Genomic DNA, 57,671 nt, shown 5'->3' with positions numbered 1-57,671 from the left:
TGAGTTGGTGGCACCTTAACCTGCACGGCAAATCTGATTTCTCCTACGAAGCCCTGAAAGACTCGTTCCACTTCGATATGGAGGCGCTTTTTTCCTTCCAATGGGAGCCGCAGCCGGCCCGCTTGTTTAACCTTTGTACCAAACTTTTAACCAAGGCCACTATCGGCCGGAAGTTCCCCAGGGCAGCGAAAAGGCTAGCGAGCGCCTGCTGGCAATGAACGCGATAAGCTGCCTGGTGGCCAGCTCCGATGTCTGACAGTGGCTCTTCCCGGTACCCATCCAACGCATTAACAAAACGGTTGAACCGGCAGTGCAGGAACAGGCGGAGGGAGCGGGCCAGCCATTACGCGTTCTTGGAGTGCTGCGTGGGGTGTCCGGGCAAAGGCATGGAATTGGAGGGCAATGCAGGGACGAAGGAGGACAGGGAATGGGGCCGAAAGTTAGTGCAGGGGCCGCTTTTTAATCAACCCGCCTTTCGTTTCGCGCACGCTGTGCATGACCACGAACGCCTGGGGGTCTATGCGGTCGATTTCGTCCTTGAGCCGGGCCACCTCCAGGCGGGTGGTGACGGTAAAAATGATGTCGATGGCGGCCCGCGAGTGCCCGTGCGAGCCATAGCCCTGGCGGCCGGCGTACACGGTGGCGCCGCGCCCGAGCGTCTCGGTGAGCATGAGCCGAATCTGCTCGCTCTGGGTGGAGATGATGGTGACCCCGGTGTATTCCTCAATGCCCTCGATGATGAAGTCAATCGTCTTGGCAGCCGACAGGTAGGCCAGGATGGAGTAGAGGGCCGTTTCCACGGACAGCAGCAGGGCCGCGGCGCCGAAGATAACCAGGTTGATGAGCAGGATGACGTCGCCTACGGAAAGGGCCGTTTTCTTGCTCACGTACAGGGCCAGGACTTCCGTGCCGTCGAGCACAGCCCCACCGCGCATGGCCAGGCCAATGCCGGCGCCCAGGAAAAATCCGCCGAAGACGGCAATCAGCAGCTTGTCGTCGGTGAGCGAGGGAAAGGAGATAACCAGCAGCACGCCCGCCAGCCCCAGAATGGCCAGCAGCGTTTTGATGGCAAAGCCCCGCCCCATTTGAAAGTAGCCCATGACGATAAAGGGCAGGTTGAGCAGTACAATCAGCAGCGACACCGACAGGCCCGACACTTGACTGGTGAGGATGGACATGCCGGTTACCCCGCCGTCGATAAAGCCGTTGGGCAGCAGGAAGCCCTTAAGGCCCAGAGCGGCTGAGAACACCCCGGCGGTAATGAACAAGCCCTGTCCCAGCAGCCGCCGGGCTGTCCCCCCCGCTGGAGGCCGTCCCCCAACCACCGAAGTGGGGGCGGAAACCGCTACCTGCGCGGCCAGGGCCCGGTTGTTGGTGAGGTGTCGAAGAAACTGGGGAAGGCGAAGCATAAGAAAATTGGGAGGGATGGCCTTCCCTACTGCCGGGCTGTCCGGTAAGGCCATAGGCTTAAAAGAAGTACTTGAAGCCGATGGACGAGGGTCCCGGGAAGCAAGCAACCGGAAAGATACCCCACTGCCGGCCGCAAACCCTTATGCCGCTGCGGGCGGACGGCTGCCCCGTACTGGTTTAGCAACAAAACATAGCCGACTGCGCGAAAAGCTCGGCCGTCCACACAGCAACTGTAGCAGGGCCTGCGGGCGGTTACAATGGAAAATCGCCTATTTTTAAGCTGCAGAAGTTTCCTACCTGCTTGTTCTTAACGCTATGCCCGAACTTTCTTCCGAACACCTCCACCACTTGTTGTTCGTTCACCACATGGTCACTGTTGCCCTAGTCCTGGTAGTCGCCGTGCTATGGGGGAAAGTAAGAGCCCTGCAGAAGCAGCTGCAGGTGGCCACCTCTCCGTGTTTGGGAAACCGTCCTCCCGTACCGGGCCGGCAAGTTCCGCATACCCGACCTGTCGGCCCTGCTGATACCCCTCCGCAACCTATTTGAGCCTGAGGGGCAAAACCGCCTGCCAGGTGCCCGGCACCTGCTGGCCAAACCCGACGCCTCGGTGGCAATTAAATATACATTGTCGGAAATGGTTCGAAACCGATAAGCATGCCAACGGACGCTGAAAGAATTTGGTAGTTTAGGCATCATAATTGTTACTTATGATACCTAAAGTTTTTCCGGCTACTTTTGCCTATATGAGCACCGAACTCAGCCGCATTCCCGCCGAGCCCCAGGCCCTGGGCTCGCAACTGGCCACCGCCGCCGACAACGTCGCCCGCTACCTCAAGCTCGGCCTGGAAGGCGCCGACAACACGGTGCTGGCGTACTCGGCCGACTTGAAAAGCTTCGGGGCGTACTGCACGCTGCACGGTCTATGTCCGCTGCCAGCCGACGTGGCCACTGTGGCCCGGTACGTGGCCGACCTGGCCGACATCCCGCGCAAGCTCTCGACTATCAAGCGTCACCTCGCGGCCATCCACAAACACCACCAGCTGCGCGGCTATCCGTCACCAGTGCACGCCGACGAGTTGGCCCTAGTCATAGAAGGTATCACGCGCACGTTGGGCAAGCGGCAAAAGCAGGCGCCGGCGTTTACGGTGGAGGAACTCAAGGAAAGTATTCGCCGGCTGGATGTAACTACCACTGCAGGGCTGCGCGACCGGGCCTTACTACTGCTGGGTTTCGCCGGTGCTTTCCGCCGCTCGGAGCTTGTGGCCCTGAACGTGGAGCACCTGGAGTTTACGGAGCGGGCGCTGATTGTGCACCTTCCCAAAAGCAAAACCAACCAAGCCGGCGAGGCCGAAGACAAAGCCGTATTCTACGCCGCGACGGCGGCCTTCTGCCCGGTGCGCTGCACCCGTGCCTGGCTGCAGCAGCTGGGCCGCAACACCGGGCCGCTGTTCGTGTCGCTCAAGCGCGGCAAGGTAAAGGGCGATGCGCTGCCAACCCAAAAGCGCCTATCACCCCTGCGCGTCAACGGACTAGTACAGCATCACCTGAATCACGACGAGGAAGGCCACAAGATTGCAGAGAAGAACTATTCGGCTCACTCACTGCGCGTCTCCTTTATTACAGTGTCGGTGCTGCGGGGCCAGTCCAACCGCTTTATAAAAAACCAGACCAAGCAGAAGACGGATGCCATGATTGACCGTTACTCCCGCTTGGATGATGTGGTGAGCTTCAATGCGGCTCAAAACCTAGGCTTGTGAGTAAAGCGCCTAAAATCTCGCCAAGCCGGGTCGAAGTGCTTCCTAGTCCGTAGGGAACCCGTGAGGGGAGCCTACAGACCGATTCAATTTCCAGAAGAACTGTTTCAAGGCATTATAGTCTGAGCTAGGCAGAGGTGACATCGCCGGGATAGGAGTGTTAGCAAGGCGAGCAGGCTCAACAGTCAGCCGATGGTTCTAAAAGTCTAGCCGTTGACATTAAGCAAGGCCAGCGCTGGGCATGCGTTTACCTAACTTGCTGGCATATCAGTAAGCTTTGCCATGGCTGCCCTTCGCCTTATCGAACCCCTCCACTTGCAGCGCATACAAAGCCTGCTCACTGACAACAACGTGCTCGTGCAACCCATCACTGCCCAACACGAAGACTACGTTATCCGCAATGCCAACCGCGAAAATGATTCACCCTTACAGTTTTTGTGGTGGCGTGGGCCAAAACCCGAACCGCTATTTTTCAGCTTGGGCACTCGCGGCAGTAAAAAAAGCAAGTCAAATCCAGATGCCCACCTCATTATTGGTACCAAAGCTGATGACCGCATTGTCGGATACTTGCTGAGCCAACTGCCACAGGACGATGTATTCGTGTACCTGAGCTTTCGAATGGGCAACGGCGAAGGTGGCAACAACCGCTGGTTCGGCCGGGGCCGTCGCCCTCAAGACCAGCGCCCCAATGTCGCCATGCTCCAGCTGCACGAACAACTGCGTAACACTTGGCAAGCCGCCTTCCCGGACCCGATGCCCCCTCACCCTACGCTGCCTGGGGATTGGCTGTTGTTAGCCCGCCTGCCGCTAACGGAGTTGGACCCTGCCACTGCTCCCAACCAACGAAGCGCCCTGAAAACGCTGATTCTGGAAAAGCTCGCCCAAGCCTTTGTCATTGCTGAAAAGCTGCGCGACAAATCCTTTAAGGGAACCGGAACGACAACAGTGACAGACGGTAAAAAAGCTTCTTCCTTCCCTTCTTTCATGACTTTCCCCCTCAACCAAATCCTTTACGGCCCGCCTGGCACAGGCAAAACCTACCATACCAGCACCCGTGCCGTGGGCATTCTGGAAGGCTTGGCCGACCACGAAATCTCATCGAAATACTCGCGGGAGCAAGTTCGGGCACGCTTCGAGGAATACCAGCAGGCTGGATGGATTGGCTTCGTTACCTTCCACCAAGCCTTCAGCTACGAGGATTTTGTGGAAGGCATAAAGCCTGACGTGGCCGAAGAAACAGAAAGTCTGCGTTATGCCATTGAGCCCGGCATTTTCCGCACGCTGGCTGATAAGGCACTGGCCGCCTGGCAGCAGGCCCAGCAGCCGGCCGCTGAGATTTCACTGCCTTTTGAAGTAGTTTATGAAGCGTACCTAGCCGATTTGCAGGCCCGCGTTGAGGCCGGAAACGGGAAAGCAATGCTACACACACTGGAAAATTATGAAGTTTTTGTAACAAGCATAGATAGCAAGAATGCTATTCACATTGCCCCCGCCAGCGCATATGGGCCAACCCCTATTGCTTCAAAGTGGACGCGAGCCGTGTACTCACAGTTTGCAAAAATCAGCGACATCGTGCCGATGAATAAAACGATGCGCAAAGTTGGAGGGCCTAATAGTTCGCTGCAATGGGCAGTATTCAATGATTTGAAGAATTTCGAAGCTCAGCACCAGTCCGAATTACAGGCTGCTACCGCTGCCGAAGAAACCCATTTAATCAAAACCACAGAAGCCCCTCGCTTCGTCCTTATCATCGACGAAATCAACCGGGGCAACGTGGCCAATATCTTCGGCGAACTCATCACCCTGCTCGAAGATGACAAGCGCGCCGGCCGCCCTGAGGCCCTCACCGTGAAGCTACCCTACTCGAAGGAGGATTTCACGGTGCCCGAAAACCTTTATCTACTCGGTACGATGAATACCGCCGACCGCTCCGTTGAAGCCTTGGACACGGCCCTGCGCCGACGCTTCAGTTTTACAGAGATGCTACCCGAGGCCGACGTTATCCGGGCGCAACCTAATAAGGGAATCATCGGCGAAGGCGCGGCAGCGGTGGACGTGGCCAGGATGCTGGAAGTAATCAATAGCCGCCTCGAACAGCTGCTCGACCGCGACCACTGTTTGGGCCACGCCCTGCTGCTGCGCCTGGACACGCTGGAAGAGCTGCGGGCGGCTTTCCAGCGCAGCATTCTACCGCTATTGCAAGAGTATTTCTTCGGCGACTGGGGCAAAATCGGGTTGGTGCTGGGACCAAAATTCGTGGAAATCAGTAAGGCCAACGCGCCGGGTCGGTTTGCGCTGGCAGATTTCTCCGGGTACGACGGCGGCAACGTGCGCGAAAAACCCCTATACCGTGTCACTAAGCCAGAAAACTGGGATGCGACAGCTTTCCAGAGCATTTACCCGGCCACTCCTGCATAGCCTCCATGCCCACCATTCTGCGGGTGCTGGAACACAGCATCCTGACCATCGGCTACGCACAGGGTGAAGGCCTGACCCGGGCTAAGTTCGAGGAAGCACACTGGCATGAGCTGCTACGGTTTCACGACACAGGTGCGGGCCGTCGCTACTATGACATCCGGCACCGGGGCGTGCGATTTAAGCACTACGTGGGCGTACTGCAAGTGGGTAGCCTCACCATTGAGGTGCTGCCTAAGGCCGATGCCGAGCCCGGTCGCGCCACGCCGCCCGGCGAGGACTTCGACCGCTGGCGGCAACTGCTAATGCGAATGTTGGCCGAAGCCGGACTACTTCCCGTCGACACTTTCCGCACGGCCCTGTTGCACGAGCGCGAAAACAGCTTGCTTGACATCTATATCAGCTTGTTCCTCACCGAAGTAGAAACCCTGTTGCACCGCGGTCTGGTGAAGCGGTACCGCCAGCGCGAAGGCCAAGTAAAGGCCCTAAAAGGCACACTACTTTTCGGCCAGCACCTGGCCCGCAATGTGGTGCACCAAGAAAGGTTCTTCACCCGCAACCAGACCTACGACCATGACCATCTGCCCCACCGCCTGCTGCGTCAGGCACTGGTGCTGTTGCCGGTACTCACCACCGCGCCTAGCCTTCGTGGCCGGGCTGCCCGCGCTCTGTTGGCTTGGCCAGAGTTACCTGCCGTGCGTCCCACTTCAGCCACCTTCTCCCGCCTGCGCTACGACCGCAAAACCGCGCCCTACCGCACCGCACTACGCATTGCGCGGTTGCTCTTACTGCGGCTCGGCCCCGATGTGCGCAGCGGCGCGCAGGATTTGGTGGCACTGTTTTTTAACATGAACCATATTTGGGAGGCGTATTTACTGCGCACCCTGCAACGGCTGGCCCCGGTAGGATGGACGGTACGCAAGCCCACGAAAGTAGTGTTCTGGCAAGATGCCCAAGGCTACCAGAGCCGGATGCAACCCGATATGCTGTTGCAGCATGCTACGCAAGGCACTATCGTGCTTGATGCGAAATGGAAGCGTCCCCACGGCAAGCCTGCTGAAGTGGATTTGCGTCAGCTGTTTGCGTATGCACAACATTTCGAGGCTACGCGGGCGCGGCTGTTGTATCCGCAGAGCGGGTCAGAGCAATCGGTGGATGGCGTATTTACGCGGCCGCTTTTTAGTGCCGGAGGCGCGGAAGCACAGGCTATTCGGTGCGGGGTTTCCTACATCCGGGTGGGTCAAGCAGCATTAAGTCATGCAGACCCCGCTGCGTCCGATGTTAACCAGACTACTGGCTATTTGACCTGCTCTCTGGAAACAGAGTTTTCAGCATGGCTTACATAGTAAACTCCAGTTATCACGCGTTGATACGTTCCAAAGCTGCAGCTGACTGCTAAGGCGCTGATAGTCTTGAACACCCATTCAAACTTCGATTTTCGAGAAAATACTAGTTTTTTTAGCGTTACTTTTACCTCTTTTACTTTTCAAACAGGCTCAGCTACGCTGAGCAAGAATGCTTTCTCCATGTTCCCATCCTTGAAGTACACTTTTAGCGGCCATGATAGCTTTCAGTGCCGGCTGCTTTGGCTTAAGAAGGGCTACGATTACCTACGGGAAGGCCGTTCATTCACTGCCGACGACGCCCCTGTAGTCCTTGGTGTGGGTAACAATATGGTGCGCGCTATCAAGCATTGGTTACGTGCCTTCGGATTAGTTGATGAAACTACTGATACTCCCACAAAGCTAGCAGACCTGATTTTTGGAGGCCGAGGAACGGTTGCACCTTTCGATGCTTTTTTAGAAGATAATGCCACCTTGTGGCTCCTTCATTATCAGTTGGTCAAAACCCGCTTTGCCTCTACTTATTGGCTTATATTCAATGAGTTCAGGAAGCGCAAAATCGAATTTACCCGGGAAGACTACGGACGATTTATCGAGCAGAAGGGACGTGAAGAAGGATTTTCGATAAGTCCCAAAAGCATAGCCGATGACTTCGGGGTCTTCCTGAAAATGTATCATCGCGGCATAGCTGAAAGAGGTGCTAAGACGAAAGACCGCGAGGATAGCTTCTCTGGCATTCTAACCGAGTTGAACCTTGTACACTCTTTCCCGCGCAAAACAGAGGATGGTAAAGGTGAAATTCCAGTATATGTCATTACTCCTTCGGACCGGGACGATATACCAGCTGACTGGATTCTGTACTGCTTATTGGATTCTCCTAGCATAGGTCTATCAGTAAGTTTGGAAACCCTGGAAAACGACCCTGGAATGCCTTGTGCGGTGTTTGCCATGAACAGAGCTGGGCTGCGACGAAAGATTGAGCAGTTGGTCAGCCAGTACGACTTCCTCACATATAATGACCAAGCAGGGGTCCGCGAACTTCAATTTCGTGAGAAGCCAGCTGATAAGTACCAGGTTTTAAGAGATTACTATGTCCCAGCCAATGTTTAGCCCTTCGGTCAATATCGTAAGGGATGCCAACCGGGCATTGAACTACATCCCTACGGAGAATACTCGACGCATTGTTTCTCAGCTACTGACCGACTATCAGACTGGAATCCGTGCTTTTACACTCATTGGTTCATACGGAACAGGAAAAAGCGCCTTTCTGTGGGCTCTTGAGCAAAATCTTACAGGCCAAAAGCCTTACTTCAAGGATAAACTCTTTGGTACTGGCCCTACTGAGGTAGTTCGTTTTGTTGGAGAATACCAGTCGCTGGCCGATACGATGGCTGAACGCTATGGATTGGAGCAGGGGGCTGACAGTGCCGCCATCCTTGCTGCACTATATTACCAGCATCAGACGACGCTGAAAAAGGGCCGCCTTGTTATACTGGTAGATGAATTCGGCAAGTTTCTGGAGCATGCTGCAGCGCACGACCCGAACTCCGCTGTTTACTTCTTGCAAAGTTTGGCTGAGTTTGCTGCTGATACACGCCACAACGTGTTACTCATCACAACGGTGCATCAAAACTTTGATGCTTATGCTTTTGGACTAAGTATACCGCAACGGCAGGAGTGGAGCAAAGTCAAAGGCCGTTTTCGGGAAGTAACCTTTAACGAGCCCATTGAGCAATTGCTGCGCTTAGCTGCTTCCCACTTAAGTGTGGAAAAGCGCGACGCACACGAGGAAGAAGCGGTACTGCAAACAGTGTTGATTGCTAATGACACGCGCGCTTTTGACCTCAAGCCGGCTTACGCAGGAGAAGTAGCTACAGGGCTTTTCCCGCTGGATTTGCTTGCGGCGAACGTACTAACGTTATGTCTGCAACGGTACGGCCAAAATGAGCGCAGCCTCTTCTCATTCCTAGAAGCATCGGACCACACCAGTCTTAAACAGTTTCGTCGTGACCGGCCGGGTGCGTTCTATCACATCGGGCAGGTTTATGACTATCTGTTCTTCAATTTCTATTCGTTCGTCCAATCAAAATTCAACCCGGACTATGCCGCTTGGTCGGCTATTCGTAACGGCTTGGACGAAATTGAGCGTACGTTCTCGGAAGATATTGAAGCCTACCAACATCTGCTCAAAACCATTGGGCTACTCAACATTACGGCGGCTCAAGGAAGCGACCTAAATCAGGCATTTCTGGTGCGCTATGCCAAGACTGCCTTAGGCATTGAAAATGCTGCTGAGCTTGTTGAGGCCCTGAAAAAGCATAAAATCATTCTTTACCGGGCACACGCAAAGCGCTTCATTCCCAATAACGGCACCACTCTCGATGTAGAGGCAGCCCTTATTGAGGCTGAACAGAAGATAGCCAAAAGTGACGCAGTTGCCGCTCTCCTTCAGCGCTACGATGACTTGCCCCCTGTTTTGGCTAAAGCGTATACCTATGAGTTTGGCACCCCGCGACAATTCAAGTTTGTCATAACCGACGAATTGCGGGCTGACTACCCCGTAGGGGAAGTAGATGGGCTGATTTATCTTGTCTTCAATGAAAACCTATCGGCTGAGACAGTACGGGCACACTCGGCGGAGCACCCTGAGCAGGCACTGATTTTCGTTCACTACGAAAACACACGCGACATCATTGACCTACTCTATGAGCTGCAAAAGCTAGAGCAGGTAAAGGCGGACAATGCAGATGATAAAATAGCCTTGCGCCTGCTTGATGAAAACATTGAAGCAGCCCGTAAAACTCTCAATCACTTTATACTAGGCAACCTTTACATTGGCTCTACGCACCTCACATGGCTGTGGCAGGGTGAGCGACAGGATATTCGTTCACAGCGACTTTTCAATCAGCTACTATCAAGGGTTTGCCAAACTATTTACCCCAGCACCCCAGTTTTCAAAAACGAGCTGGTAAACCGGCATGTCATTTCGAATTCTATCTTCACAGCTCGTCGTCAGTACTTCAAAGCACTAGTGACAGACTGGGATAAACCAGACCTCGGGTTTGAAAAGAGCAAGTTCCCCCCCGAAAAAACCATTTATCTCACGCTGCTCAAAGCCAACGGCATCTCGACAAGCTTCGGCAGTCGTAATGAACAGCATCCTGACCCTAACCGATTTCAGGAGCTTTGGGACGTATCGGAGCAGTTCCTACAAAGCGCGAAGGACCGCCGCCGTTCCATTACGGGCCTCTATGAAAAGCTGGCTGCAGCTCCATTTAAGCTTAAACAAGGGTTTCTTGATTTCTGGATACCCACATTCCTCTTTTTGAAGAGGGATGATTATGGGCTGTTTGGGGACAAAGGGTATATTCCTCAGATATCAGACGAGACCCTTGACCTGATTATAAAGTACCCCGCCGACTATGAGGTAAAGACTTTTGACATCGAGGGGGTTAAGCTGGACCTACTTAACAGCTACCGCACGTTTCTACAGCAGCAGGACCGACTATTTGTTGACAACCAGACCTTTGTCGAAACAATTCGTCCCTTCTTATCCTTCTATCGGCAGTTGCCGGCTTATGCCAAAAGCACTCAGCGCCTCGATAAGGAAGTGCTTGCACTAAGGGCTGCCATTGTTAGCTCCGTAGACCCTGAAAAGACCTTCTTTGATGATTTCCCTTCAGCGTTGGGTTACAGTCTAAGTGCTCTGCTCAATTCGCCGGAGTCACTGTCAGAGTACATTCATAAGATAGAGGGTGCTATTCGCAGCATCCGTCATGCATATCCTGAGCTACTGACCCGCTTTGAGAGCTTTATCCAGGAAGACGTTGTAGGTCAACCACTACCCTTTATCGAGTATAGGGCAGTTTTGCAAAAACGGTTCAAGAAATTGAGCCAACCCATGCTCATGCCTAATCAGCGGGTTTTTGTGCAACGCTTAAACTCTTCCAGCGCCGACCGTGATGCTTGGCTTAGTGCAATGGCGCAGGCTGTAGTTGGCAAATCACTAGACGTTTTCAGCGATGAAGACGAATCAGTACTTTATGACAAGTTCCAACGCATGTTGCTTGACCTGGACAGTCTAACCAGCTTGTCAGCTAGCAACATTGACCCGAGTCAGGAATCTGTCGTTGGCATCGAGCTTAATGCTTTTGGTGCCGGCGCACAAAAGGCGGTTATCCGACTGCCCAAAGACAAGGAGAAGATTGTTAAGAAGGACACCGACATGCTGATGAAGCGCCTCGGTGCCCTGAAACACGACAAGCAAGTGAACCTAGCCATTGTCGCGAACCTCCTTAATGAACTGCTACTATCATGAGTCAGAAAGTAAGACACGTCCTGGGCATCTCTGGGGGCAAGGACAGCGCAGCCCTGGCCATATACATGAAGGACAACTATCCTGAATTGGATATTGAGTACTACACTGCCGATACTGGTGAGGAGCTCCAAGAAACGTATGACTTGGTCACGCGGCTGGAAGTCTATTTGGGCAAGCCCATTATTAGACTGACTCATTCTAAAGACACCGAGAATCACCAACTGGGGCCCTTTGAGCTGCTTTACAAAAGCAAGTTCAAGTACTTGCCCTCTACTCAATCTCGCTGGTGTACCCAATATTTGAAACTGCGGCCGTTCGAGATGTTCATCGGTAACGACCCAGTGGTCTCTTACGTCGGTATCCGAGGGGACGAAGAGCGGGAAGGTTATATTTCTAAGAAAAGTAACATCCAATCTATTTTTCCCTTCCGGAAGAATATTTGGAGTGAAGACGTGACAACCAAAGTGCTGGCTAACGATAACATCAAGCAGTTACTGGGTACTATAGAAGCGGGCGAAGTGACGGTTGATGACGAGTTTCGTGAAATTATCGCAGAACCGCTATCGCTACGCTTTTCGGCTAAGAAAAAGCTTGACCTGCTGCTAAATGCTGATACCAAGGCTTTCAATCAGCTAGTTTTTAGCTACCTCAAAACAACAAGATACCCGCTCTCACAGGTGGACAGCTTTCCGGTGGTGGCTGATACCAAGGTATCGGTGAAGGAGGACATTTTCGCCTTGTTGAGGACAAGCGGTGTTGGCATCCCGAAGTACTATGAAGAGCTGGAGTTCGAGGTAGACGGCGAGAAAGGGACCTATTCGAGAAGCCGGTCTGGATGCTACTTCTGCTTTTTTCAGCAAAAGATTGAGTGGGTCTGGCTTTATGAACAACACCCAGAGCTTTTTGAAAAGGCGGGCAAGTACGAGAAAGAAGGTTATACCTGGAGTGAACGGGAGTCCCTCACGGAGCTGATGAAGCCTGAGCGTATCGAGCAGATAAAAAGGGAATACATTCAGAAACAGAAGAAAAGGGTTGAGCAATCAGCTAATAGCTCCCCTTTCTTAATGGATAAGTTCTTGGATGAAGACGACCAACAGGGCTGCGCCGCCTGCTTTATTTAGAAGCCCATTATGCAAACCTTGCACGAGTATCAAGGCTTCGGAGTAAGCCTAAGAGAAATAACACAAGTTTTCAACCTTTTCGGAGCTGAAAAACAAGTATTAATCAATGAAACTGGCTTTGGCGATAATAAAGTACGAGGCCTAATTGATTATCTCAAAGATTTCAATTTAGCAAGCAATACGAAGGAGCTAACGAAACTAGGAGAAGAAGTTAAGAAGGCGGACAAGCGTTTGGTCGAGGACTTTTCCAAGTGGCTCTGCGTGTACCACTGGTCCGCTTGCGACCATAACCCTGCCCTTTTTTACCTACTAAACTGTGCCGGGAACGTTGCGAGCTTGGCGGGCTTTCAAGAAGCCTTTAAACTTTGGGCCTCAGCGAACGATATTCAGACAAATTACAAAAAGCCTTACGTCACCGGACTTATTAGCAAGACTCTCAAAGCACTTACAGATACTGAGGCGTTTGAGAAGCTGCGTTTGATTTCTATCGGTAACGATAGGATAGAGCGTCTGGACCCTTACGGCGTTCATCCACTGCTACTAGCTTATATTTTGTACGATAATCGGCGCGGCAGACAATCCATTACCATTACCGAGTTGCTAGAGGAACCTGGCAACATCGGAAAGTTCTTTGGCTATAACGCAAACAGCTTAGACAACAGGCTGAATGACTTAGCCCATCTGGGGCTGGTGAAGCGCGTGCAAGTAGCCAATCTAAACATGGTAGAACTTCCCTTCAACGGTTCTCCTCTGGCACTTGTCGAAAAGTATTATGCAGAGAATTGAGGAATTGTTAACCACCGTTTGTCGGGCTCGGAAACGAACTGGAGCAGTACTAGCTAGTAGTTGTTTTGAGGAAGTAATAGACCAAAGCAAGCAAGCTGGGTTTGTGATAGTCGACGGCTCAGCAAAGCACAGCGGTAGACTGATTCTAACTGATGACCTGTTAATAGAACGGGTCAGGATGTTGGCTGAAGGTGCTCCTTGCCTCTTTCTAAATCTGGAACTGTATGTTGCACCTAGGTTGAACAATCCCGGGTTTCTGAAGCAGCTAGTACAAAAACTGGTCGTGTTGGAGCCTAAGCACCCAATTGTGTTTTTGCTCTACTCAGCACGGGTTTTCTCCTTATTCAACGCGGTGTATGGACAAGCGCTACCTCAACCACAGCACACCCTCAATTTAGTCGATAATAAGTCTTTTGCATGATAATATGAGTACGCTGAGCAGCTTAATTCAACTCTCAACGGCCTTTTCAGCCGAGATTGACTTATCAAACGATTTTCGCTATAACCTCACTGCCCCCGACCAGAAGATTGAAGGCTACCTGCCCAATCGCAGTTCGCGGCGCGTGATGAAAGCCATATTGGATACCGTTTCAACAAGCACTGACCATAAGCTTCACCTTATTCAGGCATCGTATGGCACGGGCAAGTCATATCTGATGCTGATGATGGCCCACCTGCTCGGCAATAACCGTCCGGAAGCTCTAGCCCCCTTCTTGCAAAAAATATCTGACAAGGAGGCTCAGCTAAAGGATGGGCTGAGTACGAAATTGGAAGCGCTTACTCAGCGAGACGACCGATTTTTGGTTGTTATTCCAAACTATGGGGAAGCTGATTTCCGACAAGCACTATTGAAGGGGTTGATTACTGCGCTTGACAAGCAAGGTCTGGGTTTCCGCCCCCCAACCATGTATCAACGAGCAGCCGAAGTTCTAGAAGGTTGGAAAGCAACTAATCCTACAGCTTACCAGCACTTTGGCGAAAAACTGAGTGGGGTCAAAATTGAAGACTTCATTGGGTTGCTTCGGGATTTGGACGCACCTTCTTATCATACCTTCAAAACCTGCTTTCGTGCTATAGTAGGCAATTCATTTGATGAGTCAGATGTAGCGGATGCCTACACAGTATATGCGGAAACTGCGAAAAGCATTGCATCGCAAGGTTACCGTGGCATTGTGGTGTTATACGATGAATTCGGCGACATGCTCGGTCGATTGATTAACGCTACGGAAGGGTCTGGACTGCCGGTCCAGAAATTTATTGAGAGCGTTAAGCGAGCTGGTAGTCAGGGAGTAAACATTTTGTTTATAGCCGCAACTCATCAGGACCCATATGCCCTACTGGAAGACAAGAAAAAGAATCTGGAAAAAACTTCTGGAAGATTTGACCCACACTCCCTTGGGGCTACAAAAGACACACTGGACGGGACAGGTGATGACGTTGAGATTACTGACGCCACTGAAATCATGGGAACAGTCTTCATTCGTGCGAAGGAGACCAAGCCAAAGTTGGATGAACTATTAAAAGCTGAAGACTACGCTAGCGACGCTGTTGACTTAGTGAGCAAGCAGAATCTTTACGGCAAGCAAACGGCCCAATGGATAAGCCATAATGTGGTCGAGAACCTATTCCCACTCCATCCCCTCACTGCCCGTCTTCTCCCCAAGTTTTCGAACGAATACGCGCAAAATACGCGTACGATGTTCAATTTTCTTAGTCCTAGCCAATTAGAAGTAGGAGGACTACAGCATTTCCTCAATACCCAGCCACTCACGGATAGCAGCGGCCGCCCAACGTTGTTCACCCCTGACCGGCTGCTCGATTTTTTCGAGACGAACCTAATGGATGCCAAATTTGGGCAAATCCGTAACTCGCTCGACGATTACAAGACTGCACTTGCTAACGTAACGGGAGAAGTCGATGCTGAGCGTCTATTTCGCAACGTTCTTCTATTAAAGGTTGTACGCGACAATCGCCTCGCTCCACGCCGGGACCTATTACTGTGGGCACAAAACTGGCCTACTTCGCGTAATGCTGAGTTTGATGCACTATTAAACAGCTTAGCTGATAAGGGTTGGTTGGAGCACAACCGTACCAACAACACCTACGACTTCCCTTCGGCTGGTACTCTATCTGTTGACAGTGTGCTGAAGGAAGAAGAAGTTAAATTAGCGGGCTTGAGGCTACCCAAATGCTTGGAAGTTTGGAATAGTCTTGAACCTTGTTCTGCTCTGGTTTCAGACGAGCAAAACGACCGTTTTGGTGCTCAACGGCGCTACGAGGTGGTACCTATCTGCCAAGCTTCGGACTCGAAGGAAAAGCTGGAAAAGCTGGTTGACTTTTATAGCGGTAAGAATGAAAATTGGCCAGCAACTGGCTATGTTTTCCATCTAGTGAGTGACAAACCAGAGGCTCAGGAGCAAATGGCGAAGTTTATACTTGCCAACAAAGCCATACAGCCATATGTATTTTATACTCAGCCGAATGACCCTTTCTTGTTTAGCGAACTACAAAAGAAAACCTTAAAATACTTGGCATTAGAAGCCGCCTTGTTGCGTGATGAAATTGCCTCCAACCCAGCCCGAAAAGATAAGGTAACAGACCAATTTCGCCTCGCCGAAAGAGAGTTGCGCAGCTTAATCACTGGCACATTTGAGCCACATAACTGGGTGTGGAATTACGCTACAGAGTCTACTCCTCAGGTTTTTAGTAATGCCCGTGGGTTCAACAACTGGTTTGAGCAAAAAGTAGAGGAGCGATTTTTCCAGGTTCCTACGGTCAAGGAGCCTGGACTATGGTTTGTGAAGCGGGCCCAACAAGCAAAGGACCGAGATGCAGCATTCGCCAATATATACAGCACTCCAACTGGGCGAATTCCACTTGATACTCCAGGCAATGCTGCTCATGACCGTATAGTAGAGCACTTCTTCTATAAACTTACTCTAACCAAGCAGACAGCACGTGAGAAGGGTATTCAATACGGAGAAATTAAATCGCCGGATACGAGTACGCCGGAGGCGTCCATTTTCAGACACTTTGATAAAGTACTAAAAGGGAAAGAAGGCGGAGTTTCCGGCCAGGAGCTATTTAGTCCCCTATTGCAAGCTCCATATGGGTTGTCAGAGCACCTTATCAAGTTCTTCTTTGGCTGTTATGACCGGCTGCATTCGCTTCAAATAACCATCTATAAAGGTGCGCTGATAAAGGAAAAGGACGCCGAACTCTTTAAAGAATTATTTAAGAAGCCAGCTGATTACCGCATTCGGCGGGTAGACATGTCGCCGAAGGAAGAGGGGTATCTACGCGAGTTGCGCGACTTATTTGGCAAGAGCTCAGCTACTTCGTTTGCAGAAGTTGCCCGTCAATTCCTAGGTATTGTTGCCCCTCTGACGTCCTTGCAAAAAGCACTGATTGCCCGCAAGGGTGGGGAAGTGCAGGCATTTTTTGAAACGATTGCCGCTCTACAGCAAAGCATTCCCGAACCAGAGGCTCGAATGCTGTTCTTAGAAACACTGCCTAATAGCTTGCTAGGTATTACTTCGCAGGAAGCCTTCGAAGACGACCCTGGAAACCGCCCGAAGCTGCTCAAGAAGCTACGGGAGTTCAAGCAATTTCCAGTTGATGCGGATAAGCTGTTTCGGCAGGAAACCTTAGAAACACTGGCCAAAACGGTTTTTGGGGAAGAGAACGTAGGCAAGGATGATATCCAGTTGATTACCAAAAAATGGTTTGCTGGTTTGACGACAGCCCAGCGGATGGCTACCTATTCGGACCCATACATCGCTAATTGGATTAGGCTTATCCAGAACGGGCCGGTAGGCAAGGACATCCTGTCATATTATACTTCTGAACTGACGGCGAAGCCGCTGCACACTTGGGAGGGCAACCTCTACCTCTGTCAGTCGGAGTACGTCAAAGAATTTCAGGGTTACAAGAAAACCGTCGAGGACTTCACCCTCGACCCCATGAAGGTGCTGCAATACATAGCGCGCGAGGTCTTTGAGGTTTCGCCTAGTGAGTGCCCCACGGAAACCGTTTTTGCTGCTCTTTTCAAGGACTGGTGGACTGGATTAGGTCAACTCAAACAGACCCACCCCTTCGCAGACCTAGCAGCAAAGTGGTTGCTAGAGAATATTGACTCTACCGCGCCAACGACTACGCTGTACCTTGATAACATTCCGCGGCGTTGGATAGAGAAAAACAACTTGCTTAGCTCGATTCCAACAAAATGGAAGGAATGGACCGACACTCAGATTGCAGCGGTGGCTGCCGAGTACCGGCGCTGCTACGTTCTCATTAATGCCTGGCAGCCACCGGTAGCTGAGACTGATTTCTTTGCTGGAATAGGGCAGTTGTTTGGTCTAAAAGAAGCCACTACAGCTCAAGTGCTCCGCGAAGGCATTTTTACTCAGTGGTACGCAAACCTGCCCGCCCGTACTCGGGAGGCCGAATGGGCTAACAAAACTTCTGATGACGCGCTACTGATTAATCAGCTGTCATCAGGCGAAAGCTTGTACAATTTGCTAACTCAAACCCTCCCCCAACGATGGGGGCTGCCCGGGTTGAAGGACATAAGCGCAGAAGAGTTACCCAGGTTGTTAGCCAAGATTGGTGGCTTAAAGGCAAGCATCGACAACTACAGTCGCCCTTTGCTTGAAGTGGTATCAGCGCTAGACAAAAAAGGGAAGCATAAGCACGAATATGATTACAAAAGCGCCCTTTACGACGACCTACGGCGTCAAGAAGCCTATACTGTCAAGGCTGATGCAGATGCTACGCTACTTACGGACTCCCTAGCCCGGTTACTGCTGCATGCAGTGAGAGCGAAAGCCGACCTAGGAAAGCTGGTTGAGGAAGTGGCCCTGCACCTGCAGTTACCCTCGGACCATCACCTCTGGGATAAGGACCAACAGAAGGCGTTTGTAAGCAGCTGGAATCAAGCTGTTGCTACTATTCAAGCCTGGACCTTTCCAGAAGACCGCAAACTGGCCGAGGCCCGAGATGAATTGAGCGCCTTTGTCCGCGAGTTCTGCGAAAAGAAGGACTTAAATCCTGGCCAGCGACGCAAGCTGCTTAACGACCTGCTGAGTGAATTGGCTCCTGTAGCGCAGGCACAATGAAAATCTATTTAGACCCATATGGTCTCCAACCAGTCTCCGGCGCTTTAGAAGTGACGGATGATGCTGGTTACGTAGCTGCCCGACAGCTTCTGCTTGCATTTATGCGCAATCCTGACCAACCTGGCCGCGATGTTGTCGTCCGCCATGAACCTTGGACTCAGTGGTTCGATGACCTACCTACGACGCTGGCTATACCTGTTTTACCATTAGCCCAGCTTCGAGACCGGTGGCCTGGTGCTACGTTGCCTTCAGACTTAACTGATAAAGATGTACAGGAGCTTGGTTTGCTTCTAGGTACTGATGTAGAACCCACTTTAACAGGGCTTGCTAAGCACTTCTTTGGCGCAGCATTTCATTCTGTTATCAGTACCGAACTAGCTACGGTTTATGGCCTGGCCCGCTTTGTAGCGCAGAAGCCGCCCGCTCTGAACAAGGATTACCTTCGCAAGCTATGGAGTCGGTATTTGGATTCGTTGCCACCTGCGCTGGAGCCCCTGAAAGCAGCCGACGCTGGCTTTGCCAAAATATTGGCAGAAGGCATTTATCTAGGCGGCCGGTCTGAGTTAGCTTCAGACTGGGAGCACGAAAATGCCTTAGTGCTTAAAAAGGCTTACCAAATCACTCTTGCTGACTTACAGCAGCTCAAACTACTTAGCTGGTCGATTCGACCGTTTAAAGTAGCAGAAGCTGACCTTAAATTAGAGCAGAAAGTTATTCAGTTGGTCAGTGTTGCCTTAAAGAAAGGCACGTCCCCTTTGGATGCGCTGAGTGGATGCTACGTTGGCGAATTGCGGGCTTTGCTTTCTGCTGGAATCGGGCTAGATGGGGCAACCTTGCAGACTATAGAGTCGCGCTACGCGGATATTCTATCAAATGAAACCTACCTGCACGGACAGCTTCGGGCTCTCGTAACACCTGAGTTACTCCCACCTCCAACTGCAGCTGACCTCTCGCCGCTGCCTTTGCCGCAGCAACTGCGAACTTGGCAGGAATGGGCTACTACCAGCTTTATTCCTTACAAGTTCTGGCTTGACCAAGTGAAACAGCCAACAGCCGAGGCACTTGACCAAGTTGAGGAATACGCCAATCTATATGGCGACTGGCTATTCTCCAACTATGCAACGCTTATCGACGATGAGCGCATTCTAACAAGCAGCAATGTTCGCCAACGCGCCCAGCACCTGCTCTCCCCTACCGATAGCCGACTAATCTGGCTCATTATCGATGGGCTGCCTGATGCTTATACCTCGCTTTTGAGTACAGCCTTGAAAAAGCATGGCCTGAACAAAATCAAGGTAGAATATGCACTAGCAACCCTGCCAACAATCACAGCCATAGGCATACCTGCGCTGCTTAACGGCCTTCGCCCTAATGCTTCCTCCTTTGTTCCCGTTAACCGCAGAGAAGCGTTAGTAGAGGCATACCCTGACCATAGGACTGTGTTTTCTAATCAGGTACGCGACTTTGCGGATACTCTTGCAGCCGAAGCCGACCTATGCTGCCTGCATTGGCGGGAACTTGATTCATACCAGCACAAAGAAGACAGAGAAATAGAAGGAACGCGGGCTGAGCACATCGGGCAAGAGCTTGACAAGCGCATTGGTTTGCTAGCAATGGCAATGCGCCAAACTCCTGACCGTCGAACACGTCTCCTAATTTCCACCGACCACGGCGCAACCCGTTGCTTACGCAATGAATCTGGTATCAGCAACAAGAAGATAAAGGAGGCTACTGCTGAGCCGCACGAACGTTGTATTAAGCTGGTCGGCAAGCTTGCTGATGAGGAACTCGATCCTAAGGAGACCTATCACCTGACGAAGGCAATGACTCACAATCAAGACGACTGGGTAGCAGCCCGTGGCTACCGCTACTTTGGCAGCAATGACTCAGGCTATCGTCATGGGGGGTTGACTCCAGAAGAAACCATCGTGCCGGTGCTGATGGCTGAAGCAAGTGATGTAGTAGTGAGCGACCTTCTGATAAGCTATTTTGGCACGAAGGAGTTAGAATTGGGTAAAACTCTTAAAGAGGTACAGCTACGGGTTCAGAACCCTAACGCTTTTGCCGTAGAGCTTCGAGGTGTAGTAATTGCTCAAGACACCAAGAGTCAATTCAACCTCCCCACCCAACTTGAATCGAACGGCAGTGTAACACTGAAAGCTAGCCTCAAACTGCCGTCGTCCCTACGCCCACAATACGGCTATGTTAATCTGAATGCAACCCTAGAATATGTGATTCAGGGTGAGGGCTACACAGCACAAGCAACTTTCTCAGTACCCATCCAACAGGCCAACGAATTGGATGACTTCGACTTTGATTCTCTATAGCGCATGAATGATTCGCTCCGCCAAAAAGTAACTGACGCGTTCGAGTCAGCTTGCATCGATAAAAGCTTATACAGTGGCTCCGGCCTCAACGAGCAAAGCATCCCTGTATTCGTGGGGGAATGGCTCATCGACCGCCAACTAAAGGGGGGCGAATGGGATGAGGATGTCAAGCAACAGGTCATTGCGTTCGTACGCAAGTTCATGCCGAGCAAAGACGACGTTGAGGACCTCAAACAGCGACTGCGCAATGGAGATAATGTTTCGGTGCTGGAGTACGTAAGTCCGCGAGTGGATTTGACTAAAGACCAAACGTTTCTGGAATCGGGCAGCCTTGGCAATCAAAAAGTCCTGGTCGAAGAGCACTTGCTCACCCGATATCCACGCCTGTTAAAGGGCGGGATGTGGGGCCTGGCCATCTATCAATATCGCCGGCCCACTGAGAAAGGAGGCGAAGTATGGCTCAGCGAATTCAAGCCTTTGCAGGCCTCCAAGATTGATGTTGATGAATATGTTGAAAAGCGTCAGCTGTTTAGCCTCGAAGAATGGACCCAGTTGCTTATTAATTCCTTGGGTTATAATGCGGAAGGCAAAGGAGGATACTCAACAGATACGACTCGCTCAGCTCTGCTCACACGCTTAATCCCCTTTGTCCAACGCAGGGTGAACCTTTTCGAGTTAGCTCCCAAAGGCACTGGCAAATCGTTTCTTTTCGGACAATTCTCTCGCTATTCACGCTTGATTGAAGGAGGCGCGGTGTCTCCTGCAGTGCTTTTTTATAACGAAAACACTAAAGTGCCTGGGCTTTTCACCCAGTTTGATATTGTGGTGTTTGATGAGGCACAATCTCTTTCTTTCAGCAGCCCTGACGAAACCGTCGCTAAGCTTAAAGGCTATTTAGAGCAGGGAAAGTACTCCAAAGGCAAATTCACGGTCTCGGCAGATGCCGGCGCAGTCTTCATTGCGAACGTACAGATTGGCCGTGATAAGATGCCGGTGAATTCCAAGCATCTGTTCAGTGATTTACCAACGATATTACAAGAGACTGCACTGCTCGACCGTATCCACGGGTTGTTGCCTGGGTGGCACTTACCCCGCATGGGTGTCGATGCACTTTCTAAGGGCGTAGGTTTGAAGGCAGACTACCTCGGTGAAATATTCCACGCAATGCGTTTTCGCATTGAATACGATAAGTATGTTGAGGAACGTCAGCACTTGATTGACTCTAAGGACTTTCGTGATGTTCGAGCCATTCTCAAACTTTCCGCTGGCTTTTTGAAGCTTCTTTTTCCAGACCTCTCTATCGTGACTGAGGAAGAGTTTGAAACTTATTGTCTCCTTCCTGCCATTCATCTACGCCAGCGCTTACGTGAGCAGCTTTTCTACATGGACCCGGAATTCTCTAAACACGAAATAGCCCTCCGCCGAGGGCCCGTTTCAGCAATGGACCACGAGGTTGTCTCCGTAGAGGATGCTGCCGAGGACTTGTCCAGCGTCTGAGTCGTTGCAAGCAGCAAAGCCCGCCTAAAAGCTAACGTAGGACTTGTGCTCTATAATACCTCCCATTACCCTTGTCTGTCAAGGAATAATGGGAGGTATTTTTTTTGCTCTGCATCAACAAGTTAAGCCTAAGAGATTAGTTTTTTACCCAAAAACAGCAACTATGTTTGCGAAAACAGGTAATAATGCTGAGCTTTGTTTTAGAAAACAACACACAAGTCTTCTACAACAAGATGATTGTTTGTCTAAAACACACTTAAGAATAAGCTAATGGCCCTTGTAATTCCAGCCTTGACAGGCAAAATGGGTAGTACTGACTATTATCTATCCAAAATGCTTGTGCGTGAATTGCTTCAAGGCGTTCGACCAGCTGGCGCCGACCAGAAGTGGTGGGAAGAATTGCCTGCTGAGGAACGCATGCAGCGCGACGCAGACATGAAGCGCGTAAAAACAGAGATTGCGCCGTACATCGCCCAAAATGCCGACAGGTTTTTCGGTGCCTTAATCGTGCTCATCTACAAGGGGGAGCCACATTTTGAAAGCTTATCTACTTTCAAAATCAGTTTGCCTCATGCTTACAAGTCGCAGGCGGAGGACATTGGTTTTTTGACTATTGATGGAGGGCAGCTTATAGTTCTAGATGGTCAACACCGCTGGTATGCCTTGGACAGCGTTCACCGGGGTGAAACTGTCGGTTTGGACGCCGACAGCGTAGCCAGTGATGAAATCAGTGTGATTTTCATCAAACATGAAACAGACCTTAAAACGCGACGCATCTTCAACAAGGTCAATCGTTACGCTAAGCAAACTAGCCGCGGAGATAACATTCTGACTAGTGAGGATGATGGTTATGCAATTGCCTCCAGAAGGCTCATTTACGATAGCGAAGCGCCTTTCTACGCGAAGCCAGGAGATGAAGCACTCGTTAATTGGAAAAGCAACACACTTGCTCCTCGTAGTAAGCAACTCACGACACTGAGCGCGCTGTACGAAATGTCGAAAATCATTTTAGGGCAGAGTCCGGAGTACAAGAACTTCGACGAGAAGCATATGGTCAATCGGCCTTCCGATGTTGATTTGGATGGAGCCACTGACTTACTCTTAAGTTTTTGGTGGGCGGTGTTAGGCGAATTCCTGCCTTACGTTACCGCGCTTTCGGGTGACCACAGCAAAATTGTGGAGATGCGCAAGGACGAACATGCGTACTCTTTGCTCTTCAAGCCTGCTGGTCAAATTGCATTCGTTAGCGGCTTGGTTGCTGCGCGAACAATGACTGGTTTGAGCTTAAAGGAGCTTCTCGCTCGTGCGAACAAGCTGCACTGGTCAATGGCTGACAAGCACTGGGTAAACTTCATTATGAACCCCAACGGAACAATCAATGCGCGTGCAGACATCCGTGACCGGACTGCCCAGCTAATAGCTTACCTACTTGCAGGAGATAAAATGACCTCAGAGGAGGTGGAAACTATCCAGGCTATGTACAATTCGGCTAACCTAGTGACCCCGGCAAGCAGAGGCACTGAAAAGTGGTTGTCGTTGCCAACATCTGCCGCACACTAAACTGCTTAACACTTGCAGGCCCTTAATACAAGTAATCATCTTTCAATCAACCGCTGCTGACTAAAAACAAAAACAGCCGCTACTGGCCGTAGCGACTGTTATCGAAGAAAAAGTAAAAACGCTTGGACCCGTGCTTACATCTACCGGGAGTAGTCCCCCGGCCCAATTTCTTCTCTTTAAGTGAGGGCGCAAAGGTAACTGAACCCAGTTACAGAACAAGACTTTGCCCTGTTGCGAGGCCCGGCACGATGTCTACTCACCGTAATCTGGTAGGCAGAAACGTTTCATACCTCCAACACAATGGAAAAAGCACACGGTGGCACCGACAAAGAGCCAGCAGATAAGAATACTCCCAACAACGCTCCAGCCGGCTCACCAAACTCGGGTCAAGGCAACAGCAACGGTAACGGGCAGAACAGCGGAAGTGGGTCCAGTAATGGAAACTCCGGCTCAGGAAACGGCAATTCCGGGAACGGCTCTGGAAACTCGGGCGATAACAACCCAGGCGGCAACCCTGGAGGCGGAAGCTCGGGTAACGGCAATCCTGGCAACGACCCCAAAAAAGACGTCACCATTTTCGTAAACGCTACTCCCCACGTAGTTGCGAAAGATGAAATGTCTTTCCGCGAAATTGTAGCCCTGGCAGCGCTGCCTAGTGGCCCCAACGTCAGCTACACGCTGACATTTCGGAAAGGGCACGGCGACAAGCCGGAAGGCAGCCTGGTAGAGGGTGGTACGGTCAAGGTTAAAGACGGAATGATATTCAATGTCTCAGCAACCGATAAATCGTAGCGCCGACCTACAGCGCCTTCGCAACGAGGGCTATGATGTAGAAGTGAAAGGCGGATATTTGCTGGTCAAAGGCGTTCCATATGTTACGGCTAGTAAGGCCATTGCGTATGGAACGCTCGCATCAGCTTTATCTCTGGCAGGGGAAGTAACCACGAAACCGGCTACACACGTGGCTTATTTTGCTGGTGAACACCCCTGTCACAAGGACGGCACCAAGATGAGTAAGATAGAGCACCAGTCCAATCACATGGATTTGGGTAATGGGCTCATTATGCAGCACTCGTTTTCGAGCAAGCCCAGAGCAGGATATTCCGACTACTATGAGAAAGTCGCAACCTATGTTGCGCTTATCTCAAGCCCAGCACAGGCCATCGACGCCTCTGTTACAGCTAAATCATTCCCAGTGATAGAGCCAACAGCGGATGAATCGGTCTTTTGCTACACGGACACAGCTTCTACCAGGGCGCGCATCTCAGCTGTTACCGAAAAACTTGCTTATGGCAATGTTGCTATTATCGGGTTAGGCGGCACTGGGACTTATGTACTGGACCTGGTCGCAAAAACACCGGTTAAGCAAATTCGCCTCTTTGACGGGGATGTGTTTTCGCAGCATAATGCCTTTCGGTCACCTGGTGCCCCAACCGTAGATGAACTGCGGACCAAACCTCAAAAGGTCGATTATTTTGCAAGCTTGTATTCCAATATGCATCGTCACATCATCCCACATGACGGGTACCTTGACGAAACAAATTTGGAAGGTTTACAAGGCATGGACTTCGTTTTCCTCTGTCTTGACCGTGGCAGTGTGAAACAAGTGTTGATTGCAAAGCTGGAGGCGTTATCCATTCCATTCATTGATGTGGGAATGGGAATCTACCTACATGAGAAGCACAACTCGCTAGGTGGCATTGTTAGGGTAACAGCTAGCACCCCCCAGCAGCGCGGGCATGTGCATGACAAGAAGCGTATTTCCTTTGGTGATGAGGACGCGGGTAACGAATACCAGCAGAACATCCAAATTGCTGACTTGAATGCCCTCAACGCGGCCTTGGCTGTGATTAAGTGGAAGAAGCTTGCTGGATTCTACCTAGACTTAGAAGCCGAACTTCACAGCACGTACACCCTGGACGGGAACATTCTTCAAAACGAAGACCACTCCGTATGAAGAACGCTGTTCTCCACCATGAGTTCGTAGAGTTTATGCCTACGGATTTAGCAGCAGGGGTACTTTACGTGTCGATACCATTCGCCACAGCAGCACATTTATGCTGCTGTGGCTGCGGCAACCGAGTTATAACTCCGCTGACACCCACTGATTGGAAGTTGACCTACGATGGGGAATCCATTTCGCTTTCTCCTTCAATTGGCAACTGGAGTTTTCCCTGCAAATCTCATTACTGGGTGAAACGGGGGAAAATCAAATGGGCCGGGCAATGGTCGCCTGAAGAAGTCGCTGCTGGCAGAAGAAAAGACCGATTAGTCAAGACAAAGCATTTTGGCGAAGCTGAGACTGTGTTGAAGGAAAATACTCCCGCAATCATAGAATCTTCCGCCTTGACTAAACCGGCACAAAGTTTCTGGACCGAGCTTCGAAAAGTCTTAGGACTTGAGAAATAAGAAAAGTCTGTGTTTATATGAAATAGATTTTATGTAAACACTTGCCGATGAACACGGATAGCCCACAGGAATGTGGGCTATCCGTGTTAAAATCTTCTTACGATGTGATTCACGCAGACCGCTTTAATCAATAGCAGGACTTAGTCCTTCTTACCTTACTTAATATATGAACCACATTTGCTACAGCTGCGGCTGCCCAATGATAGACGAAGCGTACTATCAGCAGCACACTGCGGAGTTTGCCAGCAAGCCGAAATTTACCCATGACGAGCACATCATCCACAATGCGCTCCACGGCCGCCTTACATCCAGCCGGATACTGTGCAAAGATTGCGGTAGTACGTTCGGCCACGAGGCCGACGGAGCATTTGTAAGCTTGTTTACGCCGATAACGGCCCGCCTAAAGGATATGTTGTTGCCCAAGCAGCACGGGAAAAACACGAGCAACACCTTGCAAGGAGTGCTTTACGAAGGTGGTGACCCGAACCGGGAGCGCCGGGTGGTAATTAAAGACAACGTCGTAACGCCTAAGGAGCCCTTCCATTCGTTTGACGCCGCTACCAACTTGGTGACTATTTACGCCAGTGCGGCGCGAGCCAAGCACTATAAAAATATCGTAATAAAGGAGTTACAGGCCAACAATCTAAACCCCGACGAAGTGGTGTTCAAGTTTGTGGAGGAGGTGCAGGACATGGGGGTACTTGGTGTCTTCTTCACCGAAGGAACAGAGAAGTTCAATGAGCGGCTGCGGTTAGGATTTAATAAAATTGCTCTGGGCTTCGCTATGTATGCCGGTGTGCCCCGAACGCAGGTGCCGCGTGTGCTGCAACTCGACGCTCACGGGAAGGGCCAGCTGGTTGACTCTCAAAACCTGATACCATTCTATCCCATCGGGGCCTTGGACCGGCTAGTAGAGAATTTTCGCCCGCGTCTGGAAGGAAATTACCCCAGCCACACCCTGATTTTGTTTTCCCAGCCCCGCGAAAAGGGAGGTCAAGCGCTGTTTTGCTACGTGGACTTATTCAGCACTTTTCAATACTACGTGCTGCTAAATGAGGATTATCATGGCGAGCCGATATATAAAAGCTACCACCAGGCTACAACCAAGTCCGTACCTAGCCATGTGGATTTGCTGAAGGTTCGCCACAAATTATGGAACGTTGTTGCCGAACAGTTTGAGGTGGACACGACGAAATTTACAGGGGGTGATATGGATGCGTACCGCGCTTTTATTCAGCGGGGCATCGATACCTATTCATTTAATCCACAGTTGAATTTACCGCTCGAAACCAAAACAATGTTTGAGCGGGTGATGCCGCTGCTAGTGGAACGTCTCCCTGGTGAGAATGGTGAGCCGGACAGTTCGGTTCTGGAGTTCTTGCAGGCTAATCATCCCGCGCAGTACGTCGCGCTGTTAACCGAGCTACACTTTTACCTCGCGTACAATGACGAAACTAGGTATCAGCGATTCAGGTCCAGCTTCATAAAAGTTGAGGAGAACGGGAACCAAGAAGTAATGTCTTATCCCTCCGAGTGCCAACGCCCACCGATGGAAATCCGCCACTTTCAGGAGTATGGCCATCTGAAATTCGGACAGTTGAATGACCTTATCAACGAAGCCCAGGAGTTGGCCTCGCTCCAGCAGGATAGGCAACAATTGGCTGGAGCATCCAAAATTGCTAGTCCTCCCGAGTAACCCATGAAGCCAGCTGTATTGTCCTGTCTTGATTTGATAGGCCCTAGCGCTCTAATCCTTCCTCTCCCTTCCTAGCTACTGCCGGAGCCGTGGAACGATATGCGGCTTTACTGGGAACCTTCACCAGGATATCCATCGCACTCTTTAATTCGGCCAGGGACTGACTGTTGTTTAATGCAGGAAGTTTAGTTGCCATGTCTATTGCCTTGCCGGCATTTTCCCGGTTCAACCCGCCCAAGTAGGGAGTTCTAGCTACGTGTTTGGCCACCTCATCCAACCGGGCGGCGGCTAGCCCCTGACTGTGCTCCCGAAACCCACAGGCAATATGGTTAGCCGCCGAAGTAAACGCGACCTGCGCTTCTTCATGGTTCTTAGGCATCCGCACTGAGCGCTGCTGAATCTCTGTACCTACAACTTTGTCAGCTGCAATTTCGCTGATCTGCTCGGCCGCCTCTCGAAACCGCCTGGCATCCGTCTGGTCTTGCCGGGCGTCCGCCCCCTGCAATGCGGGATGCTTGATAATTTTTTCAGCCGCCTGCTGAAACTGCCCCAGGTAGGTCTGAATAGCCGCCGGGTTCAGATTCGTCGCCTCCACCCCCTTCCCTACTGCTACGCCTTTCTCATAATTGCCAGCACCGGGCATGTTAGCCACAATGTCCATCACCCGGTAGCCCGTCACTACCAACTCACGCCGGGCATCCATGGCTTTCATCTCCGCCGATAAGGGTGCCACCGGCCGTGCCTGGCCGGGGTCGCGTAGCTTTTCTGCTTCGAGTCCCGGCGCCGGGCTGATGACCTGCTGAAACATGGCCTTCAGTGGCTGCAGGTTCTTCTCCGCTTCCTGCGGCGAGTGCGGCCGCACCATCGCCAGGTCGCGGGCCCGGTTCAGCGTGGCCGGGTCGATACGGGCAAAGTCGACCTGGTAGCCGGCCTCCTTGCCCAGCTGCACAAATGTGGCCTGTAGCGTGCGTCCGTTGCCGTCCCGAAAAGCATGGGTATGGTTGTACTGGTCGAGGTAGTAGGCGGCGCGCTCGGCAAACTTCTCCTCCGACAGCCCCTTGAGGTTATTCTCCTTGCCCAGCTGCTCGCCGATGGCGTTCAGACGCTGCTCAATTTCCTTATAAGGCGCGAAGGTCATCGTCTCCTTGAAGCCCGTGACGTAGGTGGGCTTGTGCCCCTGAAACTCCCGGTCGGCCCGGGTTTCACCGGCCCACTGGTACACGCCCTCAAACAGCTTCTGGTGCACTTGCTTGAGGTGGGCGTGGTCGTAGCGCCCGCCGGGAATGCCGCCCTGCATATTGAGCCGCTGCAGGCGCAACAGCGAGGAGTCAGTTTCGGCCTGGGCCAGCTGCTGGGGGTCGGTAATGCCCAGCCGGTTTATCCGCACTCCGTTCTCGTCGCTGAATCGGTCGCCGGCTACCATTAGCGCGCGGGGTTAGGCTCAGAGGTAGCAGTGCCGGCTCCCGGCCGGTAACGGGCCAGCAGCATGGCGTCGGTCAGCGCTATGGCCTCCTCGATGCTTATCTCCCCGTCCACGTGCCGCTGCATGATGGCCAGGGCCTCCGGGCTGGGCGCGGGGCCGTTGCTCATCAGGATGGCAATGGAATTGTTGGCGTGGCGCTCGCGCTCCTGGCGGGCGGTCAGCTGCTCGGGGTTTAGGCCGGCCGGGGCGGGCGTAAAAAAGCTCTTTGTCATAGGTTTGGGGTGTGGGTGCTGGGTACTTACTCAACAGCAAAAAGGGCCTAAACGTCGCTTTTTGCAGCGTTTTTGAGGCTAATCCACCTCATTCTTTATGCCTCCTGCTAAGGTGTTTACATGCAGGGCCAGGGTTTCTTTTACCTGTTGGCTGACTCGCCGGTAGTTCTCCTGCACCACCGTCGACAACGCGGCGACGCTATCCTGCTCGTCGCTGCCGAAGGTGGCGACGGGATGCAGCGGAAACCGCTCCTGGGTAGCGTCGGCCCGGGAGATGACGCCCTGGAAGAAGGTGCGCTCGGTTTCCACGGTCTGCCCGATAAACTCGCCCTGCTGCAGGCCGATGGCATCCTGCACCCGCACCAGGTTGCGCTCCTGGTAGCTGGTGCTAAGGTTGGAGCTGTGGCTGCCGTGGCCTACTCCCCTGCCCTGGCTTTTGCCGGTGCTGGTGCTGTGCATCTGCTTGTCCTCCCGGCCCACGAGCTCAGAGATGAACTTGGCCGTATCGAGCGAGTTGACCTTGCCGAAGAACTGGTTGTTGAGGTTGGATACCATAACCTTCATCTTTTCAGGCCCATAGGCGTCGGTCATTTGCGCCAAATCCTGGGTCATGTAGATGGTGGCCACCTTATTGCTACGGGCCGTGGCCGGCAGCAGCTCCAGCCCCGGCACGTACACCGTGGCGGCCTCGTCGAGGAACACGTAGCTGCGGTGCTTGTGCTGCTGGTTCATGAGCTTGATGGCCACCGTGATGATGCAGCTGACCACCGGCGAGAAGGTTTCCTTCAGCGTGGGGTCGTTACCGATGCAGAGCAGCGCCGGCTGCTTCGGGTCGTTCAGGTTCAGCGAGAACCCCTCCCCTGCCTGCTCGTCGGGCGTGAGCACCCAGACGATTTCCGGGGAGTTGATGCGGTTGAGGATTACCTGCAGCGTGCCCACGACGGCGGCCACCTGCTTCTCGGCCCGCTGCTCGACGGCCGTGATGATGCTGCGCACCATGCCGGCGCACTCCGGGTCGGTTTCCAGCATCGAGAGCACGTGCTTGAAGTCCTTGTGGATGGCCGTGGCCACCACGTGCGGAATGGTGCAGTAGCGGGGGAAGTGCTTTTTGTAAAACCAGATGATGCCCGTCAGGTAGGCCACCGCGCTGATGTCGAAGAACTCCATCTTGCGGATGCTGGCCGGGTTGAGGTTGTTGATGATGGCCCGCGAGTACTCCTCGGCAAAGGCTACCACCGGCATGTCTTCGGCCCGCAGCGGGTTCACCCGCTCGCTGCGCTGCAGGTCGCGGAAGTTGATGACGTGAAACACCACGGACGGCTCGGGCTCCCCGTTGGGCAGCTGCCGCGGCGGGCTCTGCCGGCGCCCAGCCAGCTCCAGCGCCTTCTGCGCCGTTTCGGCCAGCACCGGAAACTTGAAGTCGTAGATGAGCCCGGCAAAGTTCTTGGCCGCCAGCTGCTCGATAAGCGGCTCGCCGATGGAGTAAGTCTTGCCCGCGCCGGCGCCACCGAGCACCAGCACGCCGCGGTAGGGATTAGGTACGTTCACCCAACCGCCCCCTTCCGTGGGCAGGTTAAACCCGTCCGGCGTCTCCAGCTTCTTGCGCTCCACGCTCAGCCCAAACTCCGGGCTCTTGGTCGCGCCCCGCAGCAGCCCCACCACAAAGCCGCTGGCCAGCGCCACACTCACCGCGACGGGGTAGCCCACCCGGACAAAGCCCGGCTGGTAGGAAGCCATGGTGAGCAGCACGTAGGCGCTGAGCAGAAACAGCCCCGCGCAGCTGGCCATGACGATGCGCACGGCCTGGGGCTGCAGCGGCTTGCGCCGGACCGGGCCGCCGGGTTTGCGCTCGGGTGCCGGCAGCACGAATACCAGCACCCCGGCCGCGAGCAGCACCAGCGCCCGCAGGAAGATGCCTGCCGCGTCATAAAGCCGGCCTGCTTTAACCAGCAGCTTGTCTTTGAACCCCTGCCCGGCAGTGGCCACGCGCAACGCGGCCGCCCCTCCCCTACTCACTACCTGGTCGCCGGCACGGCTCGTGGCCGTGGCCAGCTCGGCGGCCGGCTTGCCTACTACCGGCGCCGCTTGCCGCTGCACCCGCACCCGGCGGGCCTCGGCTCGTTGCTGGTTGATGACGGCCATGCGGGCCGCCAAACGTTGGCCGGACGTCAGCTTGGGCGTCTGCCCGGCCTGGTGCTGGGCAGCCCGGGCTGCCGCTATTTCCGTTGGGTGCTGCAGCACGTACCATTCGCCGGCGAGCAAGGCCAGCAGCAGCACGCCGATGAGCAGGCCAATGGATTGGGACTGGGGCGCCGGCCGAGGGGGTAAACTGGTCATAGGGGAGTAGAAATAGGGAGTTAATTGCTGGCCGCGCTTACATTTCAATGTCCAGCTCCGCGCTGCGGCGCCCGGGCTTTTCCGCCACGTGCTCGGTGCGCTCGTCCTGGGTGGCCTGGGCGCGGCGCACCAGGTGCTGCACCGCGTGCAGGGCGGTAGCCGCCTGGCGCTGCGGGGTAGGTTCCTGTTCCCGGCCCGTGCGCAGCAGCTGCAGGGCGTTGTCAATGGGGCGGCCGTCGCGGGCCCGCTCCTCCACCCGGGCCAGCATCCGGTAAAAGGTCTTGTCAAACTCCCGGGCCACGGCAATGCCCTGCACTTTCTCCGGTGCCAGGTGCTGCTCGCGGGGCACCATCAGGTTGATGCGCGCCACCCGTTCGGCAATCTTCTCCAACCGGCCGGCGTCGTGGGTGGCATCCCGGGGCCTTGCCTTGGGCCGCAGCTTCTCATGCTCTTGGGCCACGTAGCCAAACTGCCGCTCGAACTGCCGGCCCGCCGCGGCCTGCCAGCGCATCAAATCAAACCGCTGCCGGCGCCCGCCGGGGTTGAGGGTTATCTTCTGCTCGGCGTCGCGGGCGCTGACGATGACGTGCACGTGGGCCTGCAGGCCCGCCCGCTTCTCCCCAACTTTGGCCGTGCCGGCCACGACTTCGGGGTCCGTGCCCCGGTGGGTGCGGTCCTGGTGAAGCACGGCGCCCCACACGATGTCCTGGCTGCCCAGCTTCCGGCCGCCGGGTAGGTGGAAGTTCTGCGCGTACTGCTGCATCACCTGCCGGGTATAAGCCCGGAGCTTCTCGGGGTCGCTGCCGATGTGGGCCAGCTCCTGCTCGCTCGGGCTCAGCACCAGGGAATAGAATTTGGCCTCGCCCGCTCGCAGGCCTTTCACGTTGGTGTCAATGGCCTGGCGCACCTGCGCGGCGTTCAACTGGTCCGCGTCGGCGCTGAAAAACGAGGCTTCCTGCCCCTCCCCTACCGCCTCGTGCTGCAGGTACTGGAGCGTCTGCGCGCTGCTGCCGGTGTTGTTGTAAGCCGCTTTGCCGTGCGTTTTGGGATTGATTAATTTGACGTACATCCGAGAGTCGACGGGTATTTTGCTTGCGTATCGCGGGTGCTTTTTCTCTCCTATTGCCCCTGCCCTGCTGCTGCTTCGGCCGGCTTGCTGCGCTTACCCGGCCCCGCTTTTTGAGCTGCTTCCAAGGCTTCTTTCACCTGCTTTTCCACTGCTTCCTCGTTGCGCTGACGCAGCAGCTGCAGGGCCTGTTGCTGCCGTTGCAGCTGCGCTTCGCTGAGCGTTTCCAGCTGCGCGTTGAGGTTACCCACCAGGATTTCATTCAGCCGCAGCACCCGCTCCAGCGTGATGCGGGTGCGCAGCATCTCCTCCAGCATGGCCGTGAGCAGCGTGCGCTCCTGCTCCTGCATAAATCCGAACACCCGGTCGCCGAGCTTCTTTATCTGCTGCATGATGAGCTGCCCCTCGCGGGCCTCCGTCTCGCGCGGGTCCAGGCCCCGGGTGGCAAAGTATTCCACGGCTGCGCTGGCGTACACGCCCAGGCTCGTGCCGACTTCCGCCGCGGCCGCTTCAGCTTTCCGGTGGGCGTTGTTGTCCAGGGTGACCCGCTTGCGTAGCTCCGTGCTCATCGCGTTGTTTCCATTTTAGCAGCCTGATGGGCCATTTTCCATGCTTTAAATCAGCTACTTACCTTACCACGGGCCACAAATCAGCTCTGCTGATTTACAAACCACTCAAGAATAAGGCGTTAGCCGTGGGATTGGGTTGTTCTTCTTGCTGAGACTATTCTACGCTTAGCAGAAAGTTAGTCAGAAGCTAGTACGCAGCTACCTACCTCCGTGTTAGCAGTTGGCGCTTTTTTCCCTACCGCCCTGTTGTTCGTGCTCTATTGTTAGCGTAATGGACGGCTCCCTGTGGTTTCGGCAGCTGGCCTCGCGTACTGATTTGGCGTCAGGTCAGAGCTTCCCCACCTTCGAAATGGCATTCCAGAGCCAACCAGTGGGTTTCCACTTCGGCACCTACTTCCTGTAGTTCTGCAATTCTGTATTTCTGTTGCTACATGCAAACTGAATACACTGCAGTACAGCGACGGTATTAATGCCCTTCTGCTTTTCTGTTGTTCTGTTTTTCTGCAGCTTCACAAGCCGGTAACTACGCCAGTCGAACTGGCGCTTCTGCATTTATACAATTCTGATTTTCTGCATTTCTGTTGCCAGAAAAATTGCCCTCTATTGACACTGCTTGCAGATTTACTGTTCTGCAACAACACAGTTCTGCAGAACAACTTTTCTGTTAATCTGCTGTAATGCTTTTTTGCACTCCTGTTTTTCTGTTGTTCTGTATTTGTATTGAAAAATTGATTAACAGAATTGCTTTTCTACGTTTCAGCGTAACAACATTTCTGCTTTTCAGCAAAATCGTGGTTCTGCTTTTCTGCTTTTCTATTACTTTTGGCTCCACGTCCCGGTGGTCCTTGTGACCGGCCGCTACTCACGCCCTCAACTCCGCACCAACTATGTCCAAGGTTATCAGCTTTGCCACCCAGAAGGGGGGCTCCGGTAAATCCACCCTGGCCCTCGTGCTGGCCGCCCCGCTGGCCACCGAGTACGGCCTGCGCATCGCCGTCCTCGACTGCGACTACCAGCAGAGCATCGTCAAAACCCGCGAGCAGGTCGACGCCGCCAACTTCGCCAAGCTGCGCGAAGCCAACCCCGATGCCCAGTACCCCTACGACGTGTACCCCTGGCAGCTGAGCCGGATTTTCGACTTCATCGACAACCCCGAGCACAACTACGACCTGATTATCATCGATGTGCCGGGACGCGCCGACGGGGACGACGTTTTCAACGCCCTGACGGCCTGCGACGCCGTGATTGTGCCCCTGGTGTCGGATTACCTGGACCGGGCCTCCACGGCCGAGTTCATGACCATCCTGGAGGCCATCAAGAAAGCGGCCGACGACGCGCAGATTGACTTCCAGTACTACGGCCTGCCCACCAAGCGCGTGGCGGGGCAGCGGGAGGAAAAGGAGATGGACGACTACATCGACGGTCTGGGCCTTTCGCGCTTCAACTCCTACCTGGGCCACCGCAAGGCCTACACCCGGGCCTCGACGCTCTACAGCCTGCTCAACCCGGCCTGGGCCCGCTACGCCGGCGGCACCAAGGACACCAGCGACGAAATCCGCCGGGTGTGCGAGGAGCTCATCGAGCGCCTGGGCCTGCCCGACCGCCGCAGCTCGGCCGCTACCTCTGTATCCACCGCTTCAACCTCCGCGAAATAATGGGCTTCGAGAAACCACAAATCACCCCGCGCCGCCGCATTGAAGTGCCCGAAGAAGCCCGCCAGCAGGCCCGGGCCGGGATGGGAGGGGAGGCCACCCGCACGGCCACGGCGCCGCCCGCCCCGGTAGAACCCATCGCAGCGCTGGCCGCGGTAGCTGCTCCGGCGGCCCCAGCACCGGCGCCCACTTCGGTGGAGGCACCCACGCCAGTCGTTGCCGCACCGGTAGCCCCGGCGGCGCCCGTACGCGCCTCTACCCGGGGCCGTAAGCCCGCTGCGGCAGCCTCGCCCGCCCCGGAGGCCGAAGTGCCGCTGCACACGGTGCAAATCGCTAAATCCGTGGTGCAGGAGATTAAGATGAGCCTGCTGCTGGCCACGCCGGGCCCGGACACGCCCACGACCATTAAGAATTACCTGGAAGCCGCGCACCGGCACTACGACGCGCACCTGCGCAAAACCGGCAAGCTGCCGCCCGCCAAGTAGGGGAGGAGCAACAACAACCTGAGCCAACAAAGCCAGCTTCCTCGGGGGCTGGCTTTCATTTTGGGGCGGTGGGGGAGGGGAGGAGTCAGCTGCTTGCTGGGTTCGGCTGTTGCCAGGTGGGCGTTCCATCTCTCACATTTTATAAGCTTCACTCCCAACGCCTGGCCCTGGAGCCAGCCGACCTGCAAAACGTTAAACCGCGCTGAAAATCCAAATAATCCCGCTCAGAAGGCCTGAAACGGCGTTCTGGAAGGCCAAAACCGAGGCTTTACTGTCGTTGCTGGCTCAGGGTTTCGCTTATAAAACGTGCTAGTTGGCGTCCTTCAGGTGCTAGCTGACTTATAAAACGTGGTAATTCGTTGTTAGCCAGAAGTTAGTATAAAGTTAGTAATTTCTTTTTCTACCCTGAAAAAGTCGAAATGGCTTATAAAAAGTGGTGCAGGAGCGGGAGCATCCCTGGCTTCGGCAGCAACTGCTGCTACTTATAAAAGGTGGTTTTAAGTGGGTAATATGATGCGTTCACTTAGAAAAGTGCAATCCCTGTGGACGTTAGGTCAGTCTCCTTTTTTTGTTGTTTTCTTGTTTGTTCTGGCCTGGGGTTTGGACCACCACCCTAAAAGCTATTCCCGATGCCCATCAACAACCTTTGTGAGATTATTTGTTTTTACTTGTCTATTTGTAGGGCTCACAAGTGCTTGATAATCAATAGTATATAATGGTATAAAACCACTTTTTATAAGCGAAAAACCACGTTTTATACCTTTTATTACCACGTTTTATAAGTGAACTCTCACGTTTTATAAGTCTAACCACCACGTTTTATAAGCGTAAAACCACGCCCAATTACCACTGTGGTTTTTTAGTTACCGTAGCTTACATTTGCCTTGTTCCTGCCGCCTGATGTCCTAGTCTATGAAGCCTGAAGATACTGCCGTTGTACTTGTGGAACCGGCGCCGGTTCCGGTTGTCCGCCAGCACAACGCCATCACCCAGGCCCGCTACGACTACACGGCCTGCCAGCTGGACATCTTCTTTTACCTGCTCTCCCGGCTGCGCCGGGACGACACGGCGGACCAGGAGTACACCATCTACGTGAAGGACGTGGAGGCCCTGACTGGGCGGCAGTGGAACTACCAGCAGCTGCGCGAGGCGACGGCCGACATGGGCTCGCGCATGTTCGAGGTGGAGAACGAGCGCACCTACCAGCAGCTGTGGATGTTTCAGCGGGTGGAGTACATCAAGGGCAAGGGCTGCCTGCAGATTCAGCTGGCAGCGCCCATCCGGCCCTTCCTCTTCAACCTCAAGGAGAACTTTACCTCCTACCAGCTGCACTCGGCCCTGAAGCTGAGCAGCAAGTACGCCAAGCGCATCTACCAGCTCGTGAGCCAGTGGAAGGACAAGACCTCAACCCGCACCTACCCGCTGGACGAGTTCAAGCAGATGCTGCACCTGAAGGACCCCAAGGGCAAGGAGCCGGAGCTGTTTCAGAACATCAGCCAGCTCAAGGCCCGGGTGCTCGACATTGCCGTGCGCCAGGTCAGCGAGCACACCGACCTCAAGATTGACTACGAGCTGGTGAAGAAGGGGCGGGCCTACGACGCCGTACGCTTCACCATCGCCCGCCAGCACCCCCAGCAGCTGCCCATTCCCTTCGAGCAGCCGGCCGAGGATGCCCGCGCCCACGCGGCCCGGCAGAGCCTGGAGATGCTGGGTATCACCCAGCCCCAGCTGGTGGCCACCATCCTCGGTGACCCCAAGCACCTGGACCAGCTCTTCAAGTTCACCTACCAGCTGAAAACCGACAAGGTGAAAGCAACGAAGAACCCGGGGGGGCTGTTTCTGAAAATCTGCGGTTTGCGCTAGGCCCGCAACCTGAGCAAAGAAAAAGACGAGCCTGCACCTGCAGCAAACTGGCGAGCGTGGTACTGAATGCGTGATTTGTATACCCTTTCGGGTATGAATACTGTTAACCTGGTCATCCTGCACCCGTTCGGGTATATAACATGACTTCCTCCCTGGTCGCTTTTGTTAAGCAACGCCGCAAGCTGTTGCGTCTGACCCAGGCCGAGATGGCGGCCAAAGCGGGTGTCGGGCTACGCTTTGTGCGGGAGTTGGAGCAAGGCAAGGCGACGCTGCAACTCGCTAAAGTAAATCAGGTGCTGCGGTTGTTCGGCCACGAGCTGGGTCCGTTGCCCATGGACCGCCAGCAACTCCTGAGCGAGTACGACTAAAGCCTTACTGGAGTAAGACGCTCGTGCCAATGCGCAATATAATGAGCGGAATTTCGTATTATTGTGCATTATATTGCGTGTTATGCCCAAAGAGCCCGTTGTCCTTTTGCCCCGCCTTCAGTTGCTGCTCACGCAAACCGGGGACAACATCCGCCTGGCCCGTCTGCGGCGCAAGCTCAGCGCGGCCCGCGTGGCGGAGCGCGCGGCCATCAGCCGCAACACCCTGCGTGCCATCGAACAGGGCGCTTCCACGGTGAGCATGGGGGCCTACCTGCAGGTGCTGTTTGTGCTGGGCCTGGAAAAGACCATCCTCCAACTGGCGGCCGATGATGTCCTGGGCCGCAAGTTGCAGGACGCCGATTTGGTAGTTAGCGCCCGGGCGCCCAAACAATCCTCTGGCGAGTAGTCCCGTGGCCAAAACCGCTGAACGCCGCCTGGTGTATGTGTATGCCGACTGGCAGGAACTGGCCGATGGGCCGCGGCTGATGGGTACGCTCGCGGCCGTGCCGGTCCGAGGCAAGGAAGTGTTTTCCTTTGCCTACGACGCGCAGTGGCTGGTCCAGCCGCAGGCCCAGGCGCTGGACCCGGCGCTGCAGCTCTTTGCCGGCCCGCAGTACATGCCCGAAGACCAGGCCAACTTCGGCCTTTTCCTGGACTCTTCGCCCGACCGCTGGGGGCGGCTGCTCATGCGCCGGCGCGAAGCGGCCCTGGCCCGGCAGCAGGAGCGCCGCGAGCGGCCGCTGCTTGAATCAGATTACCTGCTGGGGGTCTTCGACGGCCACCGCATGGGCGGGCTGCGCTTCAAAACCGACCCGGCGGGCCCGTTCCTCAACGACAACCGGGCCATGGCGGCCCCGCCGTGGACGTCGCTGCGGGAGCTGGAATACGCCAGCCTGCAGCTTGAGCGGGTGGATGCGCCCCAGGACCCGGACTACCTCAAGTGGCTGTTTATGCTGGTGGCGCCCGGCTCCTCGCTGGGCGGGGCGCGGCCCAAGGCCAGCGTGGTGGACGAGCACGGGCGGCTCTGGATTGCCAAGTTCCCCAGCGGCCAGGACGAGCACGACGTGGGGGCCTGGGAAGCTGTGGTCAACGAACTGGCCGAGGCTGCCGGTCTGCAGGTGGCCACCGGCCGGGCCCAGCGCTTCAACAGCCGCCACCATACCTTCCTCTCCCAGCGCTTTGACCGCACGGCCGCCGGCGAGCGGCTGCACTTTGCCTCGGCCATGACCCTGCTGGGCTACCAGGACGGAACGGACCACCAGGACGGAGCCAGCTACCTGGAGCTGGCGGGCCTGCTCATCCAACAGGGCGCCCAGGTGGCCGATGACCTGACGGAGGGGTCCTCTCAGGAAACGGAAAAAATAGCACGTTAAGGCCTGGCAAGGGGCCGTAGGGGCTGAAATTTGCCCGTTGCGCGTTTGGTGCGCCACGAATAGTCGCCCGTCAGGTTGATATGCTCCCAGCCCAGGGGCGATAAGTAGGCCAAGAGGGCCTCGTCCACGGGCTGTCCGTGGGCCCGCAGGGCCTGCACGGCGCGCTGCACGTACACCGTGTTCCAGAGCACGATGGCGGCCGTGAGCAGGTTTAGGCCGCTGGCCCGGTAGCGCTGCTGCTCGAAGCCCCGGTCCCGGATTTCGCCCAGCCGGTGGAAGAAGACGGCCCGGGCCAGCGCGTTGCGGGCTTCGCCTTTGTTGAGCCCCACCTGGACGCGGCGGCGCAAGTCGACGCTCTGCAGCCAGTCCAGGATGAACACACTCCGCTCGATGCGGCCCAGTTCGCGCAGCGCCACGGCCAGTCCGTTCTGGCGCGGGTAGCTGCCGAGTTTTCGCAGCATTAGCGACGCGGTCACCGTGCCTTGTTTGATGGAGGTGGCCAGTCGTAAGATTTCTTCCCAATGAGCCAGAATGTGCCGCACGTTGATTGTTCCACCCAGCAGCGGCTGCAGCGCCTCGTACGTTGGGGAGCCCGGCGGCACGTACAGCTTCGTCTCGCTCAGGTCGCGGATGCGGGGCGCGAAGCGGTAGCTCAGCAACGGAATGACGGCAAACAGGTGGTCGGTAAAGCCGGCCGTATCGGTGTAGTGCTCGGCGATGCGCAGGTCGGATTCGTGGTAGAGCAACCCGTCGAGCACGTAGGTCGCATCCCGCACGCCGACGTTAATGACCTGACTGCTGAAGGGGGCGTACTGGTCCGAGACGTGGGTGTAGAACAGCCGGCCCGGCTCGGCCCCGTACTTGGGATTGAGGTGCCCGGTGCTCTGGGCGCGTCCCCCGGCCCGAAACCGCTGCCCGTCCGACGAGGACGTGGTGCCGTCGCCCCAGTGGGCCGCGAAGGGCTGGCGCCCTTGGGCGTTCACCAACTCGGCCAGGGCCAGCGAATAGGTGTCGTCGCGCATGTGCCAGGCCTGGAGCCAGGCGAGTTTGGCCGGGGTGCTGCCGGGGCAGGCCTCGGCCATTTTGGTCAGGCCCAGGTTCAGCCCATCGGCCAGTAGGGTGGTGAGCAGCAGGGCGTGGTCCTTGGCCGGGGCCCCGGTCTTCAGGTGCGTGAAGTGGCGGCTGAACCCGGTCCACTCGTCGACTTCCAGCAGCAGGTCCGTAATCTTGACGTGGGGCAGCAGGCGCGCCACCTGGTCAATCAGGGCCTGGGCCGCCTCCGGCACGGCGGCATCGAGGGGCGTAATTTTCAGCCCCGCCGCCGTCAGGCTCGCGTCCGGCAATTCGCCGGCGGCGGCCAGGCGGTTGACCGTTTCCAGCTGCTGGGTCAGGTGCGCGAGGCGCTGCCGGAGGTAGTGTTCGCCGTCGGCTTCGACCGCCAGGGGCAATTCGCCGGCTTCCAGCAGGGCGGCAAACGGCTGAGCCGGCACCAGGTATTCCTCGAAGTCCTTGAACTGGCGCGAGCCGACCACCCACACATCGCCCGAGCGCAACGCGTTTTTGAGTTCGGCCAGGGCGCACAGCTCGTAGTAGCGGCGGTCCAGCCCTTCCGCGGTCACCACCAGTTTCTGCCACCGCTTGCTGATAAAGGCCGTCGGCGCATCGGTCGGCAGCTTGCGGCTCCCCGTCGCATTCAGGGAGCGCAGCACCTCAATTGCCGCCAGCAGACTTCTCGCGGCCGGGGCTGCTCGCAGGGGCAAAGCCGCCAAGAATGCGGGGGCGTAGCGACGCAGGGTGGCGTAGTGCTCGCCCACGCGGGGCAGGAAGTCGAAATCGGCTGGTTGGGCCAGTTGTTGCGCTTCGCTCACGCTGGCGGTGAATTCCTCCCAGGGCAGCACCGATTCAATCGCCGCAAATGGGTCCGTGCCTGCCGTGCGGGCCGTCAGCAGGGCCTGCCCAATGCGCCCGAACAAGCGCACCTGCTGATTAATGGCCTTTCCTGCGGCCTGGAACTGCTGCTGGTGTTTGTTTTTGGCCGCGTTGAATACCTTGCCCACGAGGCGGTCGTGCAGGTCGAGCAATTCGTCCAGCACCGTGGCCGTGCCTTCCACCGCCAGGGCCACCAACGTGGCCAAGCGGCGAGCGGGCTCGAACCGGGCCAGGTCGGCCGGGGTCATCTGCGCCCCCTCGCGGGCGATTTTGAGCAGCCGGTTCTGGTGCACCCGCCGCGCCAGGTCGGCCGGCAGGCCCAGGTGTTGCCACGCCGCGAGGCGGGCCAGGTGTTCCACCACTTGGCGCGACGTCGGAGCAGCGGGCGCTTGGCGGAGCCAGGCCAGCCAGGTCAGGGGGCTGCCTTCGCGGCGGGTGAGCAGGTTTTCCAGTCCCTGCCGGGTTTCCGGGGTAAGGTCCGCGGTCAACGGCCTTGGTTAAAAGTTTGGTACAAAAGTCGCATTTACCGCGGTAGCCTCTTATCCTTCAGCGGCTTCCCACTCGACGGAAAGCAACGCACCCAAGTCGAAGCGTAGCGCATCGGTCAGTGCTTCGTCGGAGAAATCAAATTCTCCTTGCAGGTTGATGTGCTGCCAGCTCACGGGCGACATGCGGGCGATGGCATCGGCCAGGGCCTGCCGCTCCACCGGCCGGGCTTGAAAGAGCTGCTCGTTGAGGTACAAGCAGTTCCAGCACACAATTACATTTTGGACCAGCCGTTTGCAGGCATCGGCGATTTGCTGTTCTTCCTTGCCGGCGTAGCGAAACTGCCCATTTTGCCCATAAAACACGGCGCGGGCGAACTGGTGCGTGCTTTCGAGCTTATCCAGCTGGTCGTCGATGCGCTTGCGCAGGTCCTGGTCGTCCATGTAGCGGAGCAGAAACTCGGTGCGCACGGCCCGGCCCAACTCGCGCAGGGCCAGGTAAAGCGGGTGGTGTTGAGAATAAGAGTTGAGACGCTTGAGCACGGTGGAGGCCGTCACGTGCTTCTGCTTGAGGCTCACGATGAGCCGCAGGATGGTTTCCCATTGCGCCTCAATCAGGCTCCGGTCCAGGGGTTTGCCCAGCCGGAGAGCGTAGGCCGCCAGGTCGGGCACGGCCATGCCGGCGAAGGCGTAGAGCTGCTGGTCCTGAAAGGATTGGATGCGCGGGGCGAAGGCGACCTGAATCAGATACGTCACGGCGAAGTTGACTTCTGTGAAGCCGTGGGTATCGGTGCTGTGAATAGTCGATTCCACCACGTCGTTGTGTAGCAGGCCATCGATCATATAGGGGGCTTCCCGCGTAGCGGACGTGAAGGTCGTCGAGTAAAACAGCCGGTGCCGGTCGTCGAGAAAGCCATAGGACACCAGGCCCTTGTCTTGCCCGAAGTATTTATAGGAGTACGTGGCGTGAATGGAATCCACGGCCACGTAGTACTTCTGGCCATCGGAGGAGGTGTGGGTCTGGCCCGGGGCGCGCTGGAACAAGCGGCTGACGGGCAGCTTGCCGGTGAGGGCCACCACCGCGTCGTTGGCCCGGCGCAGGTTCTCGAGCGAGAAATACCAGTTGACCGTGTTTTCCAACGTGGACTGGGCCACGTGCTTGGTGGCGTGGGCCATGCGCGTCAGGCCCAGGTTGCAGCCGTAGGCCATCACGCCCGCGAAGAAGACCCGCTCGGCGGGACGAGGCGGGCGGTGACGCGGGCTCCAGTGCTCCAGGCACTCGGTGAAGCGGCACTGCTGGTTGACCGTGTGCAGCACCTCGTGCAGCGAAATCAGCCCCGGCTCAGGGAACAGCGGCCGCGTCGGCGGCGCGTCCTCCTCGGCAGGTCGGGCCGGCGTTAGGAACCGCGGCCGGCCATCGGCCCGCTGGCGTACAGCGGGGTTGGTGCCGGCGTTCAATCGCTCAAAGGTGCGGGCAAACGCTGTGGCCAACTTCGTCTGCAGCGCGTCGAGAAAGGGCCCCGGCGCGCGCAAGTCCGTCAGATTCGTATGGAAGAGCAGTTCCTCCCGCTGCGCGGCCCAGGTGGCGGCATCGAGCAAGTAGGTCTCGAAGGGCCGGTAGCTGAGCGAATGCACCAGATTCAATTTGCCCGCTTTCAGGTGGTCGGCCACGTGACCGGCCAGCAGCGCTTTGTAGAGGGACACCGGGCTGTCGGCCTCCTGCAGGGCCGTGCGCTCGGCCGCTTTCAGGAACGTGGCCAAGGGCTGACTCCCCGGGTTGCCGGCCCGGTTCCGGTACTGGGTCAGGGCCTGGGCCAGCGGGCTGTCCGGGCGACCTTCGTAGGCCACCAGGCGCAGAATCTCGCCCAATCGGCGCTGCAAGGCGCGGGAACGCTCTTCCACGACCTGGTAGTACGGCCCGGTGGGGCTGCCTCCGCCGCCCTTTCGGAGCTGCTGGGCCGTCTGGCGCAGCTGCGCAAAAGCTGCCACGTCCGGGGTTTGCAGCCAGGCCAGCAGGGCGGCCACTTTTTCCGCGTTGGTGCGGGCGAACGAAAAGGCCACGTGTTCCAATTCGACGAGCGCTGCCCCGTGGGCCACCACGCCGTCGAGCACCTGCCGCAGGTTGCCCGCCGAGTCCTGCTGCTGGCGGTAGACGCGCTCCTGGGTTTCGCGCTGCGCGGCGTTCCGGTGGGTTTGCACCGCCTGCAGCAGCGTCTCGGTGAGCAAATCGCCCAGCTGATAGAACTGGTAGACCACGAAGCAGAGCACCATCAGGTACTTTTTGTCGGCCTGCTGCTGCACCTGAAAGACCTGCGCCCGCTCCACGTAGCGGGCGTAGTAGCGCACCAGCTCCTCCGACAAGTCCAGGGCCTGCACCACGGGGTGCACGTGCGTGAATAAGGCGTGCAGCACGGTGTAGTCCTGGATGTTGGCGCGGATGGCCGCCGGGCGCATCAGCTCCAGGCTGCGCTTGAGCGTGGTCAGCCGATACGGCCTGTGCGAGTGGGCCGGCGCTTGTTCTTCGGTGGTAAACAAGGCATCCAGCTGCTGGCGCAGGTTCGGGGTCAGCAAGCCGGACAATTGGGTCGTGAGCTGCTGCTCGACGACGCGAAAGGCTTCCGTGACCAGGCCAGCCAGCATGGCGTACGTCGGCACTTCCCAGCGGTGGGCGCGCAGGTAGTCCGCCGCCGTGTGAAACACGGCCACCGGATTCATCTGCTGGCGGGCAAAGTGGGTGACCTGGCGCAGTACACCCGGTTGCACCTGTTCGAACGGGGCGACCCCGAAGTGATACAAGAGCGCCGGCCGGTGGCGAAAGCTGGCTTTGTTATCGTAGCGGCTCCACTCGACAGCTCCCAACCGGTGGTGCTGCTGCACATAGGCGCGGTCGGCCGCAGTAAATCGGTCGACGGTGAAAAACCGGCCGCTGGCTTTGATGAGGTGGTCTAGACAAGGCGGACAGAAGAAGGACGTATATTTCTTCTGTCATGGCAACAAAATCAAGCGGGTCGTCGCCCGACAAACGGCGTAAATACGACGAGGCGTTCAAGGCCGAGGCCCTGCGCCTGGCCAGCGAGAGCCGCAGCACCCAGGCGGCCGCCCGGCAGCTGGGCATCAGCCCCAAGCTGCTCTACCGCTGGCAGCAAGCCCAGCTCGTGGCCGAGGTGGGCAGCGAAGAAGTGGCGCGCGACCCGGAGGTGCGCGCCCTGCGCGCCCGTCTGAAACGGGCCGAGCAGGAGCTCGACATTTTAAAAAAAGCCTTGGTCATCTTCGGCCAGCCGACCCGGTGAGCACCTACCAGCACATTGCCCAGCGCGCCGCCCACGTGCCCGTGCGCCAGCTCTGCCAGGTGCTGCGCGTGGCGCCGGCCGCCTACTACGCCTGGCAGCGCCGCCGGCAGGTGCCGGTGGTCGAGCCGGCCTGGCAGGTGGCCGTGCGCGAAGCGTTTGCTTACCACAGCCAGCGCTACGGCACGCGTCGGCTGCGCGCCGAAGTGCAGGCGCAAGGTCACGCTGTGGGCCGCTGGCGCATCCGCCGCGTGCTCCACGCCCACGGCCTGCGGGCCCAGCAGCCCCGCTCGTTCGTGCCGCGCACCACCGACTCGGACCCGGCCGTGCGGGCCGCGCCCAACCGCTTGCTCGGCCAGCCAGCCCCCACGGCCCCGAACCGGGTCTGGGTGGGCGACATCACCTATTTGCCCCGCCAGGGCGGGGGCTGGCTCTACCTGGCCGTGTGGCTCGACCGCTGCTCGCGCAAAATCGTCGGCTGGGACGTGCGCGACACGATGCCCGAAGACCTGGTCAGCGAGGCCTTGCGCCGCGCCCTGGTCGTGCGCCGGCCCCCGGCCGGGCTCATCGTGCACTCCGACCAGGGCAGCCAGTACACGGCCACCCGCTTCAAGGCCTTGCTCACCCGCCACGGCGCGCACCAAAGCATGAGCCGACGCGGCAACTGTTACGATAATGCCCACGCCGAGTCTTTTTGGAGCCGCTTTAAAGCCGAACTGCTTGACGGCGGCAGCTTCCCGGGCCTCGCGGAGGCCAAGCTCGAAATCAGCCACCACGTGGCCTACTACAATGCCGAGCGTCGCCACTCAGCGCTGGGCTACCGCGCCCCCAACCACTTCGAAACCTATCTTCAAACAACGTCCCAATTGTGTCCGGCTTAGCTAGACCACCTCACCAACGCTGTTTCTAATTCTGCAGCATTCTCCATCGCGACATTAAACGATTGCTCGTTGGTAATAGACTCAAAGTCTGGATCATTGCTTACCGCATCCAGCGTAGCATTGTGGAAGAAGCCTGTGAGCTTCGCCAATTGAAGGGCGTCCATATGGGTTTAAAGGGTTAAAGGTGAAGGGTTCCAAATCGAATTAAATGTCACGCATTACGAATACCAAAGTGCCCCCTGCACATCAGAACGCACTAGGTGCATTATCAACCTCTGTATCCGCCTAAAAAATGGCTTTTGGAAGCGAGGTGTGGTTTACTTTACCATGGAGAGGCTCATTTGTGAATTTAACGATTACCTATGAAGATTATTGTGCCTTCAATCTTTCATTGTCCTGAATTTGATGGCTTTGGAGGTAACCTCGTTCACCCAGCAATTATCCACCTAGGATAGCATCTTCATTATCGGCGCGGCAGTGGCTACCGTATCCCCCTTTGTATTCTGTAGCGAGGCGCCTGCTCCGATGGCCAACGCAGATGAACGTGTTCCGAATAAACCGACCCGGTAGCGCGTTGTGGCAATGTGCTGGTGTAGGAAAAGCTTCCTAATTTAGGAAAGAGAATTTAGGGTTCTATTTTTAGCATAACCAGTCGCCTCCCGCATGCGATTTTCACAACTCTTGTGTGTCCTATGGTGGGCACTTATTGGTTTGCCTGATGCGATGGGGCAGTCCTTAGGGCCAACCGTTTTGGTTGGCACGGTCACAAATGGCCGAACACAAGCCCCTGTAGCTTACGCCTCGGTTAGCATTTTACACACCACGATAGGCACCGTCAGCAATGACGAAGGAGTCTTCCGGTTGCAGGTAGCGGGACATGTGGCTGATACCGTTGTGGTGCAGGCCTTGGGCTACGCGGCCCGCAAACAGCCGCTATCGGTCGCCCTGCTAGCAACTCCTCTGGTTTTCTCGCTTCAGCCACAAGCAACGGAATTACCCGATGTGCGCGTTACCGGTCTTTCGCCGACCGCCCTGCTCAGTCAAGCAGTGCGCCGTACGCGTGCCGACATGGCCAGTCCTTTATTACTCAAGACGTATTACCGGGAGTTTGTCACCCGCGATGGCCGGTTTACCAAATTTGCGGACGCCATGATCGACTATTACTTAGAAGCAAATCCCCGGCGGCCAGCGAATCCCCTCGTCCAAGCCCAAGTGCTGCAATCGCGGGTGGGAGAGGCGCCGGCTCAGGGCAAAGGGGTGGGAACGGCCTTGCTTCCCAAGCCCCTCGACGTCACCATGGCGGGGAACTATTATGATATTATGCACAGCAGCCCGTTTTTAGACAGTACAGCCTTTCATTTTTATGTCTATCGCTTCCAGGTGCTGGGTGCCGATAAAGAGAGCAACGAGGCGACGGAGTATGTCGTCACCTGCACACCACGCACCCGGGCCGAACGGCATCTCCGCCAAGCCACTATTCACATAGCCCCCCGCACGTTCCATATTCGACGCATCGAATCCGAAGTGCCCCTGGCATTGCAACCCTACAACTACAGTGTCACTATGGGGATGATGTCTGCCAGCATTACCACCTATTATAAACGCTTGGAGTATCGGGAGGTAAATGGCCGGGTATATCCCGCGTTCGTGCGCATGGAGTGGGAGTGGCGGGTCGTGCCGCTATCCAAGCAACCCACTTATTATAATTTTTCTAGTGAAATGGTTGTAACGGAATTAGCCGCTGTCCCTGCTCCGATTCCGAGCGCACACCGTTACAAAGGCCCCCTTTATCGCCGGGGCACAAAGTATAGCCACCCATATTGGCTAGAAAATAACGCCTTACCTGCTACTAAAGCAGAGGAGAAAGCAATTCAGGAGCTTAGTACATCAGTACCACGCTGAACAAGGGCACCCTCTTGCTGAAAGACATCACTAACCATTTGGCAAGGCACTGGAGTTGGTAGAGGTGCAGCGAGAGCCAATTTGGAAGTTAGTTTATAAGCTGTCGCATAGACCCGTAAATATCTGTTGAGCTACTCGGTTCGCCCCCAGCCTGACTAATCATTGACTGTTGCCCCGCTCTGACCTACCTGTTTGGCATGCACTAGACCCTGCGTAGTTCTTGCGCGCCAAATGCGACTTTTGGACCAAACTTTTAACCAAGGCCAAGAACGAGCGCACCGGCGAGCCGACGGTGGCGCTGCGCGTGGCGCTCAGCCGCGACGGGGTGCGCTACGACCTAACGGTGCGCCGGCTCGTGTACGCCGCCTTCGTGCGGGCCGAGCTGGGTGACGGCGTGGTGCTCAACCGCGACGGCAACGGCTGGGACAACCGGGTGGAGAACCTGCAGCTGGCGACCAACCGCGAGAAGGGCCGGCGCGTGGTGGCGCGGCAGCGGCACACCAGCAGCCTGGCCACGGCCGACCGCAGCCAATGGCCCCAGACCTACGGCGGGTACAGCCGCCGCAAACCCGTAGCACGCTGCGACCGGGCCACGGGCGCCGTGCTGGAAACTTACCCGAGCATCGCCGAAGCTGTACGCCGCACCGGCTGGGACGAGAAGAGCATCATCTTAGCGGCCAAAGGTCGCTGGCAGCACTACCACGGCTTCGCCTGGCGGTACGTGGAGGCTGCTTGATGGCCTAGGCTAAATAGGACTTTGGGGGCAGTGGGGAAGGGGTAAGCGGGCCGGCGCGTTCGCGGAAATGTTGCTTAACATAATAGTCGTTATCCGGCACCTCTTGGAATCGCGCCGGTTTTTACCCCCCACGGCCCCACCGCCTAGCCGTGGTACTTTTCCGGTTTAAGGCCCCCTGCTGGGACCGCGTTTCTTCACAAGCCCACCCGCCGGGTATGTTTGCGCCGTGCACTGGTGCTTGCGCGTGAGGTAGACACGCCGCGAGCGGCCGGGACTGGTTATGGGAGCCGCCTTTTACGGGCAGCTCCTTTCGTTGCGGTCCTCTTCCAAATGGGCGGATCTACACGGTAAGCCTTATGCCTGGCCGTAGTATTGGCGCAGCTCCGCGCTGCACTCGGCCAAACTCAACTCGCCGGCAACGTAACGTTGGTACAACCGCTGGCCGAACGGGCTCAGCGGGGGCAGGCCCTGGGTGGCTTTGAGGGCTTCTACTTCATCGAGTAGCGCCTGGCGCTGCGCCGGGGTCTGCTCGGCAGGGCCAAAACGCTCGGTTACTTCCATGCTTAAACAAATAGGGAAAAACCGCCGACCATTCGCAGGGCCTGGCGTAGCAGTGGGGGGTTAAAATTACTGTAAGCCTTTGCGGACCGGTTTGCAATTGCAAAAACAGGTAGCCGCAGCGCCTTACAACTCCGGTAGGGGCAAGCTCTCGTCTAGCACGATATAGGGCACGTTGGGGGCAACTCATTCATTCCCTGCATTAGAGCGGCCATTTCCGCCACATAAGGGTACACCCGGCCGGGCTGCTTGGGCGGCAGCGGGCGCACGTCGGCCGCTGGGGCCACGTCGGGCCAGTACCAGCGCATCAGCTCTTCCTGCACCTGGTCAATCTCGCCCGCGACATAGCGCAATTGCAGCTGCGCCAATTCCGGGGAAGGCACCGCCCGGTCGCTGGCTCCCGCGCAAATGGCTTCCCGCGCCGCGTCCCACTGCTGCGCAGGGGTCTGCTCTTCCTCGTGGAATTGGGGCACGTACGGGCTTCGTGAATCAGGCATTTCCGGACTGTTCCCCATACTACAAGATACGCCTAAAAGGTCTATAACACCCGGGAAAGGCAGTTTTACTTGCTTTCAGAAGCTCTATAAAACAGCTTATAACCTATCCACCCACTCTTGGAATTGGAGCGGTTTTGACCTGCGCCACAACATACTGTTTGCGCAGGATTTTACATGGCTGTTACAGCTGCCCATTCATATCTTTGTTATTGCTTGGTCGCTTTATGCCGAGGCTGATTTATTTTAGAAGCAAACCCTTTCTTCCCTACCAACTGGTAAAATACTACCCCCTCTATTACATGAACTTTTCATTTTTGCGACGAGCAACTTTCGCTTTGAGCCTGCTAGCAATGGGGTTATCGAGTTGCACTACACAAGAGTTGGACAACGTACGTCCTCAAGTAGCAACGACATCAACTTCCTACTTGTCCGTGGCAGACGCTCAGCAGTGGTACAAAGCGCAGGCTGGGCCTCTCAAACCCGCGTCCTTTGCTGCCCGCTCTTCTTCTGCAATAGGTTCTGGTCCCCTACCAATTGACTGGGCAAATGCAATCGATACCACTGCAAACAACCGTGCTTTTGTTTTTGCGCCGTTTCGCGAGTTAGGACAAGGCTTCACTAACAGCGGATATCAGACTTTCCGCTACCTGCTGCTAACCCGACCTACACCTAACCTGGTCAGCGGGGCAGTCGTGGAAGTATTATGGCAGCGCAACGCAAAGCCTTCTAAGGCCGCGCAACGAAACATGCTTGCTAAGTTATACACCCACTACCGCTCGGCTTCAGGCAACCCGCCTGCTAACTTTACTGGCTTCGTCTTCTACTACACTCAGGATTACCAGTATCGGACAGGCAAAGGGTACGTAAACGGCCGGCCCCTGCCCGGACGTATGCAATTGGTGGCAGATGCATCTACAAGCCAAAAGAATGGTAGCACCGCAGCAAGAACCTCGGGTTGCACTACATACCGAATCGTGTCGCACGACCCGCCGTACAACGTGACAGTTTGCCAAGACCAACCCGACTTTGGCGGCTTGCCCGACCTTGGACAGCCTGGTTTCTTTGACCCCGGCTACGGAGGCGGTGCGCCCGATTATCCTTCCGACCCGGGCAGTGGCCCAGGCACAGGTAGTGGCGGAACATCCTCCGAACCTCCATTGAATATCTCAATGGGAAACCTGCGGCCTTGCGCCGGCCAAGTTGCAACCAATATACAGGCTCTGGCCAATCAAAACATTCTCCTTGGCGGCCCCATTGCAAGGTTAATCAATGCAATAGCCGCGAACCCTAACATACGTGTTACATTCGGAGAAGCACCAAACCTACAAAATGCGGGAGTAACAGTAAGAGCCTTGACATCTCATACGTCCGGGACCAACAGTTACACCATTACGATGAATGCAGATTTTCTGCAAGGGTCTGGTGGCGCTACAGATTTAGCTATTGCTAGTGATATCATTCATGAGTTGCTACACGTTTACATGATGGACTGGGCCGACCAAAATTCTATTAGCCCAAATCTACCGTTAAGCGTGCTTATGGATATGTTTTTCGACCCCTCGCGTCCCAACGCACAGCATGAAACTATGGCAACAATGGTTGGTTATATGGGAGACGCACTATTACAATACTACAGCAATACATTCATCAGCAGTACACGGCTCCATGCTATAAGTCAAAACTACGCCCAATCGTTGTCGTGGGGAGGATTGGAAAGCACTTCAGCCTTCCAATCTCATGCAACTCGCGACCCTAACTGGGCTACGCAAATTAGGCTTATTAACCAAGCAGAAAGGCACCCTGACACAGCAGGCAATAACACGCCTACTCCTGCGGGCGTTGTCCAAATCCCTTCCCCTTACGGAGCACAACCGTGCCAATAACTGTTTGATTAGCAAACTAAAATGGTGTTATGCACTCTTTACATCTGCGGCTTATATGGTTGCTATTAGGAGTCCCCATCATCAGCTGGGCACAAGAGAAACGTCGTGAACCTCGTCAGTACCTGATTATATCAGACTCGCTTGGGCCAGTTCATCAAGTAAAAGCTTTCAGAGGCGGAAGACAGATTGAAGGTGCCCTAGCGACTACCCAAGGAACAGTTGCAACAATCCCCAAAACGTCAGTAGAAATACTCAATCTGCTAATACCTGGTACTCGTGTAAATAATCTCCGTCCACGACTTGACCAGGACAAGAGTGCCAGTTATTTTTTGAATACTGATACACTCCTAATCACGATGGCTTTGCTGCCATATGGAACTAGTGAGGTAATTTGGGAGCGCGTTCAACTCGACACTATTCCGCTTGGCCAACGGCGTGCTTTGGTGGAAGTAATAAGGGACGCCAGCAAAGGCGTCTCCGCATACCGGCAAGCTGGCAACCCGGGAGAACGTAGCTTGCTCTCCCGAGATAACCTAGTGCCACTAGTACAGCGCCATGGACAATATTGGGCTCCAAGCTCCTATGTATTAACCGAATATTTCCAAATTCGTCACCAACCAACTCAGGATTTCCCAGCGACAGACTTAGCGACCATTAATATTTTGAGTCGCTATTTCCCCAAGGAGGCATTATTACAATCAAAGCGACGCCAGAGTGGCAACTCGCATGCTCAATTGACTGCGATTCCAGCGGGAAATGTTATTCAGAGTCGTACCAAGAATCGTTTCCAGTTTTGGTCTAACCCTAGCGTAGTGCTTTCACATCCAAGCATTTTGCATTATGGAAGTGGAGATTTCTTGTATCAACCGGGCATAGGCATAGTATCTAGTACCTACAAATATTATTTTCAGATTACGCCAACACCATACCTGCAGTACGTATGGGAGGAACCTTTTGAGGTAATTTCTATTGATGGAAAAACTCCAAGATAGAGCGTTTTTAGACAACTAGAGCATAGCCCCAATTGAGCCTAAATGAGTCGTTTTCACTTGTTTACCAGGGGGTTCGTGTACCATTCTACATTCCGATTCCTCGGCTGCGGCGTTCCGGCCCCGGGGTGGGGCGCTCTACGGCTGGCGTAACGGTTTGCTCGGGCGCGGGTGCCACCTGCACGGCGCGTTGCTTGACCTCCTCCCGCTGCGGCTGCCGGCGCTCGGCGGCTTGCTGCAGTGCCTGGCGTTGCTGCTGCTCGCGCAGGGCCTGGCCGCGCAGTGCCGCGCATTCCTCCGGGGTGCCGTGCTGCATGGTGTGGGCGTAGCGGAACGTTTCGCGCAGGGGCCGCTCGTAGCCGAACGCCTGGTCAAAGGCCTGTTCTACCCGCTCCGAATACTGCTTGCGCTCGAAGCCGCCCACCACTACCCCGCGCTTCGTGTCCTTGTGGTTGGTCAGGGGGCTCAGGTGGTAGGGGTTCTTGCGGTCCAGCTCCCCCGCCTGCTTGCGCTCGGTGTAGCGGGCTAGGTTCTCGGTGCGGCTGACCAGGACGTGAACGTGCGTCTGCTCTCCCTCCTTGGCCTGGCCCCGCTTCACGTCGCCCACCTGCACCGCCCGGTCCTGGGGGCCGGTCGTGCGCTCGTGCTCCACCTTGGCGAAGTACACCAGGTCGCGGCCCTCGATGCCCTTCCCAAAGTTGGCCGCGTACTGCTCCATCGCCGCCCGGGTGTAGGCGCGCAGCTGCTCCGGGTCGCTGCCAATATGGCGCAGCTCCGCTTGGCTCGGGGCCAGTATCACCTGGTAGTACTTGTCGGCGTCGCGGTTCAGGTTGCGCTTGTTGCGGTCGAGCGTGGCCACCACCTCGGCGGCGGGCACGTCCTCCCGGTCGAGGCTGAACCACTGTCCTTGCACCTCCTTTTCTAGGTACTCGACCAGGCCCGCGCAGCTGCCGGTGCGCTGGGACAGGCCTTTGCCGGAACTCGGGATTTTGGCAACCATCAGGCGGGCGGGTTGGTGGAAGCAGGGGGCGGTGGGGTAGCAGCAGCGGCCGGCGGCGCGGGGGCTCGCGGGATGAACTGGGCCGGATTCAACTCCCGCCCGAGTACGGTCGTGAGCACCTTGCGCAGCGGGGCCAACTCCGCCAGGGCGGCGTAGCTGGGGGCGGCGCTGCTCAGCAGGTTCGGGTGCCGGTACTCGGGTTTGAAGCCCTTGCGAACCACCGCCGTTAGCCACTGCTCCACGTCCGTTAGCTGGGGCTCGGTCAAGTCATTCGGGCCGGTCGCCCACTCGCGCAACCCCTGCACGTCGGCTAGGATGGGCTTGAGGTAAGTCTTTTCCTGCTCCCGGATAAATCCAATGGTGCGCTTGTCCAATTGGTCGAGCTTGGCCGTGAGCTTGGCCAGGCTGCCGGTCAGGTCCGGGCCGGTGGGCTGGCGGGGGTCGGCCTTGGTTACCCGGAAGTACTGCACCATCGCGGCCAGCAGCTCGGGGTTGCTCAGCTCGTACTCCTTGGCCAGTTGCCGGAAACCTTGGTAGGCCGCTTCGTCGGCGCGTATCGTTTTGTCCATGAACTCGTGTTTGAACTCAAATTAGTGTTGATAGTCAGTGGTTTGCATACGTATGTACTCGTTATGAGTTCATTCAATTTTCCCTTTTGCTTGATTATCAACTCTATAACGTAGAGCGGAACGCTATGAAGCGAAGCGAATAGCGTTCCTGCTCGCTTCTGTGCCAGAACGACGACGTTGTTTACCGTGAACGAGGGCGCTGGGTTCGTTCGGAGCTGCCCTATCTCGCATTCGTGGGTAATCAAGTCGGCTGCGTCAGCCACTCATTGACTAGTCAAACGACTAGGCTAATGCTGGCCGGTGAGTAGTCACCCAAAGGCCGTTTGTGCATCCTCAATGCGTAATTAAAAGGCTGCTTCTAGGCCTTATTCCTACTTTCTATGAAGTTGTCATACTAACTATAGTACAAAAGTAGAAGCCTAAAAAACCAGCCGTTTTAATTTAACAGCCGTTAAATTATTTAACATTTGTTAAGTTTATACGTATCTTTGCCTTGAACCTTAAACCCCCAACCCATGAACTAAGCTGCTTGCTTGTCGGCTTCCATCATGCGTGTACTATCGGCCTTGGTTAAAAGTTTGGTCCAAAAGTTAATCGGGATGGGTCGCGGTGTACTCCCAATTGAAAGCCAACAGTTCCTCGACATCGAAGCGGAGTGAATCCTTGAGGGCGTCGTCGGAGAAGTCAAACTCGCCATGCAGGTTGATATGCTGCCAGCTCACGGGCGAACTAGCAGCGATGGCGTCGGCTACCTGCTGGCGCTCGGCTCCGGGGGCTTGGAATAGGTACTGATTGAGGTAGAGACAATTCCAGCAGACAATCACGTTTTGCACCAGCTGTTTGCAGGCATCGGCCATCTGCTGCTCTTCCTTGCCGGCGTAAGGAATCTGGCCGTTTTGGCCGTAAAACACGGCTCGGGCGAAGGTATGGGTGCTTTCGAGCTTATCCAGCTGCTCGTCGATGCGCTTGCGCAGGCTCTGGTCGTCCATGTACCGGAGTAGAAACTCGGTGCGCACCACCCGGCCCAGCTCGCGCAGCGCCAGGTAGACGGGGTGCTGCTGCGAGTAGGAGTTAAGTCGACGCAGCAGCGTGGAAGCCGTGACGTGCTTTTGCTTGAGGCTCACCACCAGCCGCAGCAGCGTATCCCACTGGGCCTCGATAAGGGTATGGTCGATGTACTTGACCGGGGCCAGGCCGTAGGCGCTCAGGTCGGGCACGTCCATGCCGGCGAAGGCGTAGAGCTGCTGGTCCTGAAAGGATTGGATGCGCGGCGCGAATTCAATCCCCAGCAAGGCGGTGAGCGCGAAATTGACTTCCGTGAAGCCGTGGGTATCGGTGCTGTGGATGGTCGATTCCACGACGTCGTTGTGCAGCAAGCCGTCGACCAAATAGGCGGCCTCGCGCTCGGACGAGCTGAACGTGGTCGAGTAGAAGAGCCGGTGCCGGTCGTCGAGAAAGCCGTAGGAGACGATGCCCTTGTCCTGCCCGAAATACTTGTACGAATGCGTGGCGTGAATCGAATCGACGGCCACGTAGTACTTCTGGCCATCGGAGGACGTGTGCACCGCCTCGGGGTGACGTTTGAAGAGGCGACTAACGGGCAGCTTGCCCATCAGCGCGAGTACCGCATCGTTGGCCCGGCGCAGGTTGTCGAGCGAGAAATACCAGTTGACGGTATTTTCCAGCGCGGACTGGGCCACGTGCTTGGTGGCGTGGGCCATGCGCGTCAGGCCCAGGTTGCAGCCGTAGGCCATGACCCCAGCGAAGAAGACCCGCTCGGCGGGCCGCGGCGGGCGGTTACGGGGGCTCCAATGCGTGAGGCAATCGGTGAAGCGGCACTGCTGATTGACCGTGTGCAGCACCTCGTGCAGCGAAATCAGCCCCGGCCCGGGAAACAGCGGCCGCGGTGCCGGGGCGTCCTCATCCAGGGGTCGGGCCGGCGTCAGGAAGCGGGGTCGCCCGTTGGCGCGCGCCCGCACGCCGGGGTTGGTGCCGGCGTCCAGCCGCTCACAGGTGCGGGCGAAAGCGGTGGCCAGCTTGGCTTGTAACTCGGTCAGCCAAGGCCCCGGCTGGCGTAGGTGCACGAGGTCCGTTTGCGCCAGTAACACGTCCCGCTGCTGCTCCCAGGCAACGGCTTCGAGTAGGTAAGCATCGAAGGGGCGGTAGCGCAGCGAGTGGGCCAGGTTCAGCTTGCCGGCTTTCAGGTGGTCGGCTACGTGGCCGGCCAGCAGGGCCTTGTACAGGGAAACGGGACTTTCGGCTTGCGCCAGGGCGGCCCGTTCCGCGGCTTTCAAAAAGGTCGTTGGGGGCTGAGCGCTCACCTGTCCGTCCCGCGCCCGGTACTGGGCCAGGGCCTGCGCCAGCGGGCTATCGGCCGCGCCTTCGTAGGCCACGGTGCGCAAAATCTCGCCCAGCCGGCGCTGGAGGGCGCGCGAGCGCTCCTCCACGACCTGATAGTAGGGGCCGATGCGACTGCCCCCGCCTCCTTTGCGTAACTGCTGCGCCGTGTGGCCCAGTTGCGCAAAGTCCGCCACGGCCGGGGTTTGCAGCCAGGCCAGCAAGGCCGTCACCTTCTCCTCGTTGGTGCGCGCAAACGAAAAGGCCACTTCTTCCAACTGTGCCAGGGCCGCGCCGTGGCTCACCACGCCTTCCAGCACCTGGCGCAGCTGGCCGGCCGAGTCCTGCTGCTGGCGGTAGACGCGCTCCTGCGTTTCCCGCTGGGCCGCGTTGCGGTGGGTTTGCACGGCCTGCAGCAGCGTTTCGGTCAGCAGGTCGCCGACCTGGTAGTACTGGTAGACCACGAAGCAGAGCACCATCAGGTATTTCTTATCGGCCTGCTGCTGCACCTGAAACACCTGCGTCCGCTCCACGTAGCGGGCGTAGTAGCGCACCACTTCCTCCGATAAGTCCAGGGCCTGCACCACGGGGTACACCTGGGTGAACAGCGTCTGGAGCACGGCGTAGTCCTGCACGTTGGCGCGGATTGCCATCGGGCGCATCAGCTCCAGGCTGCGCTTGAGCGTGGTCAGGCGGTAGGGCCGGTGCGAATGGGCCGGGGCATCTTCTTCCGTGGTAAACAAGCTGTCCAGTTGCTGGCGCACGGCCGGCGTCAGGTGGTGTGCTAGCTGCGTGATGAGCTGTTGCTCGACCGTGCGGAAGGCCTCGGTGACCAGGCCGGCCAGCGCCGCGTAGGTCGGCACTTCCCAGCGATGGGCGCGGATATAATCGGCGGCGGAGTGAAACACCGCCACCGGGTTCATTTGCTGGCGGGCAAAATGCGTCACTTGCTGCCGCACGGCTGCTTCGACCTGCTCGAAGGGCGGCACCCCGAATTGCTGCAGAATCTGCTCCCGGTGGTAGAAGCGGGTGACCTTGTCGTAGCGTGCCCACTCGACCGCTCCCAAGTGGTAGCGCTGCTGCACGTACGCCTGGTCGGCCAGCAGAAATCGGTCCACGGGAAAGAAGCGCCCGGTCGCCTTGAAGTAGCCAACCTGTAGCACGAAGCCGCCCCGGCTGTGCGGCGCCAGCAGCGTATCCAGAAACCGGGTAGCCCAGTCGGGCAAAGCGAAGAAGAGTTGCCGTTGCGGCTGATTGAAGACCGGGGGCTGGTCAAACATGCGACGTTGGGTCGCATCAAGTAAAGGCAAGTGGCGGGCCATAGGAAGGAAGTAAATCCTAAAAGTAGCCGGCCGGCTTGTACAGTGAAACGAACGTGGCTGTTGCAGAACTCGGCTTAAATTGTTCTATTGCTGAGTAGCCACTTGGCAAGCGCCCGAGTTGGCGCTTCGGTGCAT

At 56.1% G+C, this 57,671-nt stretch carries 41 protein-coding genes and 1 pseudogene; 28 read left to right on the top strand and 14 right to left on the bottom strand.

Annotated elements, in window-relative coordinates:
• Positions 1-440 precede the first annotated feature (440 nt).
• Positions 441-1,409, bottom strand: coding sequence for a YitT family protein (locus ABD919_RS20190; RefSeq protein ID WP_345237881.1), 969 nt, complete (start codon positions 1,407-1,409; stop codon positions 441-443).
• A 744-nt stretch (positions 1,410-2,153) separates the two neighbouring features.
• On the opposite strand from ABD919_RS20190, the gene ABD919_RS20185 reads away from it, so the two are divergent.
• From ABD919_RS20185 to ABD919_RS20115, 15 genes are all read left to right on the top strand, one after another.
• The gene (locus tag ABD919_RS20185; protein WP_345237880.1) at positions 2,154-3,167 is read left to right on the top strand and encodes a tyrosine-type recombinase/integrase; all 1,014 of its coding nucleotides are present in this window, start codon (positions 2,154-2,156) and stop codon (positions 3,165-3,167) included.
• Between the two features lie 279 nt (positions 3,168-3,446).
• On the top strand, positions 3,447-5,582 hold the full coding sequence (locus ABD919_RS20180) for an McrB family protein (RefSeq protein ID WP_345237879.1): 2,136 nt from the start codon (positions 3,447-3,449) through the stop codon (positions 5,580-5,582).
• Positions 5,583-5,587: 5 nt separating this feature from the next.
• Positions 5,588-6,925 carry an McrC family protein gene (locus ABD919_RS20175; RefSeq protein ID WP_345237878.1) on the top strand — a complete coding sequence of 446 codons (1,338 nt, stop codon included), beginning with the start codon at positions 5,588-5,590 and terminating at the stop codon, positions 6,923-6,925.
• 192 nt (positions 6,926-7,117) lie between these two features.
• Positions 7,118-8,032, top strand: coding sequence for a DUF4007 family protein (locus ABD919_RS20170; protein ID WP_345237877.1), 915 nt, complete (start codon positions 7,118-7,120; stop codon positions 8,030-8,032).
• On the top strand, positions 8,025-11,240 hold the full coding sequence (locus tag ABD919_RS20165) for a hypothetical protein (RefSeq protein ID WP_345237876.1): 3,216 nt from the start codon (positions 8,025-8,027) through the stop codon (positions 11,238-11,240). The genes ABD919_RS20170 and ABD919_RS20165 overlap by 8 nt, the downstream gene beginning before the upstream one ends.
• A complete protein-coding gene (locus ABD919_RS20160) occupies positions 11,237-12,361 on the top strand; it encodes a phosphoadenosine phosphosulfate reductase domain-containing protein (protein WP_345237875.1) in 1,125 nt (374 codons plus the stop codon). Before ABD919_RS20165 ends, ABD919_RS20160 begins: the two co-directional genes overlap by 4 nt.
• Positions 12,362-12,370: 9 nt before the next feature.
• Complete coding sequence (locus ABD919_RS20155; protein ID WP_345237874.1) at positions 12,371-13,147, top strand: DUF4007 family protein; 777 nt, start codon at positions 12,371-12,373, stop codon at positions 13,145-13,147.
• Between the two features lie 425 nt (positions 13,148-13,572).
• Complete coding sequence (locus tag ABD919_RS20150) at positions 13,573-18,264, top strand: hypothetical protein (RefSeq protein WP_345237873.1); 4,692 nt, start codon at positions 13,573-13,575, stop codon at positions 18,262-18,264.
• Positions 18,261-20,591, top strand: a complete 2,331-nt coding sequence (locus tag ABD919_RS20145) for a PglZ domain-containing protein (RefSeq protein ID WP_345237872.1) — start codon at positions 18,261-18,263, stop codon at positions 20,589-20,591. Before ABD919_RS20150 ends, ABD919_RS20145 begins: the two co-directional genes overlap by 4 nt.
• A 3-nt stretch (positions 20,592-20,594) precedes the next feature.
• On the top strand, positions 20,595-22,088 hold the full coding sequence (gene brxL, locus ABD919_RS20140; protein WP_345237871.1) for a BREX system Lon protease-like protein BrxL: 1,494 nt from the start codon (positions 20,595-20,597) through the stop codon (positions 22,086-22,088).
• Between the two features lie 270 nt (positions 22,089-22,358).
• Entirely contained in the window at positions 22,359-23,648 is a 1,290-nt protein-coding gene (locus ABD919_RS20135) for a DNA sulfur modification protein DndB (RefSeq protein WP_345237870.1), read from the top strand.
• A gap of 300 nt (positions 23,649-23,948) precedes the next feature.
• On the top strand, positions 23,949-24,440 hold the full coding sequence (locus ABD919_RS20130) for a multiubiquitin domain-containing protein (protein WP_345237869.1): 492 nt from the start codon (positions 23,949-23,951) through the stop codon (positions 24,438-24,440).
• Positions 24,415-25,605: a ThiF family adenylyltransferase gene (locus ABD919_RS20125; RefSeq protein WP_345237868.1), complete on the top strand. Its 1,191-nt coding sequence runs from the start codon at positions 24,415-24,417 to the stop codon at positions 25,603-25,605. Before ABD919_RS20130 ends, ABD919_RS20125 begins: the two co-directional genes overlap by 26 nt.
• On the top strand, positions 25,602-26,057 hold the full coding sequence (locus ABD919_RS20120) for a ubiquitination-like system serine protease family protein (RefSeq protein WP_345237867.1): 456 nt from the start codon (positions 25,602-25,604) through the stop codon (positions 26,055-26,057). Before ABD919_RS20125 ends, ABD919_RS20120 begins: the two co-directional genes overlap by 4 nt.
• 166 nt (positions 26,058-26,223) lie before the next feature.
• A complete protein-coding gene (locus ABD919_RS20115) occupies positions 26,224-27,753 on the top strand; it encodes an HNH endonuclease (RefSeq protein WP_345237866.1) in 1,530 nt (509 codons plus the stop codon).
• Between the two features lie 43 nt (positions 27,754-27,796).
• Here the strand turns inward: ABD919_RS20115 and ABD919_RS20110 are convergent, their stop codons facing one another.
• The 5 genes from ABD919_RS20110 to ABD919_RS20090 form a co-directional block, all read right to left on the bottom strand.
• Positions 27,797-29,176, bottom strand: coding sequence for a Fic/DOC family protein (locus ABD919_RS20110; RefSeq protein ID WP_345237865.1), 1,380 nt, complete (start codon positions 29,174-29,176; stop codon positions 27,797-27,799).
• Positions 29,176-29,448 carry an antitoxin VbhA family protein gene (locus tag ABD919_RS20105; RefSeq protein ID WP_345237864.1) on the bottom strand — a complete coding sequence of 91 codons (273 nt, stop codon included), beginning with the start codon at positions 29,446-29,448 and terminating at the stop codon, positions 29,176-29,178. Before ABD919_RS20105 ends, ABD919_RS20110 begins: the two co-directional genes overlap by 1 nt.
• Before the next feature lie 78 nt (positions 29,449-29,526).
• Complete coding sequence (locus ABD919_RS20100; RefSeq protein WP_345237863.1) at positions 29,527-31,785, bottom strand: TraM recognition domain-containing protein; 2,259 nt, start codon at positions 31,783-31,785, stop codon at positions 29,527-29,529.
• A gap of 37 nt (positions 31,786-31,822) precedes the next feature.
• Positions 31,823-32,854 (bottom strand): DUF5712 family protein, encoded by a 1,032-nt coding sequence (locus ABD919_RS20095; protein ID WP_345237862.1) that lies wholly within the window; start codon positions 32,852-32,854, stop codon positions 31,823-31,825.
• A gap of 50 nt (positions 32,855-32,904) precedes the next feature.
• Positions 32,905-33,420, bottom strand: coding sequence for a BfmA/BtgA family mobilization protein (locus tag ABD919_RS20090; RefSeq protein WP_345237861.1), 516 nt, complete (start codon positions 33,418-33,420; stop codon positions 32,905-32,907).
• Positions 33,421-33,691: 271 nt separating this feature from the next.
• On the opposite strand from ABD919_RS20090, the gene ABD919_RS20085 reads away from it, so the two are divergent.
• The 7 genes from ABD919_RS20085 to ABD919_RS20055 all read left to right on the top strand — a co-directional run bounded on the left by ABD919_RS20085 (position 33,692) and on the right by ABD919_RS20055 (position 39,161).
• On the top strand, positions 33,692-33,823 hold the full coding sequence (locus tag ABD919_RS20085; RefSeq protein ID WP_345237860.1) for a hypothetical protein: 132 nt from the start codon (positions 33,692-33,694) through the stop codon (positions 33,821-33,823).
• Between the two features lie 484 nt (positions 33,824-34,307).
• On the top strand, positions 34,308-35,075 hold the full coding sequence (locus tag ABD919_RS20080) for a ParA family protein (protein WP_345237859.1): 768 nt from the start codon (positions 34,308-34,310) through the stop codon (positions 35,073-35,075).
• Positions 35,075-35,557 (top strand): hypothetical protein, encoded by a 483-nt coding sequence (locus ABD919_RS20075; protein WP_345237858.1) that lies wholly within the window; start codon positions 35,075-35,077, stop codon positions 35,555-35,557. The genes ABD919_RS20080 and ABD919_RS20075 overlap by 1 nt, the downstream gene beginning before the upstream one ends.
• Before the next feature lie 912 nt (positions 35,558-36,469).
• Positions 36,470-37,420: a replication initiation protein gene (locus ABD919_RS20070; protein ID WP_345237857.1), complete on the top strand. Its 951-nt coding sequence runs from the start codon at positions 36,470-36,472 to the stop codon at positions 37,418-37,420.
• A 140-nt stretch (positions 37,421-37,560) separates the two neighbouring features.
• Positions 37,561-37,788 (top strand): type II toxin-antitoxin system Y4mF family antitoxin, encoded by a 228-nt coding sequence (locus tag ABD919_RS20065; RefSeq protein ID WP_345237856.1) that lies wholly within the window; start codon positions 37,561-37,563, stop codon positions 37,786-37,788.
• A 106-nt stretch (positions 37,789-37,894) separates the two neighbouring features.
• Positions 37,895-38,194: a helix-turn-helix domain-containing protein gene (locus ABD919_RS20060; RefSeq protein WP_345237855.1), complete on the top strand. Its 300-nt coding sequence runs from the start codon at positions 37,895-37,897 to the stop codon at positions 38,192-38,194.
• Between the two features lie 4 nt (positions 38,195-38,198).
• Positions 38,199-39,161: a type II toxin-antitoxin system HipA family toxin gene (locus ABD919_RS20055; RefSeq protein WP_345237854.1), complete on the top strand. Its 963-nt coding sequence runs from the start codon at positions 38,199-38,201 to the stop codon at positions 39,159-39,161.
• Here ABD919_RS20055 and ABD919_RS20050 read toward each other — a convergent pair.
• Positions 39,158-41,578 (bottom strand): annotated as a pseudogene (locus ABD919_RS20050) (Tn3 family transposase); the annotation flags it as partial. The gene ABD919_RS20055 and the pseudogene ABD919_RS20050 overlap by 4 nt on opposite strands.
• Positions 41,579-41,629: 51 nt before the next feature.
• Complete coding sequence (locus tag ABD919_RS20045; RefSeq protein ID WP_345237852.1) at positions 41,630-44,452, bottom strand: Tn3 family transposase; 2,823 nt, start codon at positions 44,450-44,452, stop codon at positions 41,630-41,632.
• Positions 44,453-44,562: 110 nt separating this feature from the next.
• Here ABD919_RS20045 and ABD919_RS20040 point away from each other — a divergent pair, with 110 nt between their 5' ends.
• On the top strand, positions 44,563-44,865 hold the full coding sequence (locus tag ABD919_RS20040) for a transposase (protein ID WP_345237851.1): 303 nt from the start codon (positions 44,563-44,565) through the stop codon (positions 44,863-44,865).
• Complete coding sequence (locus tag ABD919_RS20035) at positions 44,862-45,743, top strand: IS3 family transposase (RefSeq protein WP_345237850.1); 882 nt, start codon at positions 44,862-44,864, stop codon at positions 45,741-45,743. The genes ABD919_RS20040 and ABD919_RS20035 overlap by 4 nt, the downstream gene beginning before the upstream one ends.
• On the opposite strand, the gene ABD919_RS20030 is transcribed toward ABD919_RS20035, so the two are convergent.
• Positions 45,740-45,907 carry a hypothetical protein gene (locus ABD919_RS20030; RefSeq protein ID WP_345237849.1) on the bottom strand — a complete coding sequence of 56 codons (168 nt, stop codon included), beginning with the start codon at positions 45,905-45,907 and terminating at the stop codon, positions 45,740-45,742. The two genes, ABD919_RS20035 and ABD919_RS20030, sit on opposite strands and share 4 nt — an antisense overlap.
• A 499-nt stretch (positions 45,908-46,406) precedes the next feature.
• Between ABD919_RS20030 and ABD919_RS20025 the strand changes: the two genes are divergently transcribed.
• A complete protein-coding gene (locus tag ABD919_RS20025; protein ID WP_345237848.1) occupies positions 46,407-47,645 on the top strand; it encodes a carboxypeptidase-like regulatory domain-containing protein in 1,239 nt (412 codons plus the stop codon).
• Positions 47,646-47,865: 220 nt separating this feature from the next.
• Positions 47,866-48,381 (top strand): HNH endonuclease family protein, encoded by a 516-nt coding sequence (locus ABD919_RS20020; protein WP_345237847.1) that lies wholly within the window; start codon positions 47,866-47,868, stop codon positions 48,379-48,381.
• Positions 48,382-48,735: 354 nt separating this feature from the next.
• Here ABD919_RS20020 and ABD919_RS20015 read toward each other — a convergent pair whose 3' ends face one another.
• Positions 48,736-48,942, bottom strand: coding sequence for an antitoxin VbhA family protein (locus ABD919_RS20015; RefSeq protein ID WP_345237846.1), 207 nt, complete (start codon positions 48,940-48,942; stop codon positions 48,736-48,738).
• A 152-nt stretch (positions 48,943-49,094) separates the two neighbouring features.
• Positions 49,095-49,436, bottom strand: coding sequence for a hypothetical protein (locus tag ABD919_RS20010; protein WP_345237845.1), 342 nt, complete (start codon positions 49,434-49,436; stop codon positions 49,095-49,097).
• A 299-nt stretch (positions 49,437-49,735) separates the two neighbouring features.
• Here ABD919_RS20010 and ABD919_RS20005 point away from each other — a divergent pair, with 299 nt between their 5' ends.
• Entirely contained in the window at positions 49,736-51,319 is a 1,584-nt protein-coding gene (locus ABD919_RS20005) for a hypothetical protein (protein ID WP_345237844.1), read from the top strand.
• Positions 51,320-51,348: 29 nt separating this feature from the next.
• Complete coding sequence (locus ABD919_RS20000; RefSeq protein WP_345237843.1) at positions 51,349-52,311, top strand: hypothetical protein; 963 nt, start codon at positions 51,349-51,351, stop codon at positions 52,309-52,311.
• Between the two features lie 85 nt (positions 52,312-52,396).
• On the opposite strand, the gene ABD919_RS19995 is transcribed toward ABD919_RS20000, so the two are convergent.
• From ABD919_RS19995 to ABD919_RS19985, 3 genes are all read right to left on the bottom strand, one after another.
• Positions 52,397-53,308 (bottom strand): DUF5712 family protein, encoded by a 912-nt coding sequence (locus ABD919_RS19995; RefSeq protein WP_345237842.1) that lies wholly within the window; start codon positions 53,306-53,308, stop codon positions 52,397-52,399.
• Complete coding sequence (locus ABD919_RS19990) at positions 53,308-53,877, bottom strand: BfmA/BtgA family mobilization protein (protein ID WP_345237841.1); 570 nt, start codon at positions 53,875-53,877, stop codon at positions 53,308-53,310. Before ABD919_RS19990 ends, ABD919_RS19995 begins: the two co-directional genes overlap by 1 nt.
• Positions 53,878-54,467: 590 nt before the next feature.
• A complete protein-coding gene (locus ABD919_RS19985; protein WP_345237840.1) occupies positions 54,468-57,536 on the bottom strand; it encodes a Tn3 family transposase in 3,069 nt (1,022 codons plus the stop codon).
• Positions 57,537-57,671 lie beyond the last annotated feature (135 nt).

Source organism: Hymenobacter saemangeumensis, assembly GCF_039541835.1.
Lineage (GTDB): Bacteria > Bacteroidota > Bacteroidia > Cytophagales > Hymenobacteraceae > Hymenobacter > Hymenobacter saemangeumensis.
This window is presented reverse-complemented; position numbering and strand designations above follow the sequence as displayed.

Bases quoted from the DNA above. Each gene is read 5' to 3' on its own strand.
- ABD919_RS20190 (WP_345237881.1), bottom strand. From the start codon at position 1,409: ATGCTTCGCCTTCCCCAGTTTCTTCGACACCTCACCAACAACCGGGCC.
- ABD919_RS20185 (WP_345237880.1), top strand. From the start codon at position 2,154: ATGAGCACCGAACTCAGCCGCATTCCCGCCGAGCCCCAGGCCCTGGGC.
- ABD919_RS20180 (WP_345237879.1), top strand. From the start codon at position 3,447: ATGGCTGCCCTTCGCCTTATCGAACCCCTCCACTTGCAGCGCATACAA.
- ABD919_RS20175 (WP_345237878.1), top strand. From the start codon at position 5,588: ATGCCCACCATTCTGCGGGTGCTGGAACACAGCATCCTGACCATCGGC.
- ABD919_RS20165 (WP_345237876.1), top strand. From the start codon at position 8,025: ATGTTTAGCCCTTCGGTCAATATCGTAAGGGATGCCAACCGGGCATTG.
- ABD919_RS20160 (WP_345237875.1), top strand. From the start codon at position 11,237: ATGAGTCAGAAAGTAAGACACGTCCTGGGCATCTCTGGGGGCAAGGAC.
- ABD919_RS20155 (WP_345237874.1), top strand. From the start codon at position 12,371: ATGCAAACCTTGCACGAGTATCAAGGCTTCGGAGTAAGCCTAAGAGAA.
- ABD919_RS20150 (WP_345237873.1), top strand. From the start codon at position 13,573: ATGAGTACGCTGAGCAGCTTAATTCAACTCTCAACGGCCTTTTCAGCC.
- ABD919_RS20145 (WP_345237872.1), top strand. From the start codon at position 18,261: ATGAAAATCTATTTAGACCCATATGGTCTCCAACCAGTCTCCGGCGCT.
- brxL (WP_345237871.1), top strand. From the start codon at position 20,595: ATGAATGATTCGCTCCGCCAAAAAGTAACTGACGCGTTCGAGTCAGCT.
- ABD919_RS20135 (WP_345237870.1), top strand. From the start codon at position 22,359: ATGGCCCTTGTAATTCCAGCCTTGACAGGCAAAATGGGTAGTACTGAC.
- ABD919_RS20130 (WP_345237869.1), top strand. From the start codon at position 23,949: ATGGAAAAAGCACACGGTGGCACCGACAAAGAGCCAGCAGATAAGAAT.
- ABD919_RS20125 (WP_345237868.1), top strand. From the start codon at position 24,415: ATGTCTCAGCAACCGATAAATCGTAGCGCCGACCTACAGCGCCTTCGC.
- ABD919_RS20120 (WP_345237867.1), top strand. From the start codon at position 25,602: ATGAAGAACGCTGTTCTCCACCATGAGTTCGTAGAGTTTATGCCTACG.
- ABD919_RS20115 (WP_345237866.1), top strand. From the start codon at position 26,224: ATGAACCACATTTGCTACAGCTGCGGCTGCCCAATGATAGACGAAGCG.
- ABD919_RS20110 (WP_345237865.1), bottom strand. From the start codon at position 29,176: ATGGTAGCCGGCGACCGATTCAGCGACGAGAACGGAGTGCGGATAAAC.
- ABD919_RS20105 (WP_345237864.1), bottom strand. From the start codon at position 29,448: ATGACAAAGAGCTTTTTTACGCCCGCCCCGGCCGGCCTAAACCCCGAG.
- ABD919_RS20100 (WP_345237863.1), bottom strand. From the start codon at position 31,785: ATGACCAGTTTACCCCCTCGGCCGGCGCCCCAGTCCCAATCCATTGGC.
- ABD919_RS20095 (WP_345237862.1), bottom strand. From the start codon at position 32,854: ATGTACGTCAAATTAATCAATCCCAAAACGCACGGCAAAGCGGCTTAC.
- ABD919_RS20090 (WP_345237861.1), bottom strand. From the start codon at position 33,420: ATGAGCACGGAGCTACGCAAGCGGGTCACCCTGGACAACAACGCCCAC.
- ABD919_RS20085 (WP_345237860.1), top strand. From the start codon at position 33,692: ATGGACGGCTCCCTGTGGTTTCGGCAGCTGGCCTCGCGTACTGATTTG.
- ABD919_RS20080 (WP_345237859.1), top strand. From the start codon at position 34,308: ATGTCCAAGGTTATCAGCTTTGCCACCCAGAAGGGGGGCTCCGGTAAA.
- ABD919_RS20075 (WP_345237858.1), top strand. From the start codon at position 35,075: ATGGGCTTCGAGAAACCACAAATCACCCCGCGCCGCCGCATTGAAGTG.
- ABD919_RS20070 (WP_345237857.1), top strand. From the start codon at position 36,470: ATGAAGCCTGAAGATACTGCCGTTGTACTTGTGGAACCGGCGCCGGTT.
- ABD919_RS20065 (WP_345237856.1), top strand. From the start codon at position 37,561: ATGACTTCCTCCCTGGTCGCTTTTGTTAAGCAACGCCGCAAGCTGTTG.
- ABD919_RS20040 (WP_345237851.1), top strand. From the start codon at position 44,563: ATGGCAACAAAATCAAGCGGGTCGTCGCCCGACAAACGGCGTAAATAC.
- ABD919_RS20030 (WP_345237849.1), bottom strand. From the start codon at position 45,907: ATGGACGCCCTTCAATTGGCGAAGCTCACAGGCTTCTTCCACAATGCT.
- ABD919_RS20025 (WP_345237848.1), top strand. From the start codon at position 46,407: ATGCGATTTTCACAACTCTTGTGTGTCCTATGGTGGGCACTTATTGGT.
- ABD919_RS20015 (WP_345237846.1), bottom strand. From the start codon at position 48,942: ATGGAAGTAACCGAGCGTTTTGGCCCTGCCGAGCAGACCCCGGCGCAG.
- ABD919_RS20010 (WP_345237845.1), bottom strand. From the start codon at position 49,436: ATGCCTGATTCACGAAGCCCGTACGTGCCCCAATTCCACGAGGAAGAG.
- ABD919_RS20005 (WP_345237844.1), top strand. From the start codon at position 49,736: ATGAACTTTTCATTTTTGCGACGAGCAACTTTCGCTTTGAGCCTGCTA.
- ABD919_RS20000 (WP_345237843.1), top strand. From the start codon at position 51,349: ATGCACTCTTTACATCTGCGGCTTATATGGTTGCTATTAGGAGTCCCC.
- ABD919_RS19995 (WP_345237842.1), bottom strand. From the start codon at position 53,308: ATGGTTGCCAAAATCCCGAGTTCCGGCAAAGGCCTGTCCCAGCGCACC.
- ABD919_RS19990 (WP_345237841.1), bottom strand. From the start codon at position 53,877: ATGGACAAAACGATACGCGCCGACGAAGCGGCCTACCAAGGTTTCCGG.
- ABD919_RS19985 (WP_345237840.1), bottom strand. From the start codon at position 57,536: ATGGCCCGCCACTTGCCTTTACTTGATGCGACCCAACGTCGCATGTTT.